This window comes from Megalodesulfovibrio paquesii (assembly GCF_054653055.1).
This window is the reverse complement of sequence record NZ_BAAIGQ010000001.1, coordinates 338,422-394,670: the sequence shown is the minus strand read 5'-3', so window position 1 is coordinate 394,670 and position 56,249 is coordinate 338,422. Positions and strand designations below refer to the sequence as shown.

The 56,249-nt window shown below is 63.1% G+C and carries 53 protein-coding genes and 1 pseudogene (1 of these 54 running past the window's edge); 18 read left to right on the top strand and 36 right to left on the bottom strand.

Translation table 11 applies throughout. The features are described from left to right. The 7 genes from ACYQ00_RS01780 to ACYQ00_RS01750 all read right to left on the bottom strand — a co-directional run. A protein-coding gene (locus ACYQ00_RS01780) for a glycosyltransferase (protein ID WP_460030516.1) crosses the window boundary here: on the bottom strand, positions 1-529 show its 5' portion. It extends 599 nt beyond the left edge of the window; 529 of the gene's 1,128 nt are visible here — the first part of the coding sequence; the start codon lies at positions 527-529; its stop codon lies beyond the left edge, outside the window. A 133-nt stretch (positions 530-662) separates the two neighbouring features. Next, a complete protein-coding gene (locus ACYQ00_RS01775; RefSeq protein ID WP_460030515.1) occupies positions 663-1,544 on the bottom strand; it encodes a DUF2156 domain-containing protein in 882 nt (293 codons plus the stop codon). Then, complete coding sequence (locus tag ACYQ00_RS01770; RefSeq protein ID WP_460030514.1) at positions 1,541-3,028, bottom strand: MATE family efflux transporter; 1,488 nt, start codon at positions 3,026-3,028, stop codon at positions 1,541-1,543. Before ACYQ00_RS01770 ends, ACYQ00_RS01775 begins: the two co-directional genes overlap by 4 nt. Before the next feature lie 178 nt (positions 3,029-3,206). Then, on the bottom strand, positions 3,207-4,343 hold the full coding sequence (hemW, locus tag ACYQ00_RS01765) for a radical SAM family heme chaperone HemW (RefSeq protein WP_460030513.1): 1,137 nt from the start codon (positions 4,341-4,343) through the stop codon (positions 3,207-3,209). Between the two features lie 11 nt (positions 4,344-4,354). After that, on the bottom strand, positions 4,355-4,897 hold the full coding sequence (locus ACYQ00_RS01760; protein WP_460030568.1) for an epoxyqueuosine reductase QueH: 543 nt from the start codon (positions 4,895-4,897) through the stop codon (positions 4,355-4,357). 119 nt (positions 4,898-5,016) lie between these two features. After that, positions 5,017-6,483, bottom strand: a complete 1,467-nt coding sequence (locus ACYQ00_RS01755) for an Rne/Rng family ribonuclease (protein ID WP_460030512.1) — start codon at positions 6,481-6,483, stop codon at positions 5,017-5,019. 99 nt (positions 6,484-6,582) lie between these two features. Beyond that, positions 6,583-7,566: a radical SAM protein gene (locus ACYQ00_RS01750; RefSeq protein ID WP_460030511.1), complete on the bottom strand. Its 984-nt coding sequence runs from the start codon at positions 7,564-7,566 to the stop codon at positions 6,583-6,585. A gap of 107 nt (positions 7,567-7,673) precedes the next feature. Between ACYQ00_RS01750 and ACYQ00_RS01745 the strand changes: the two are divergent. The 4 genes and pseudogenes from ACYQ00_RS01745 to mutM all read left to right on the top strand — a co-directional run bounded on the left by ACYQ00_RS01745 (position 7,674) and on the right by mutM (position 12,029). After that, positions 7,674-8,561 (top strand): annotated as a pseudogene (locus tag ACYQ00_RS01745) (tRNA (adenine-N1)-methyltransferase). 80 nt (positions 8,562-8,641) lie between these two features. Beyond that, positions 8,642-9,907 (top strand): phenylacetate--CoA ligase family protein, encoded by a 1,266-nt coding sequence (locus ACYQ00_RS01740; protein ID WP_460030510.1) that lies wholly within the window; start codon positions 8,642-8,644, stop codon positions 9,905-9,907. 95 nt (positions 9,908-10,002) lie between these two features. Continuing rightward, complete coding sequence (locus ACYQ00_RS01735; RefSeq protein WP_460030509.1) at positions 10,003-11,175, top strand: ChaN family lipoprotein; 1,173 nt, start codon at positions 10,003-10,005, stop codon at positions 11,173-11,175. Positions 11,176-11,186: 11 nt separating this feature from the next. Beyond that, entirely contained in the window at positions 11,187-12,029 is an 843-nt protein-coding gene (gene mutM / locus ACYQ00_RS01730; protein ID WP_460030508.1) for a bifunctional DNA-formamidopyrimidine glycosylase/DNA-(apurinic or apyrimidinic site) lyase, read from the top strand. Between the two features lie 160 nt (positions 12,030-12,189). Here the strand turns inward: mutM and ACYQ00_RS01725 are convergent, their stop codons facing one another. The 7 genes from ACYQ00_RS01725 to alr form a co-directional block, all read right to left on the bottom strand. Then, positions 12,190-13,425 (bottom strand): aminopeptidase, encoded by a 1,236-nt coding sequence (locus ACYQ00_RS01725; protein WP_460030507.1) that lies wholly within the window; start codon positions 13,423-13,425, stop codon positions 12,190-12,192. A gap of 76 nt (positions 13,426-13,501) precedes the next feature. Beyond that, positions 13,502-14,050 carry a hypothetical protein gene (locus ACYQ00_RS01720; RefSeq protein WP_460030506.1) on the bottom strand — a complete coding sequence of 183 codons (549 nt, stop codon included), beginning with the start codon at positions 14,048-14,050 and terminating at the stop codon, positions 13,502-13,504. After that, positions 14,047-15,429: a replicative DNA helicase gene (dnaB, locus tag ACYQ00_RS01715; RefSeq protein ID WP_460030505.1), complete on the bottom strand. Its 1,383-nt coding sequence runs from the start codon at positions 15,427-15,429 to the stop codon at positions 14,047-14,049. Before dnaB ends, ACYQ00_RS01720 begins: the two co-directional genes overlap by 4 nt. Positions 15,430-15,474: 45 nt before the next feature. Further along, positions 15,475-16,014: a 50S ribosomal protein L9 gene (gene rplI, locus ACYQ00_RS01710; protein ID WP_460030567.1), complete on the bottom strand. Its 540-nt coding sequence runs from the start codon at positions 16,012-16,014 to the stop codon at positions 15,475-15,477. A gap of 21 nt (positions 16,015-16,035) precedes the next feature. Next, on the bottom strand, positions 16,036-16,305 hold the full coding sequence (gene rpsR, locus ACYQ00_RS01705; protein WP_021761358.1) for a 30S ribosomal protein S18: 270 nt from the start codon (positions 16,303-16,305) through the stop codon (positions 16,036-16,038). Next, positions 16,305-16,640 carry a 30S ribosomal protein S6 gene (gene rpsF / locus ACYQ00_RS01700; RefSeq protein ID WP_460030504.1) on the bottom strand — a complete coding sequence of 112 codons (336 nt, stop codon included), beginning with the start codon at positions 16,638-16,640 and terminating at the stop codon, positions 16,305-16,307. The genes rpsR and rpsF overlap by 1 nt, the downstream gene beginning before the upstream one ends. A gap of 141 nt (positions 16,641-16,781) precedes the next feature. Further along, entirely contained in the window at positions 16,782-17,864 is a 1,083-nt protein-coding gene (gene alr / locus ACYQ00_RS01695) for an alanine racemase (protein ID WP_460030566.1), read from the bottom strand. Between the two features lie 177 nt (positions 17,865-18,041). Here alr and ACYQ00_RS01690 point away from each other — a divergent pair, with 177 nt between their 5' ends. Further along, positions 18,042-19,130, top strand: coding sequence for a hypothetical protein (locus ACYQ00_RS01690; RefSeq protein WP_460030503.1), 1,089 nt, complete (start codon positions 18,042-18,044; stop codon positions 19,128-19,130). Between the two features lie 82 nt (positions 19,131-19,212). Here the strand turns inward: ACYQ00_RS01690 and ACYQ00_RS01685 are convergent, their stop codons facing one another. The 4 genes from ACYQ00_RS01685 to ACYQ00_RS01670 form a co-directional block, all read right to left on the bottom strand. Next, on the bottom strand, positions 19,213-19,932 hold the full coding sequence (locus tag ACYQ00_RS01685) for a class I SAM-dependent methyltransferase (protein WP_460030502.1): 720 nt from the start codon (positions 19,930-19,932) through the stop codon (positions 19,213-19,215). Continuing rightward, complete coding sequence (locus tag ACYQ00_RS01680) at positions 19,929-22,601, bottom strand: CHASE4 domain-containing protein (RefSeq protein ID WP_460030501.1); 2,673 nt, start codon at positions 22,599-22,601, stop codon at positions 19,929-19,931. The genes ACYQ00_RS01685 and ACYQ00_RS01680 overlap by 4 nt, the downstream gene beginning before the upstream one ends. 114 nt (positions 22,602-22,715) lie before the next feature. Then, complete coding sequence (locus tag ACYQ00_RS01675) at positions 22,716-23,522, bottom strand: hypothetical protein (protein WP_460030500.1); 807 nt, start codon at positions 23,520-23,522, stop codon at positions 22,716-22,718. A gap of 108 nt (positions 23,523-23,630) precedes the next feature. Beyond that, positions 23,631-24,476: an MBL fold metallo-hydrolase gene (locus ACYQ00_RS01670; RefSeq protein WP_460030499.1), complete on the bottom strand. Its 846-nt coding sequence runs from the start codon at positions 24,474-24,476 to the stop codon at positions 23,631-23,633. 259 nt (positions 24,477-24,735) lie between these two features. Between ACYQ00_RS01670 and ACYQ00_RS01665 the strand changes: the two genes are divergently transcribed. Next, complete coding sequence (locus ACYQ00_RS01665) at positions 24,736-25,869, top strand: OmpA family protein (RefSeq protein ID WP_460030498.1); 1,134 nt, start codon at positions 24,736-24,738, stop codon at positions 25,867-25,869. 126 nt (positions 25,870-25,995) lie between these two features. Next, entirely contained in the window at positions 25,996-27,114 is a 1,119-nt protein-coding gene (locus ACYQ00_RS01660; protein ID WP_460030497.1) for an arsenic resistance protein, read from the top strand. A gap of 35 nt (positions 27,115-27,149) precedes the next feature. Here ACYQ00_RS01660 and ACYQ00_RS01655 read toward each other — a convergent pair whose 3' ends face one another. The 3 genes from ACYQ00_RS01655 to ACYQ00_RS01645 form a co-directional block, all read right to left on the bottom strand. Then, on the bottom strand, positions 27,150-27,821 hold the full coding sequence (locus tag ACYQ00_RS01655; protein WP_460030496.1) for a Crp/Fnr family transcriptional regulator: 672 nt from the start codon (positions 27,819-27,821) through the stop codon (positions 27,150-27,152). A gap of 77 nt (positions 27,822-27,898) precedes the next feature. Then, positions 27,899-28,138 carry a hypothetical protein gene (locus tag ACYQ00_RS01650; RefSeq protein WP_460030495.1) on the bottom strand — a complete coding sequence of 80 codons (240 nt, stop codon included), beginning with the start codon at positions 28,136-28,138 and terminating at the stop codon, positions 27,899-27,901. 146 nt (positions 28,139-28,284) lie between these two features. Then, complete coding sequence (locus ACYQ00_RS01645; RefSeq protein ID WP_460030494.1) at positions 28,285-28,845, bottom strand: cysteine hydrolase family protein; 561 nt, start codon at positions 28,843-28,845, stop codon at positions 28,285-28,287. 211 nt (positions 28,846-29,056) lie between these two features. Between ACYQ00_RS01645 and ACYQ00_RS01640 the strand changes: the two genes are divergently transcribed. The 6 genes from ACYQ00_RS01640 (at position 29,057) to ACYQ00_RS01615 (ending at position 38,087) form a co-directional block, all read left to right on the top strand. Continuing rightward, positions 29,057-29,911 (top strand): PHP domain-containing protein, encoded by an 855-nt coding sequence (locus ACYQ00_RS01640; RefSeq protein WP_460030493.1) that lies wholly within the window; start codon positions 29,057-29,059, stop codon positions 29,909-29,911. A gap of 19 nt (positions 29,912-29,930) precedes the next feature. Then, the gene (locus ACYQ00_RS01635) at positions 29,931-31,208 is read left to right on the top strand and encodes a peptidase U32 family protein (protein WP_460030492.1); all 1,278 of its coding nucleotides are present in this window, start codon (positions 29,931-29,933) and stop codon (positions 31,206-31,208) included. A gap of 8 nt (positions 31,209-31,216) precedes the next feature. Further along, positions 31,217-32,332 carry a tetratricopeptide repeat protein gene (locus ACYQ00_RS01630; protein WP_460030491.1) on the top strand — a complete coding sequence of 372 codons (1,116 nt, stop codon included), beginning with the start codon at positions 31,217-31,219 and terminating at the stop codon, positions 32,330-32,332. 143 nt (positions 32,333-32,475) lie between these two features. Continuing rightward, entirely contained in the window at positions 32,476-32,988 is a 513-nt protein-coding gene (locus ACYQ00_RS01625) for a hypothetical protein (RefSeq protein WP_460030490.1), read from the top strand. Between the two features lie 52 nt (positions 32,989-33,040). Then, positions 33,041-34,153, top strand: coding sequence for a tetratricopeptide repeat protein (locus tag ACYQ00_RS01620; protein ID WP_460030489.1), 1,113 nt, complete (start codon positions 33,041-33,043; stop codon positions 34,151-34,153). A gap of 451 nt (positions 34,154-34,604) precedes the next feature. After that, a complete protein-coding gene (locus ACYQ00_RS01615; RefSeq protein WP_460030488.1) occupies positions 34,605-38,087 on the top strand; it encodes a PAS domain S-box protein in 3,483 nt (1,160 codons plus the stop codon). A 150-nt stretch (positions 38,088-38,237) separates the two neighbouring features. Here the strand turns inward: ACYQ00_RS01615 and malQ are convergent, their stop codons facing one another. Further along, on the bottom strand, positions 38,238-39,734 hold the full coding sequence (malQ, locus tag ACYQ00_RS01610; protein WP_460030487.1) for a 4-alpha-glucanotransferase: 1,497 nt from the start codon (positions 39,732-39,734) through the stop codon (positions 38,238-38,240). A gap of 226 nt (positions 39,735-39,960) precedes the next feature. On the opposite strand from malQ, the gene ACYQ00_RS01605 reads away from it, so the two are divergent. Together ACYQ00_RS01605 and ACYQ00_RS01600 are read left to right on the top strand one after the other, a co-directional pair. Further along, positions 39,961-40,443, top strand: a complete 483-nt coding sequence (locus ACYQ00_RS01605) for a chemotaxis protein CheD (RefSeq protein ID WP_460030486.1) — start codon at positions 39,961-39,963, stop codon at positions 40,441-40,443. A 10-nt stretch (positions 40,444-40,453) separates the two neighbouring features. After that, positions 40,454-41,320, top strand: coding sequence for an HDOD domain-containing protein (locus ACYQ00_RS01600; RefSeq protein ID WP_460030485.1), 867 nt, complete (start codon positions 40,454-40,456; stop codon positions 41,318-41,320). 114 nt (positions 41,321-41,434) lie between these two features. Here ACYQ00_RS01600 and ACYQ00_RS01595 read toward each other — a convergent pair whose 3' ends face one another. The 6 genes from ACYQ00_RS01595 to ACYQ00_RS01570 form a co-directional block, all read right to left on the bottom strand. Continuing rightward, on the bottom strand, positions 41,435-42,148 hold the full coding sequence (locus ACYQ00_RS01595; RefSeq protein WP_460030565.1) for an ABC transporter ATP-binding protein: 714 nt from the start codon (positions 42,146-42,148) through the stop codon (positions 41,435-41,437). After that, positions 42,145-42,915, bottom strand: coding sequence for an ABC transporter ATP-binding protein (locus ACYQ00_RS01590; RefSeq protein ID WP_460030484.1), 771 nt, complete (start codon positions 42,913-42,915; stop codon positions 42,145-42,147). Before ACYQ00_RS01590 ends, ACYQ00_RS01595 begins: the two co-directional genes overlap by 4 nt. A gap of 3 nt (positions 42,916-42,918) precedes the next feature. Next, positions 42,919-44,220 (bottom strand): branched-chain amino acid ABC transporter permease, encoded by a 1,302-nt coding sequence (locus ACYQ00_RS01585; RefSeq protein ID WP_460030483.1) that lies wholly within the window; start codon positions 44,218-44,220, stop codon positions 42,919-42,921. 16 nt (positions 44,221-44,236) lie between these two features. Beyond that, entirely contained in the window at positions 44,237-45,175 is a 939-nt protein-coding gene (locus ACYQ00_RS01580) for a branched-chain amino acid ABC transporter permease (RefSeq protein WP_460030482.1), read from the bottom strand. 221 nt (positions 45,176-45,396) lie between these two features. Further along, a complete protein-coding gene (locus ACYQ00_RS01575) occupies positions 45,397-46,551 on the bottom strand; it encodes an ABC transporter substrate-binding protein (protein WP_460030481.1) in 1,155 nt (384 codons plus the stop codon). Between the two features lie 115 nt (positions 46,552-46,666). Beyond that, a complete protein-coding gene (locus tag ACYQ00_RS01570) occupies positions 46,667-47,251 on the bottom strand; it encodes a peptidylprolyl isomerase (protein WP_460030480.1) in 585 nt (194 codons plus the stop codon). A 354-nt stretch (positions 47,252-47,605) separates the two neighbouring features. Here ACYQ00_RS01570 and ACYQ00_RS01565 point away from each other — a divergent pair, with 354 nt between their 5' ends. Together ACYQ00_RS01565 and ACYQ00_RS01560 are read left to right on the top strand one after the other, a co-directional pair. Next, the gene (locus tag ACYQ00_RS01565; protein ID WP_460030479.1) at positions 47,606-48,280 is read left to right on the top strand and encodes a CBS and ACT domain-containing protein; all 675 of its coding nucleotides are present in this window, start codon (positions 47,606-47,608) and stop codon (positions 48,278-48,280) included. A gap of 151 nt (positions 48,281-48,431) precedes the next feature. Continuing rightward, the gene (locus ACYQ00_RS01560) at positions 48,432-49,019 is read left to right on the top strand and encodes a DJ-1/PfpI family protein (protein WP_460030478.1); all 588 of its coding nucleotides are present in this window, start codon (positions 48,432-48,434) and stop codon (positions 49,017-49,019) included. 89 nt (positions 49,020-49,108) lie between these two features. Here ACYQ00_RS01560 and ACYQ00_RS01555 read toward each other — a convergent pair whose 3' ends face one another. Together ACYQ00_RS01555 and ACYQ00_RS01550 are read right to left on the bottom strand one after the other, a co-directional pair. Next, the gene (locus ACYQ00_RS01555) at positions 49,109-49,843 is read right to left on the bottom strand and encodes a rhomboid family intramembrane serine protease (protein WP_460030477.1); all 735 of its coding nucleotides are present in this window, start codon (positions 49,841-49,843) and stop codon (positions 49,109-49,111) included. A 9-nt stretch (positions 49,844-49,852) separates the two neighbouring features. Then, a complete protein-coding gene (locus tag ACYQ00_RS01550) occupies positions 49,853-51,535 on the bottom strand; it encodes a dephospho-CoA kinase (RefSeq protein ID WP_460030476.1) in 1,683 nt (560 codons plus the stop codon). Between the two features lie 172 nt (positions 51,536-51,707). Between ACYQ00_RS01550 and upp the strand changes: the two genes are divergently transcribed. Continuing rightward, on the top strand, positions 51,708-52,334 hold the full coding sequence (upp, locus tag ACYQ00_RS01545; RefSeq protein WP_460030475.1) for a uracil phosphoribosyltransferase: 627 nt from the start codon (positions 51,708-51,710) through the stop codon (positions 52,332-52,334). An 86-nt stretch (positions 52,335-52,420) separates the two neighbouring features. On the opposite strand, the gene ACYQ00_RS01540 is transcribed toward upp, so the two are convergent. The 6 genes from ACYQ00_RS01540 to ACYQ00_RS01515 are packed head-to-tail and all read right to left on the bottom strand — an operon-like array spanning position 52,421 to position 56,153. Next, positions 52,421-52,903 carry a response regulator gene (locus ACYQ00_RS01540; RefSeq protein WP_460030474.1) on the bottom strand — a complete coding sequence of 161 codons (483 nt, stop codon included), beginning with the start codon at positions 52,901-52,903 and terminating at the stop codon, positions 52,421-52,423. A 26-nt stretch (positions 52,904-52,929) separates the two neighbouring features. Then, entirely contained in the window at positions 52,930-53,208 is a 279-nt protein-coding gene (locus ACYQ00_RS01535) for a hypothetical protein (RefSeq protein WP_460030473.1), read from the bottom strand. A gap of 25 nt (positions 53,209-53,233) precedes the next feature. Beyond that, on the bottom strand, positions 53,234-54,121 hold the full coding sequence (locus ACYQ00_RS01530; protein WP_460030472.1) for a universal stress protein: 888 nt from the start codon (positions 54,119-54,121) through the stop codon (positions 53,234-53,236). Next, positions 54,108-55,184 (bottom strand): sulfite exporter TauE/SafE family protein, encoded by a 1,077-nt coding sequence (locus ACYQ00_RS01525; protein WP_460030471.1) that lies wholly within the window; start codon positions 55,182-55,184, stop codon positions 54,108-54,110. Before ACYQ00_RS01525 ends, ACYQ00_RS01530 begins: the two co-directional genes overlap by 14 nt. Before the next feature lie 38 nt (positions 55,185-55,222). Continuing rightward, complete coding sequence (locus ACYQ00_RS01520; protein ID WP_460030470.1) at positions 55,223-55,651, bottom strand: hypothetical protein; 429 nt, start codon at positions 55,649-55,651, stop codon at positions 55,223-55,225. Positions 55,652-55,682: 31 nt separating this feature from the next. Then, entirely contained in the window at positions 55,683-56,153 is a 471-nt protein-coding gene (locus tag ACYQ00_RS01515) for a hypothetical protein (protein WP_460030469.1), read from the bottom strand. Between the last annotated feature and the right edge of the window lie 96 nt (positions 56,154-56,249).

The following is a 56,249-nucleotide window of genomic DNA, read 5'->3' as shown; positions in this document are numbered from 1 at the left end:
CAAGCCGGTCCGCATCCACAGGGTTTGGCAGATGGTGCAGCACCCGTGGCGGCAAAGCCAGCAGCTCGCGCAGTTCGTCGCGAATGGCCAGACTGGGGCAGAGCACGGCATCTGCCGTGGGATACAGCACCCGGGCGATTCGCTGCAGGGCGGGGTGCAGATTTTTTGAGGGCAGGCTGGCCTCGCGCACCAGCAGTCGGGTGCCGCGGGGGAGCAGCGGCCGGAGGGCCAGCAGCAGCAGATTGCAGTGGGCCAGGGTGGAGACGACGGCGGCAGGCCGCAGTTTCCAGACGGTCCGGATCAGGGCCGGGCCAGCGGCGCGGACGTGGTCTGCTCCCAGGGGAATCACCCCCACATCCCCGGCCAGGAAATCAAGCAGAGAGCCCCGACGGCGCAGCAGGCAGATCGCCGGGGCAAAATGGTCGCGATCCAGGCCGTTGGCAAACAGCGTCACCACCCGCTCGGCCCCGCCGGGGGCCAGGTCGGGGACAAAAAAGAGCACGGAACGCCGCCCGGCCGGTGCTGTCATGCATGCTCCCGAAAGGTGTGCGGAAAGGAGGACACTGGCCCTGATACGCCATTGCGCAGGGTTTGCAAAGAGAGGGGAAGAACCGTGGCGGCTACCGGGCTCTTCCCCGATGTTCTCTGGATCCTGGCGTGGGTTAGCGGGGCAGGATGCTGGCGTGGTATTTTTTCAGGAAGCCTGTGGGATGATAGGAAAGCTTCGCCTTGCGCAGGCCCTCGTCGCCCAGGTCCTGTTCGCGGTTGACGACCTTGAAGCCGTTGGCGTCGTGCTCCAGGAAAATCTGGTTGATGGCCTGATATACGCCGCGCATGCCGGCCTGCCCTTTTTCGAAGTGGATGACCAGGGTCTCGTCATCCAGGGGTTCCGCCACGGTAAAGGCGACCATGGCCCCGCCCACGTGCAGGGCTCCGCCCATGAGGCCGGGCAGCACGTCCCAGCGGGTCAGCACCCGCTCGATGGCATTGTTCTCGGCAATGAGGGCTGGGGAGTCCGGAGTCTCGTGCCAGCCGCGCCAAGCAGCCTGCAAGGCCAGGGCTTCTTCCACGCAGTCCGGGGTCATGGAGCGGTATTCGTATTGATAGGTTTTTTTGAACCCGTTGAGATGGTTCTTCTTTTTGTGATGCACATTGCCTTTGAGCTCAATAAGCTCAGTCACGTCATAGAGGTAGTCCCAGTTGTCGCGGTCTTCAGTGAGCACGAGCCGGTCGCCCAGGTGCTCCTGCCAGAGCAGGGCCAGTTTTTCGGGCACGCGGATCACCTCCATACCCTGGGCCAGGGAGGGGCAGTCGTTCCAGGGCAGGCCTTCCCAGGGCCCCACAGGGGCCCAGTAGCGCACGGTGGGCTTGGTCTGGCGGATCCAGACGCACTGGCTGCCCCAGGCCCACTCCAGGCCATATTCCTCGGCCCAGCCCCAGAGGTTGGCGAAGCTGGTGTCGCTGGGATGCTGGGGGCAGGCAGCGTAGGCTTCCAGGTAGGCTGCACGGCCTTCCAGGGAAATGGGGGCGAATTCTTTATTCATGAAGCTGACTTCCCTTGCGTTTCGTGTTGCACGGTAACCCCTGGCGAAGGCGCTGCGCTGTGCGCGGCACACGAGGGGCGCGAGGGCTGGCGGGCGGAGCGCATGGCGAAGCGCCCCCAGTCCCGGAACAGAAAAAGGAACAGCAGCGCGCTGCACTGCACGCCCTGGGACACAAACATGGCGATCCACACGCCTTGTGAGCCCATGCCAGCCTTGAGGGCCAGCCACCAGGCCAGGGGCAGACGCACCCCCCACGTGGAAACCACGAACACGCCCAGCGTATACAGCGTGGCGCCCGCGCCGGTCATCACCCCGGCCAGGATCATGGTCCCGCAGGTGAAACATATCGCCAGGATGTTCCAATATAAATACGACATGACTTCCGCATGCACAACCGCATCCGCCGCCACCCAGCCAGCCACGGTGCCGGCCACCTGCCACAGGGCCAGCCCGGCCAGGCTGATGCAGCCGCAACCCAGGGCCAGCATCTGCAACCCGGCCCGCTTGGCTGCGGCGAAGTCGCCTGCTCCCAGGTGCTGGCCCACCAGCACGGAGGCGCTCATGTTGAAGGCCAGGGCCGGCAGGAACAGCAATCCTTCCAGCCGCTGCCCCGCGCCCAGGCCGGCCATGGCCGCCGTGGCCTGCGGCCCCAGCCAGCCGATGATGACGAACAGGGCCAGATTGCCCACCTGCCAGACCACCTGCGAGGCCCCCGCCGGCCAGCTGACCTTGAGCAGATAGCCCCGGGCCTTGCGCTGCCAGCGGCGCGGGGGCAGGCTGCGCCAGCTCAGCCGGCCGCGCTTCCACAACACATAACAGTTCAGCCACGCGCCCAGGCAGATGGAGAGCAGGGTGGCCAGCCCCAGGCCCACGGCGCCCAGGGGCTCGAAGCCCAGCCAGGCCTGCGCCCAGCCCAGCCCCCAGCCCAGGCCAAGCATCAGGTCGCCGGCAAGATTGACCAGGGCAATGGCCGTCACTGTCCAGAGGGGTGTGTATACCTCGCCATAGGCGCGGAAGATGGCGTTGGTGGAAATGAGCACATGATTGGCCGGCAGCACGGCCAGGTAGAGGATGAGCAGCCGGGTGGCCTCGGGGCGGACCTCGAGAGGGGTGTTCAGCAAATCCAGAAAAATATCGCGCCCTGGCAGGCCAATGGCCATGATGCCCAGACCCACGGCCGCGGCGGCCAGCAGGGAATAGGCCGCGTAGCGCATGGCACGCAGCGGCCGGGCTGCGCCCAGGGACTGACTGACCGCAGCCACGATGCCGTTGGACAGGCCCACGCAGATGATCGAGAGCACGAAAAGACTCTGGGTGATCAGCCCCAGGGCGGCCTGGGTTTGCGGGCCGATGCGGCCGGCAGTCCAGACATCCGCAAAACCAATGCTGAAATGGGCGAACATCATCAGCACCTGGGGCCAGGTGAGGTGCAGGATGATCTGCCAGGGGCTGCGCAGGGCGCGGACGTTCGGGTGTTGGCTCATGGGGGCAGGTGGCGGCAAAAGTGGACCGGCACGGGATGAAGACCGGCAGCAGTAGCACCGCCGTGGCGTCAGGTCAACGCAAGCTCCGAAGAATGCAACTATGTTTTAAGCAGCAATCGTCAAGGGGGACGCGATGAGGCACGGCCAGAAGGCAGTGGCGGACTGGACCGATGGCTGATCAGTCATCGGTCAGGTTGGCCAGGATGGCGTCGGCCACCAGCCAGCCCTCATGGCTCAGGCGCAGGTAGCCGCCGTGGATGCGGATGAGTTCCCGGGTGGAGAGCGCCTTGATCTTGGCCTCATGCCGCTTGAGAAAGGACTCCCCGGCCAGACGACGGTAGCCGCGCAGGTTCAGCCCACGGGAGGTGCGCAGCCGGAGCATCACCAGCTCAGTGATGCGCTGCTCCAGGGTCAGCGTTTCCACGGCCGCAGGATCCTCGTCCTGCCCGCTGCCTTCCACCAGGGAGATCCAGTCCCCCAGGGTGTCAGGATTGGCCCAGCGCCGGCCGGCCAGGGTGGACACGGCCGAGGGCCCCAGGCCCAGGTAGTCCCGGCCTTCCCAGTAGCCCGTGTTGTGCCGGGACTGAAAGCCCAGGCGGGCGAAGTTGGAGATTTCATAATGCAGATAGCCGTGGGATTCCAGGTACTCGCTGCCATACAGGAACATTTTGCCCTGTTCGTCGTCCAGGGGCAGCTCCAGTTCGCGGTTCAGGCAGCGGGCCTCCAGGGGGGTGCCCGGCTCCACAGTGAGACTGTAGCAGGAGAGATGCTCGGGCTTGAGGGCCACCACCCGGCGCAGCTCATCCAGCCAGATTTTCACCCGCTGGCCGGGGCGGGCCCAGATCAGGTCCAGGCTCAGGTTCTGGATGCCGGCCAGCCGGGCGTTGTGCACCGCGGCCAGCCCCTGCCGGGCGCTGTGTCTGCGGCCAAGCTGCTGCAAGGAGGCATCATCCATGGCCTGCAGGCCGATGGAGACGCGGTTTACCCCCAGGCCGGCCAGATCATGGAAATGATGCGCCGTGACGCTCTCGGGATTGGCCTCCAGGGTGATTTCCGCATCCTCGGCCACGCGGAAGGCCCGGCGGAGGCGGCCCAGGATGGCCTCCACGGCCTTGGCCGGCAAAAGGGAGGGCGTGCCGCCGCCAAAATAGATGGTGGAGACGCATTTACGACCCAGACGGTCCCCCTGCTGGGCGATTTCCCGCATCATCGTATCAAGATAGCGCTGCATGTCCCCGGGGCCAGGACGTTGGGAGGCAAAGGCGCAGTAGGCGCATTTCTGCGTGCAGAAGGGAACGTGGATGTAGCAGAGCATGGAACTGCCGCTCAGGAGGAGGAAAGTCGCTGCAACTGTTTGTAATACCGTTCGTATTCGCTATAGATGCAACCGCAGTAAGGCTGACGGTACACGCCCAGAGCCTTTGATTCGTCGATGCCCTGCTGCCAGCCGGCACGGAAATCGTCGTACAGGAACACGAGATTGCGGGACGCGGCAATCTCCTCGCTGCAGCGACGGATCAGTTCATGGTTCTGGTACCTGGAGTAGAGCAGGGTGCTGGAGATGGCTTGGTGTCCGCTGGCCACGGCCGCGTCGGCCACACGCTCCAGACGCAGGCGGTAACAGTGCTCGCAGCGTTGGGTATGATCCGTCAGCGTGGTCAGAAAGGTCGCCGGATGGTACTCTTGATCCAGCCAGCACATGCCCATGCCCAGATGCGCCGCCACCTGGGCCATGCCTTCGCGACGGCGCAGGTATTCCTGCAGCGGATGGATGTTGGGATTGTAAAAACAACCCGTCACCTCCAATCCCTGCTGCAACAGCATTGCACCAGGATACAGAGTGCACGGCCCACAACAACAATGCAACATCACTCGCATGGCGCGCACCTTTATGCGGATTGCCGGATCGCCCGTCAAACGTCTCTGGAGCGGGGGTTGGGGGAAGAATCGCGCTGCCGCCAGATTTTTCCCCCTGGTGGGTGCAGTGGTTATCCGTGGCGCATGGTCAGAGTCAGCTGGATGCCATATTGCTGCTCCATGGCCAGGAGTTTTTCCTTTTTGCGATTGAGCAGATAGAGGCAGAGTTCCGGCTCCAGGGGGATTTCCAGCTGGGGCTGCCCGGTGTTGGCGCGGAGCTGGAAGTAAATTTGCTTGAGGGCCTGCATGGCCTGCCACTCCATGTTCCGCCGGAAGCCCGTGCCCTGGCAGGCCGGGCAGGGTTCGGAGGAAAGGGAGATGGCCGAGGAGCCCAGGCGCTGGCGGACGAGCTGCAACAAGCCGAACTTGTTCAGCTTGCCCACGTCGTGCCGGGCGCGGTCAATCTTCATGGCCGCCTTGAGGGTCTTTTCCACCTCCGCCCACTGCTTGCGATCCTTCATCTCAATGAAATCGATGACGATCTGTCCGCCCACATCGCGCAGGCGCAGCTGCTGGGGAATGAGCTCGGCGGCTTCCATGTTGGTCCGGTAGGCGGTTTCCTGGAAGTTGGTCTTGCCACCGGTGCGGCCGGAGTTGATGTCGATGGCCATCAGGGCTTCGGCCTGGTCGAATACCAGCTGCCCGCCAGAGGGCAGGGTGACGTGGCGGCTGTACAGCTGATCAATCTGCTTTTGCAGGTTGAAGCGCTCCCAAAGGCTGCGGTCCGGCGCATCGTGCAGTTTGACCAGACTTTTGGAGCGGGGGAACAGGATGGCGGCGTAGGCGGCCAGACGTTCGGCCGTGCCGGCGTCATCCACCCAGATTTCGCCCACGTCGGCGGTAAAGTAATCGCGCACGGAGCGTTCGGCCAGATTGGGTTCCTGGTAGATCAGGCTGGGGGCCTGGACCTCCTGGCCGCGCTTGCGGGTTTCTTTCCACTGGCGCTCAAGAATTTGCAAATCCTTGGAAAGATTTGTCTTAGAGAGCCCCTCGCTCACGGTGCGCACAATCACGCCCAAGCCCTCGCCAGGGGTGATGCCGTTCATGATTTCCTTGAGCCGGGCGCGTTCCTCTTCGTCCTCCACCTTGCGGGAGACGCCGATCTGCTCGCGCCCCGGGGTGAGCACCAGGTGCCGGCCGGGGATGGACAGATAAGTGGTCAGAAACGCGCCCTTGGCGCCGGTGGGCTCCTTGCCGATCTGGACCAGCACCTCCTGCCCGGGCTTGAGCACCTTCTGGATGAGCGGATATTTGTGCCCCTTGGTGTTTTCCACGGGGGTGAGGTAGTATTCGGGGTGCACTTCGTCGATTTGCAGGAAGCCGTTTTTCACGGCGCCGTAGTTGACGAAGGCCGCCTGCAGGGAGGTATCGACGTTGTGGATGACGCCTTTGTAGATGTTGCCCTTGGTCTTGGCCTGGTGCAGCATCTCAACATAGTATTCCTGCAGCTTGCCGTCTTCGGAGAGGGCCACTTCGACCTGTTCTCCGGGCAGCACGCTGACGTACATCTTGCGTTTTTTCTTGGTGGTACGAGCCATGGAAATCCTCAATTACCATGCAGACGAGGCCATGCGTCAAATGGGGAGGGCATGTGGTCGCCGCGACAGACGGAAGTGCGGCGGCGCAGGGCCGGGCGTCTAGATGGCGGAAAAAAAGTGTGCGGAGGGGTCGTCCGTCTGCGATCCCCGATCCTGAATATGCCCGGACTGCTGCAGTTTTTCAAGTACAGCCTGCAGGGCGGCGGCCGGAACTTGCAGTGCCTCGGCCAGCTGGGCGGCAGTTTGCGGGCGGCGGGCAAGGCTGGCCAGCACGGCTTGCGTCAGGGCAGAGCGGCTGCAGGACGCAGCTGCAGGCTCTGGCGGAGGAACCGTTCGCGGAGCGGGACTGGCCGCTGCCGCCGGCTCCCCGCCAAGGACCTCGCGCCAGCGGGCCAGGGTGTTGCGGTCCACGGCCTGGGCCTCGGGATAGGCCCCAGGGCGCGACAGCGTCACCACATCCACGCGATCCGGTTGCAATTGCTGCACATATTCCTTGAGCGCCGCCAGATTGGCCGCGCTGTCGTTCACGCCGCGGCTCAGCAGAATCTCCAGGTAGATCCGTCCGCTGTATTCACGACGAAAGGCCAGCAATCCCTCGGCCATGCGTTGCAAATCCACCTGGTGATGCGGTCGGTTCAGGCGACGGTACTCGGCGTCGATGAGCGTGTCCATGGAGGGCAGGACCATATCCGCCGTGCCCAGTTCCCGCCGGACCTCCGGCAGATGCAGAAGGGACGAGTTGGTCAGCACAGCCACGGGCAGGCCCGGGAAGAGCTGCCTGCACCCGGCAATGATATCGCCCAGCCCGCTGTGCAGGGTGGGTTCGCCCGAGCCGCCCAGGGTGATCACGTCCGGCAGCGCGTGCCCGGCATCACGCCAGGCCCGCAACTCGTCCAGCAGCTGGCGGGTGGGGATCCATTCCCGCCGCTCCAGGGTCAGCCGCGTGGTGGGCTTGACCTCGCAGTACAGACAGTCGAAGGAACAGATCTTCTCGCCCAGCAGATCCACCCCAAGGGACCGGCCCAGACGGCCGGAGCGTACGGGGCCAAACACATGCACAGGGGAGACGCGCGGTTCGGTCATGCGGTGGTATCAGGAAAGGCGAGGCGGCGCCCCGCGCAAGGAGATGTGTTGACAGCGCAGGCCGCACCCGAGTAGGCAGCGGGCAACGTCTGCGCAAAGGAGCGATCATGTCACTGTCCGGAAAGCTAGTACTCCTGGTGAGCCCCAAGGGCAAGCGCTATTTGCAGCGCATCGAGGAAAAAGGCAGCATCCACACCCACGACGGCTTCATCACCATGGAGACCCTGGCCGCCTGCGACTACGGCGCCGTTGTCCCCACGCACATGGGCCGGCCGTACCGCCTGCTCAAGCCCACGCTGTACGATCTGGTCAAAGGCGTGCGGCGGCAGACGCAGATCATCTATCCCAAAGATATCGGCTAGATCTGCATGCGTCTGGGTATCGGGCCGGGCATTCGCGTCATCGAGGCCGGCAGCGGCTCCGGCAGCCTCACCCTGGCGCTCTCCTGGTTTTGCGGACCCACGGGGCAGGTGTACACCTACGAGGCCCGGCCGGAATTCGCCAAGCTGTGCGCCCGCAACCTGGCCTGGGCCGGGGTGGGCGAGAACGTGACCCAGCACGTCAAGGACATTGCCGAGGGCTTTGACCAGACCGGCGTGGACGCGCTCTTCCTGGACGTGCGCACCCCCTGGGATTACCTGGAGCACGCCGCCGCAGCCGTGGCCCCGGGCGCAACCCTGGGCTTTCTCCTGCCCGTGACCAATCAGGTCAGCCGGCTGGTGGAGGCCCTGGAACGCGGGCCCTTTGCCGGCATTGAGGTCATGGAGCTCCTGGTTCGCCGCTGGAAGCCCGTGCCCGACCGCCTGCGCCCGGACGATCGCATGGTCGCCCATACCGGGTTCCTGGTCTTTGCCCGGCAGGAGGACCCCTCCTTCAAAGCCGAATCCCTGGCCAAGGACACCTCTGCGGCAGAGGAGATTTCGTCCAGTGCGTTGGGGGGGGCAGAGCCAGAGCTCTCTGATGCGCAAGAAATGGATTATATTTCAGATAGTTAAAAAGATGGTCTTGCAATTCTGATTCGCATTGGCTATCTGCTGAAAGACTGCCTGCATCCCATCCGTATTCAGGAGATATCATGACCCGCAAGGACCGCACCGAAGGCATCTACAGCCGTCGCGAGGTGCTCGATGAAAGCGAGCGCCGGCAATACTATCTCATCCAGCTCAAGGAGCTGTTGCAGTACGCTTACCGCTACTCCGAAGACGTGAAAAAACGCTTCGACCGCGCCCAGTTTCAGGTGGAAAAATTCAGGAATCTTAATGACCTGAAGCATATTCCCATCCTGAAGAAAAAGGAGCTCATCTTCCTGCAGTCCATGGGACCGCGGCTGGGCGGCCTGCTGACCAAGGATCTGGGCGAGCTCAAGCGCGTCTTCCTGTCCCCCGGCCCCATCTTCGACCCCGAAGACCGTGGCGAGGATTACTGGGGCTGGACCGAAGGCTTCTATGCCGCCGGCTTCCGCTCCGGCGACCTGGCCCAGGTGACCTTCAACTATCACCTGACCCCCGCCGGCCTGATGTTCGAAGAGCCCCTGCGCAACCTGGGCTGCGCCACCATTCCCGCCGGGCCGGGCAACACCGCCACCCAGCTGGATATCATGGCCAAACTGCGCGTGACCGGCTACATCGGCACGCCCAGCTACCTGATGCACCTGGCCCAGAAGGCCGAGGAAACCGGCATCAACCTGCGCAAGGATCTGTACATGGAAGTGGCCTTCGTCACCGGGGAAAAATTCTCCGAAAAGATGCGCAACACCCTGGAAAAGAAGTTCGACTGCATCATGCGCCAGGGCTACGGCACCGCCGACGTCGGCTGCATCGGCTACGAATGCTATCACAAGAACGGCCTGCACGTGGCCAACCGGGCCTACGTGGAAATCTGCCATCCCGATACCGGCATCCCCCTCAAGGATGGCGAGGTCGGCGAAATCGTGGTCACGGCCTTCAACAAGACCTATCCTCTCATCCGGCTGGCCACGGGTGACCTTTCCTACATCGACCGCCTGCCCTGTCCCTGCGGCCGCACCTCCCCGCGCCTGGGCAACATCGTCGGCCGCGTGGATACCACGGCCCGCATCAAGGGCATGTTCGTCTACCCGCATCAGGTGGAACAGGTCATGGCCCGCTACGAGGAAGTCAAACGCTGGCAGATCGAAGTCACCAACCCCGGCGGCATCGATGAGATGACCCTCTACATCGAAGCCTCCAACTTCAAGCGTGATGAGGAACTGCTCCATACCTTCCGCGAAAAGATCAAGCTGCGCCCCGTGCTCAAAGTGCTCGCCCCCGGCTCCCTGCCCCCGCAGATGCGGCCCATCGAGGACAAGAGAAAGTGGGATTAGGAACCAGAGAATCAAGAAATGCAGGGGGAGTGATTCCCCCTGCACCCCCCCGGTGCTCCGGTGGGTCACGGCGGCCGCGTGGTCGCCGCCTCGCCGTGCTGCTGGCCTGCTGTGCCGCCCTGACGCTCCTGGCCGGCGGCTGCACGGCGGGGCGGCGGGTTTCCCTCAGCTGCCCGACCGCGGATGGTCCACCGGCCGTGCTTCATACTGCCGATGCGTGCCGCCTGCCCCAGGCCGGCTACATCCTTCTGGGCGAATCCCACACCTCGCCCTGCGATCATGAGGCGCAGCGCCTGCTGCTGGACTGGATCGGCCAGCGTCCGGACAGCCAGTGGCCCCAGGGCAAGCCCGTGGTGGCCCTGGAGATGGTGGCCGCGGACCGCCAGGCCGCCCTGGACCGCTTCAACAAAAAGCTGATTGGACTGCCGGAATTGCGCGAAGCCCTGGACTGGGACCGCACCTGGGGCCACCCCTGGGAGCTGTACGCCCCGGTCTTCGCGGCTGCCCGTGCCGCCGGGCTGCCCCTGCACGCCGCCAACGTCCCGCAGCGGCTGGTGGATGTGGTGCGCGAACGCGGTCTGGATGCCGCCGCTCCTGAGGACAAATCGCATCTGCCCGAGACCATCATTCTCCCCGGCGAGGAGCAACTGGAATTTTTGCGCGGATTTTTTGACAGCCACTCCAGCATATTGCACCAGAACGCCACCCGCGCGCCTTCCGCTCCCCCCGGTGGCGAGGCCTTTGAGCGCTTTGTCCGCGTGCAGAGCCTGTGGGATACGACCATGGCCCGCAATATGGTCCGCTTGCGGCGCGAGACCGGCCATCCCGTGCTGCTCATCGTGGGCAGCGGGCATGTGGAGCATGGTTGGGGCGTCAAACGCCGGCTGCGGGAGTTCGATCCCGGCGCGCCCGTGCTCTCCATCATGCCTGCGCGAACTGCAGAGGAACTGACCGCCGGACTCCCGACCGGCGAGGTGCGCTACCTTTGCCCGCCGTCGCATTACAGCCGCCTGGGGTATGCCGTGGAAGAGCGGGAGGAGGGCGGCGCCGTCCGCCTGTTTATCACCCGCGTGGATGCCGGCTCTCCGGCCGCGACCGTTGGCTTTGTGGTGGGCGATATCCTGTTGGGTATTAATGACCTGCCCGTGGCCGGGATTGGCCAATTGCAGGTGATTCCCATGAAGCTGCGCGACGACCCCGTGCTGCGCTATCGCATCCGTCGTGGTGACGCCGAGATGGAATTGACCCTGGAACGCCGCCCCTTCTGACCTGTCCTGCCATGCCTGAACTGCCGGAAGTAGAAACCATTGCCCGCAGTCTGCGGCCGAGCCTGGAGGGCCGAAGCATCCGCAGGCTGGAGGTCCGCCACGCCGGTGCCGTCCGCGGCGGGCTGGACGCCGAGGCGCTGACCCGCGCCGTGCCGGGCCGACGTATCCTGGCCATCCGCCGCCGGGCCAAACTGCTGCTGATTGAGCTGTCCGACGATCTGATCCTGGCCTTTCATCTGAAAATGACCGGCCGCCTGCACCTTCCGGAGCCTGCCGAAGCGCCGGACAAGCACACGCACCTGGTCTTTCACCTCGACGACGGTGCCCGCCTGTTTTTCATGGACATGCGTAAATTCGGCGCCTGCGCGGCCCTTACGGCGGCCCAGCTGCAGGCCCTTCCTTTTTACGCCTCCCTGGGCCCCGAGCCCCTGGAAACGCCAGCCGAAGCCCTGGCCCATCGCCTGGATGGCAAGCGGGGGCGGATCAAAGCCCTGCTCCTGGACCAGACCGTGCTGGCCGGGGTGGGGAACATTTATGCCGACGAGGCCCTGTTCCGCGCCCACCTGCGTCCTGATGCCCCGGCGGACGGCCTTCCTCTCCCCCAAAAAATCACCCTCATGGAACACGTGCGGGCCGTGCTGCAAGAGGGCATCGACTGCTGCGGCGCGAGCATCCGCAACTACGTGAACGCCCGCGGTGACGCAGGCGCGTTCCAGAACACCTTCAACGTGTACGGCAAGGCCGGCCAGCCCTGCCCGGCCTGCGGCGCGGTCCTGGTCAAAACCACCGTGGCCGGCCGCACCAGCACGTTTTGCGAGCGATGCCAGAGAGGCAGGGAGAACCCCAGTCTGTAGAAAGGGGTTCTCCCTGCACCCCCTTCCCCAAAGACTTTTGGTCGGGGGGATATGCGCACCGCGCAATCTGTGCGCCTCTTTTGAGCCTCTTAACCGGAGGGGGCCTGGAGGAACTCAGTTCCCCCAAGCATGTCTTTTCTTCGCTCTTCCCGCTTCCCTTCTACATCGCGAACATGCCGTTTTCGTAGACCTTCATCTTGCCGCCGCCTTTGAGGGTGGCGGTGACGGTTTTGGGTTCGGTGTTCACGAGATCCCAGTGCAGGGCCGAGGCGTTGAAGCCCAGGCGTTCGCGTACGGGTTGGGTGAAGGCTTCGGGCAGGCCGGCGTAGCTGTTGGCGTAACTTTGGCCCAGGGCGATGTGGCAGCTGCCGTGTTCGCCGCCGAAATTCTCGTCGTAGAGGGTATTGGCCATGAAGCGGGAGATGGGGGAGAAGCGTTTGTCCACCAGGGCGAACTCGCCCACGCGGGAGGCACCGGCGTCCATTTTGAGTTGTTCGAGGGCAAAGTCCAGGCCGCTGTCGGCGTGGACGGCAGCGACCTGGCCGTAGCGGAATTCCAGGCGCAGGCCATCCACGCGGACGCCATTGCGGAAGGTGGGCAGGGTGGCGGCGAATTCGCCTTCCACGCCACGCCAGTCCGGGGAGAAGTAGCATTCGAAACTGGGGATATTGCGGCCGGTGAGGGCGATCCACTGCCGGGATTCACCCACTGGGATGAGCATGTCCATGCTGGCGCTCTGGATGCGCAGGGCGGCCAGGGGCAGGCTGTTCAGCCAGTGCTGGATTTCGCGGATGTGTTTTTCGAAGAGCCGCCATTCCTTGACCGGCTCATGCCGGGCGATGAGACAGGCGCGGGCAATTTCCGCGGCATACTCCTCCAGGGGCATGCCGGCCTGCTCAGCCAGGGCCGGGGTGGGGTAATAGCCCAGGGTCCAGCCGTAGTCGCCGGCGGCCTCGCGCACGCTGAGGATGGACTGCAACGGCTTGCGGGCAGAGACAGCCATGGCAATGTTGGCCGGGTCCACCTTGGACAGATGCATCAACGATTCCGGGGCAATGAGCGTGATGGAGCCCGCGGTGGCCTCGCTGAGTTCCCGCTCTCCGGGAATAAGGGTGGTCAGACGCTTGTTGTTGGCCAGGGTATAGGTATCGTATTCCATCTTGGCCGTGTCGCGCGCCTGGGGCACGGGGATCAGGCCATCCCGGTGCAGGCGTTCCGCGAGGATTTCGGCCAGGGGCAGGGCAGGGAGGTCATAGCGGATCTGGATCAGGTCGCTTTTTTTGAGCGGCTTTTTCCGGGCCAGGGACAGGCCCCAGAGCAGGGCGCTGGCGTAGCTGTCCAGTTCGTCAGGGGTCAGGGGCGAGGGGAGAAGGGATGAGGTATGCATGCGTTCCATGCGCCTCTTGTTCCTTCTTTCCTGCGGGTTCGTCCAGGAAAATATGCGGAGGAATGGACAAAAAGCAGGGAACGCCTCAGGGGGCGGCGGCGTCCCTGGCGTCCTGCAAAAGGATGTTCAGATAAAAATCATGCGACCCGGTTTGCATGGCGTACGCCCGGGCCAGTTCAGCCGCGCCTTCCGCATGCTCGGTGCCAGCCACGAGCGCAGCGGCCAGGGAGAGCCGGTCCTGCAGGGATTGCAGCAGGGTCTGGCGCGCCTCATACAGCAGGGAGGCCACTTCCTCACTCAACCCCTCGGGGATGGGCAGGGCCTGGGTGGCATTCAAGGAGGCGCTGGTCACGGCAAAGTAGAAGCCGGAAATGGCGTCCTGTACGGCGGCAGTGGCGTTTTCCGAATCCTCGGCGTGGGCCATGGTGGATTTGACGACCAGAAAGGCCTCGTCGGTGGCGTTGCGCAGGGAAAGGGCCGTGCGTTCGAATTCAATCACCGCTTCCAGGGCGTGCGTTGGACGGGAAAGTTCGAGAATCACAGTGTCGGCTCGGGCCGAAAGCGGCAGGCACAGCACGACCAGTGAGACGGCGGTGGCCAGCTGGAACAAAGTGGGGACGCGGCGGATGGTCATGATGCAGCCGGTGTTTCCTGCGGTTCGTAGCCCGAGTAGCGCTCTTCCAGTTCCTCGAAGGCGGTGTACGAGCCGACGTAGGCCAGCTCCACCGTGCCCAGGGGGCCGTTGCGCTGCTTGCCGATGATGACCTCGGCCACGCCGCGCTTGGGGTTGTCTTCCTTCTTGTTGTACACTTCGTCACGATACAGGAAAATAATCACGTCCGCATCCTGCTCGATGGCGCCGGATTCGCGGAGGTCAGAGAGCAGGGGGCGTTTGTCGCCGCGCTCTTCCAGTTTTCTGTTGAGCTGGGAAAGCGCCACCACAGGCACATGCAGCTCCTTGGCCAGGGCCTTCAGGCTGCGGGAGATTTCGGAGATTTCCTGCTCGCGGCTGTCGATGCGGCGGCTGGCGCGCATGAGCTGGAGATAGTCCACCACCACCAGGCCGAGGTTCTTCTCGCGCTTGAGGCGGCGGCAGCGGCCGCGCAGTTCGGTCACGCTCAGGGCCGGGGTGTCGTCGATGAACAGACTGGCCCGGGAAAAGTGATCCGCCGCAGTGTGCAGCTTGGACCAGTCTTCGTCGTTGATGTTGCCGCGACGCATCTTGGCCAGATCCACCTTGCCCCAGGCGCAGAGCATGCGCTGCATGAGCTGTTCCTTGCCCATTTCCAGGGAAAAGATCACCGTGGGCACGCCACCCTGGATGGCCGCGCGCATGCAGACATTGAGGGCAAAGGCCGTCTTGCCCATGGCCGGGCGGCCGGCGATGATGATCAGGTCCGTGGGCTGCAGGCCGGCCGTCAGCTCGTTGAGCTTGTGATAGCCCGTGGGTACGCCGGTGACGGACTGCTTGTTCTCGAACCGGGCCGTGAGCTCGTCAAACACCTGCCGGACCAGCTCGTTGGCCGGGGTGATGGAAGAGCCGACCTGCCGCTGGGAGATGTCGAAGACGGCTTTTTCCGCAAATTCAAGGAGTTCATTGATTTCGGGACGCGGCTCGAAGCTCTCGGCCACAATCCTGCTGCCGGCCTCGATGAGCTGGCGTTGCAGGGCTTTGTCCCGGACAATGGTGGAGTGATAGTGGGCATTGGCGGCGCCCACCACGCTTTCGATCAGTTCCGCAATATAGGCCGAGCCACCGGCCTCTTGCAGCTTCTTTTCCCGCGACAGATGCTCGGCCACAGACACGGCGTCCACCGGCAGGTTACGGGCGGAGATGTCCAGGCAAGCCTGATAGATCAGGCGATGCTGCGGGTAATAAAAGTCATCTGCGGAAAGGGTTTCCGAGATGGAAGAGAGGGTGACAGCTTTGATGAGCACCCCCCCCAGCACCGATTGCTCGGCTTCGAGGTTGTGGGGGGGGTGCTTTCGAGCGTCGCCGGGGAGTACGTCCATGGGGACGATTCCCGCGGCCTTGGCCGCAGGCGAAGACAATAGGTCCTACTCGGCTGCGGGTTCGGCTTCGGGAGCCGCTTCGGGAGCCGCTTCCGCTTCGGGGGCGGCTTCGACCACGTCGAGGTCCGCGGCGCTGCCGCCCTGACGGTACACCTTCACCGTGCAGGTGGCGGTGACGTCGGGGTGCAGCTTGAAGGCCACTTCGTACTTGCCCAGCGCCTTGATGGGGGCTTCGAGCAGCAGCAGCTTGCGGTCCACTTCTTCGCCGATGATCTTGGCCAGGGCGGCGCAGATGTCCGCGGAGGTGACGGAACCGTAGAGACGGTCGCCTTCGCCCACGCGCACTTCCACTTCCACCACGGCGGCGTTGATTTTTTCAGCAAGCGTTTCGGCGGTGGCCTTCAGCGAATCGCGCTGGGCCTGCAGCTTCTTGCGTTCGTTTTCGAACACGCGCTTGTTGGATTCCGTGGCCAGCATGGCCAGGCCCTGCGGAATGAGGAAGTTGCGGCCATAGCCGGCCTTGACGGTGACAATCTCGCCCAGGCGGCCGAGAGTGTCCACATCGGCGCGCAGGATGATCTGCATGGTTGCCATGGAAACTCCTCCTTAGCCCGCGGCCTTGGTGCGCTTCTGCACATAGGTGGCGTGCACGGCAGTGTAGAACATCAGGGCCATCTGACGGGAACGCTTGATTTCCGTGGTCAGGCGGCGCTGGTGCTTGGCGCAGGTGCCGGTGATGCGGCGGGCAATGATCTTGCCGCGCTCGGTCACAAAGTCATTCAAAATGTCCGGACGCTTGTAATCCAGAGGCAGGTCGGGATTGGCGCAGAACCGGCAGAACTTCTTGCGGGGGGTGAACTTCTTCTTGAAAGCCATTACGCGCTCGCCTCCTCGGAAGCGGCGGCCGCGGGGGCGGCCTCCTCGTGTTCATCAAGCTTGACGGTGACGAACTTCATGATGCCGTCGGTGATGCGGATGATGCGCTCCAGCTCGGCAATGGCCTTGGAGGGGGCGCTGAATTCCAGCCGCACATAGTGGCCGCGGAAGAACTTGCGCACGGGGTAGGCAAGTTCCTTCATGCCCCAGTCGTCAATGAGGGTCAGGGTGCCGCCTTCGCGTTCCAGGACGCCCTTCAGATTCTCGACGATGGGGGAGAGCTCGTCCATCCCCAACTCCGGCGAGAACAACAACAGATTCTCGTATTTGCGCATGATCGCTCCTTGTGGACATGCAGTCGGGCCTGCGGCAAACAGCATGCCGCATTCCCGCACAAGGCCCGCGGGACCATCCCGCGAGCAAGGTGGAATTCGTTTCAATAGCCGAGGCGGCTGGTGGCGTCAAGTGCCTTTTGGCTAGCCCCGCCGGTTCAGCCCCAGGAGGCAGAAGACTTCATAGGGGATGGTGTCCCACCAGCCGGCCAGGTCGTTGGCCGTGATGGCGCCGGCGCCGGAGCCGCCAAGGATCCAGGCTGCGTCGCCGGGTTGGGTCTGGGGGATGCGCGTGACATCCACGGCAGTCAGCTGCATGCAGACCCGGCCCAGGATGCGGGCCCGCTGGCCGTGCAGGCAGACGTAGCTCTTGTTGGAAAGCCCGCGGGAGACGCCGTCCGCATAGCCCATGGCCACGATGGCCACGGTCAGGTCTTCCTCGGCCGTGAACGTGCGGCCGTAGCTGATGGCCTCGCCCTTGCGCAGGGGGTGCACCTGCAGCACCGGGGCGCTGGCGGTCATGGTCGGCTGCAGGCCGCGGCCCTTGTCCGCCCAGGCTGTGCCCTGGAAGGGGTTGACGCCGTACAGGGAAATGCCGGGGCGCTGAAGATCGAAATGCAGATCCGGATAGGCCATCAGCCCGGCGGAGTTGACCAGGGAATATTCCAGATTGAGCCCACGACGTTCGAAGAGGGCTCGGCATTCCTGAAACCGGGCGGCCTGTTCGCGTACAAAGGGCTCGCTCTCGGGCTCGTCGGCAGTGGCCAGATGGCTCATGGCCAGCACGGGTTCGAGATTGCGGGTTTTGCGCAGCTGGTCGAGCAGGGCCGGCAGTTCGTCGGCGGTGAAGCCCAGGCGGCGCATGCCGGTATCCAGCTTGATGGCAATTTGCTGCGGCCGGCCGGCGGTGGCCTCGGCCAGCATTTGCAGCTGGTCCAGGCGGTAGATCAGGGGCAGGAGATTCTGGCCGGCCACGGCCTTGGCCTCGCGCATGTCCTGCGGGCCCAGCAGGCTGAGGATGCGGCCGGGCAGCCCGGCTTCGCGCAGGCGCACGCCCTCGGACACCGCGCCCACGGCGTACATCCGCACACCGTCCAGGGAGAGGCCGCGAGCCACCTCCAGCAGGCCGTGTCCGTAGGCGTCGGCCTTGATCACGGCCATGCAGCCGCGGCCAAGCGACTGCATCCGTTTGAAGTTGGCACGAACCGCCTTCAGGTCCACTCGCACATCAAGCAAATTGTAATCCAGAGCCATCCGGGAACCTCACACGCGTCTTGGGAGGGCGTTGTACTCGGGCGCAGGCACGCTGGCAAGGGTCATGGATTGTTTTTCAAAGCCAGGACATGCTATCAGATGAATTGCGGCTCGTGAAACGGAAATCCATATATGGAGAGGAAATACGTCATGGATGCGAAATTGTTCAAGAATAATGATGCAGTGCTCCTTGCGCGCGTGGAACAGGCCCTGGAGGCCCGGCGCAAGGCCGGCCTGGAGGGACTGGTGGGCGGGCTGGAAGGGGTGTGGATTGCCGTGGAGCCCGAGACGTTCGGGCCGGCCGTGGAGGAGCTGCTGCGCGTCACCGGCCTGGAATTTCGCGAAGCGTTTGAGGATGATGCCAGCAAAACCTGCCACCTGGGCCAGGATGGGAATGTGGATTTTCTGATTCGTGTGCGCAAGGGCGGGGCAAATCCCTTCCGCACCTTGAATGACAACCCCAAAACGCGCCACCTGCCCAACACCAGACTGGAAACCTTTGTGTACAAATGCAGGGACCTGGAGCGATTCGTGGCCCTGCAGCGCGAGCAGGGGCGGCAGTTTCTGACTGCGGACATCCAGCGCACGCCGCAGTATTCGTTCATCCAGACACCACCCTCGCCCTTTACCGGCAATTCCCTGGGATTCATCCAATGGCATGGGACGGAGGGCGCCTGGCGCACGGAAGCCTCCCGCCCTCTGGACTGGCGCATGACCAAGCCGGACCATCCCTGGCTGGCGAATATCTTTGAGCTGGACCATACGGCCACCCGGGTCAAGGCCGAGGAACGCGACGAGGCCATCATCGAGTTTCTGGAATGGACCAACTACCGCTTTGCCTTTGCCGTGTACGTGGAGAGCCTGAACAGCATCACCAACGTGGCCCGGCTGAGCATGGATGATTATGCCCAGGTGTTTACATCGGGCATCAAGCCATTTGAGTCCCTGGAGGCTTCTGGTCCCACGGAGCGGTTCATTTACAACTACGGCAAGCGCGTGCACCACCTGGCGTTTCGTACCGAGGAGATTGAGTTCACGTATGAAAAGCTGGGCGATGCAGGGCTGCAATACATGGTGGAACTGGTGGGGTCACGCGAGGAAGGCCTCAAACAGACATTCACCTATCCCTCGCAGTACACCTTTCTGGTGAACGAATACATTCATCGCTACGATGGATTTGACGGCTTCTTCACCAAAAGCAACGTCACGGCCCTCACCAAGGCCACGGAAAAACAATAGTCCGGGGACGCGACCCGGGAGACGAGGGAAGGTACTGGTGCGGGCGCGGACCCCTTGCGTGCAAAGCAGATCCGGGAGGCCCTTAGCCTGCCGGTGCGATTGTGCTGCCCTGGCTGCGGCTGTGCTCGGCAATGATGATCTGGACGATGTGGCTCTGTCTGCCCGGGACTGCGCAGGCAGAGGGCCGTGCGGAAAGGGTGGCGGTGTTCCAGTCATAAAAGAACGCGGATTTTGGAACAAAGTACCGGGCAATCAGGGCCGTGAAATCCGGATAGGAGTATTCCTGGACATGAAATCTGTTGTCTGTCTTCTGGGTGTATGCCTGGCAGGGGGTTGTGAACACCAGCAAAGCGTTGGGGCGCAATCGTGCTGAAATGGCGTGCAGCACCGCGTCCACTTCTGCAGGGTCGATGTGCTCGATGACTTCTGTGCATACACACACATCAAAATCTCCCGCATCCAAGGCCTGCACTTTTTCTTGAATGTAGGTGATGTTGTGCGCTGCGTGTCTGGTGCGCGCAAAGTCAAGTTCATGCGGATCGATGTCAATGGCAACCACTTCTGCGGCAAACTGCGCCAGGATTTTTGCGCCATAGCCAAATCCGCAGCCCACATCGAGAACGCGTTTGCCAATGCACAATGGCGCAAAGAAATAGAACCGGTCGATGTGCGCATCCAAAATGGGCTGCGGTTGCTCTGCATCATGAAAGACAATGATGGCGGTGGAAGTCTCGTGCCCGTATTCGTTCCGGGAGAGCAGGGAAAATCTGTTGTTCAGCGGCGTATCGATTCCAACGCTCATTGCGGCGGATCCTTCGTTTCCAGGGTCAGGGGCAGGAGCACCACAAAGCGGCTCCCCTGGCCCTGGGTGGACTGGACGCTGATGCTGCCGCCATAATGCTCGGCAATTTCCCGGCAAATGGCCAACCCCAGGCCGGCGCCCCGGGGTTTGTCCCGCAGGCCGTCGCCTTCGCGGATGCCGGGGGCGCTCTGGTAGAACCGCTCGAAGATGTGGCTGAGAATGTCCTCGGCAATGCCCTCGCCCGTGTCTTCCACCACCACTTCCAGCAATTTTCCTTCGGAAGGCACGCTGGCCGAGAGGGTGACGGCGCCCTGGTTCGTGAACTTGGCGGCATTTGACAGCAGATTGGCAAACAGCTGCCGCAGGCGTTCGGGATCTGCCTGCAGGGTGGGCAGCCGGGCTGGCAGGAGGATGCGCATGGCCACGCCTGGCTTCAGGGTGGGCTCCACGGCATCGGCCACGCGCCGCAGCAGGGTGGCCATCTGCACCGGCTCTTCCTGCCATTCCATGGCCCCGGATTCGATGGCGTTCAAGTCAAGGAGATCATTGACCAGCCGGGTCAGCCGCTCGCCTTCCTGCTGCATGATTTTCAGGTTGCGCAGGTGTTCAGCGGCGCGTTCCTGCTGCATGGGGGTGGTGGCCAGGGGCAGGAAAATCCGCTTGAAGGTGCGTTCCATCAGTTTGGCAAAGCCCATGATGGAGGTGAGCGGGGTACGCAGCTCGTGCGAGGCGGAGGAGAGGAAGGAACTCTTGATGGTATCCAGCTCCCGCAGCCGGCGCACAGCCTGTTCCAATGCTCGCGTGCGGTCGGCCACAGTGGCTTCGAGGGTGTCGTGCGCGGTGCGCAGGGCAGCCTCAGTCTGGCGGCGGCTGGTGACATCCAACAGGGAGAGGATATGCCAGCCGGGCTGGGGCAGGTCCGCCACGGTAAAGGAGATGTGCCGGGCGGTGCCATCGGAGCGCAGGAATTCGCATTCCAGGTTGGCGATGCGTTCGTTGGTGCCATCCAGCATGGCCTGCATGCCGGGCTGGGCCTCCCGGGGGAAGAACCGGGTCCAGTGCGGCTGCAGCTGCTCCAAGGCCCCCTGGGACATGCCGGACAGGCGGGCGAATCCCTCGTTGGCCAGGGCCACGTTGCCCTCGCTGTTGAGCATGGCCAGGGCCGCGCCGGTGCTGGTGAAGATGGTGCGATACGTCTCCTCGGAGAGGCGCAGCCGCTCCTGGGCGTTTTGCAGTTCGGTGATATCCACAAAGGATTCAAGCAGGATGGAGCGGCCGTTGCGCTCCAGCATGGTGGCGCTTTTGAGCACGGGAATGCGGGTGCCGTGGATATCGATGAGGTAACGCACCGCCAGATCCAGGGATTCGCCCAGATCCGTCACCGGACAGCTGCCCAGCTCCGAGGGGCAGAGCAGGCCATGGCACAACCGCCCCTTGAGTGCCTCGCGCGAGCGGCCCAGGAGCTTTTCGGCAAAGGCGTTGGCGTCCAGAACCAGGTGCGTTTTGGGATCGATTTGCAGAATGCCGGCCTGCAGGGAGTCCAGCACGGCAAGGTGAAACTGCTCTTCCTCCTGCAGGAATTCCAGCTGGCTGACCTGCTTCGCGCGGGATTCCTCCAGGGCGGCAAGCATGGCATTGATGGAAGCAGCCAGACCGGAAATCTCATCCCTGCCAGCCAGGTACACTTGCTGCCCCGGCACGCCGGAAGTTGCCAGCCGTTCGGCCTGCAGCCCAAGAGAACGAATGCGGGAAAGGATGCGCGACTCCAGCAGCCACAGGATCACGGCTGCCGTGGCCAGCACGCACAGGCTGACTGCCACGGCCGTGTACAGGATTGCCTCCCCGCCTTTGCGCATCACTGTGCGGGGTTTTTCAAATTCAAGCTGGAGCGTAGGGTCGCCGAAGATGTCTCGTATGACGATGACCCCGCGCAAGACGGTCTCGTCGGTTTCAATGCGCACCAGCGCGTGTTCCGAGAGTGCTTCCGCACCATCATCGATCGTATCGACGGGCTGGAGGTCCGAAGTGGGCAAGGAAAGGGGCAGGAGGCGCAGCCCGGTCTGAGTTTGCTCGCGCAGATCAGCCAGGAGACTGCCCTGGAAATGGCGGGCGATGACCAGGGTGCCGCAGGGCGGACCAAGGCCCGTACTGGGCTGGATGCGCCGCGCGCACACAAACATGGGGCCTTCCGGCAGCAGCAGCAAGCCCATGGTGCCCGATTCGGGGGGCAGACGGAGCTGGTCGCGGGAAAACAGGACATCCAGCAGGCCCTGGGGCAGGGCCAGGGCGACATTGCGTTCGGGATCCCATCCTCCGGACCAGATCATCCGCCCCTGGGCGTCCAGAAAGGCCAGAGCGTGCATGGCATTGTCCTTCAGGGTGATGTCCTGAAGGTTTTCATCGATGAAGCTTTGCCGGGCCTGGGCCGTGGCGTTGCTGACAAAGGCGCAGCTGCTGTCCCAGTTGGCCCAGTCGGTTGTCAGCGCGCCAAGATCCCTGGTGTACTGGCGCAAGGTATGGTCAACCCGTGCGGCGTCCTCGCGGGCAAGTTCGAGTTCCAGGGAGCCGAAGCGGTCGAGTAGGATCGTGCGCAGACCAAGAATGGACCCCGTCAACAACACGGCTGCCGCGAGGAAGATGAACAAGAGGCTCTGCTGGCGTATGGTCATTCGTATCGCGTTGCCTGGGCGCGTGGCTTAGGGAAGAAAACAGGGGTACAGCCAAGCAATGCCAGAAAATGCGAAGCCATTCAATCCAAGAGATTGCGAAAATGGCAAGGGAATTTACCTTAGGTGAAAATCCCCAGCAAACCCGTCACAATGGCATTCACTTTGTTGACGCTGGGACCAACCGAGCGCCCGACGCACGCAGACAACCCGGCCAGCCTGATAGACCACCCAGGCCTTGCCATGGCTGCGGCACTGGAAGCGAGGTCCATCCAGCTGGCCCGTGGGCGGGCCGGCCAGCTGGGAGACCTGCTCGTAGGTCATGCCTTTTTCCACAAGATTGGCGGCCACGAAGGTTGCGTCCCGTGATCCCTGCAGCATCTCGCTGCGCATGCCCATTTTTTCTTCCAGATATTCCCGATCCGGCTGGTTGGGCAGGGATTTCGGGATGCCCGGGGTGGTGGCGTTGGAAAGGCCGCTGGACGTCCCGCTGCTCCCGCTTCCGGAAAAGGTCGGCCGGGATTCCATCAATCGCTTGGCCTGGGCTTCCAGGGAGGCCATATCCACCTCGCCGGCCACGGTGCAGGTCAGGGCCATGCTCTGGCCGGACATGGCCACTTCTTCCTTGATGACCGTGGCCTTGATGATGGCCCCGGAAAAGCTCTGGACCACGTCCCTGGTCAGCTCGAAGTCCTTGAGTTCGGACATCACGCGGGAAAAGGTGCCGGCCCGTTCCAGGATGGCCCGTTTGGCCTCGGCCAGACAGGCGGCGCGGGCCTGGTTCTTGGATTCCGCATCGCCCATGATATACGTATGGGTGACGACGATTTCTTCCGCGGCGGCCAGCCCGGGGTGCAACACGGCAGACAGGCTCAGCAACACGGCGAGGGCGGGCGCAATGCGAAGGATGCGGACGGCGTTCATGGCCACCTCCAGGGACGGCGCGGCGTCAAAAAGATGAATTCTCCGGACTGACGACACAGCCAAGCATACTTCGCGCCACATGCGGTGCCACATGCGCGCAGGCGGGGATCAGAGGCGGATCTCCATGTCCTGGGTCACGGCAAAGAGCTGCAGGGGGGCGGCCGTCTCGGCCACGGTCTGGCGCAGGGCAGCCTCGCGCAGCTGCAGGTCATCATCAGGCCGGTCCTGGTTGTGGTGGATCATGCCGAACTGGCGCACCTTGGCGTCCAGGGCCAGCTGCAGGGCGTGGCGCATGGTGGAGTGGCCCCAGCCCTTGGTATGGGCGTACTCTTCGTCAGTGTATTCGGCATCGTGCAACAGCAGGTCCGCACCGGCGCAGAATTCCACGTATTCCGCATAGGGCCGGCCGCCATGATGCGGGTGGTGCAGTTCGTTGTCTGTCAGAAACACCATGGTTTTGCCAGCTTCGGTGAACTTGTAACCCAGGCCCATGTTGGGGTGGCTCAGAGGGATGCTGTCCACCTGCATGCCGTGGACCATGGTTGTGGTCTGCTCCAGGCATTGGGGCGTGTAATCAATTTTTGCCTTAAGCTCGTGGTAGGGCACGGGAAAGTGAGGTGCGGCCATGGTTTTGGCCAGCAGCAGCTCCAGGTTGCCCTGCTCCATGGGGCAGCCGTACAGGGTGATGTGCGAATCTTCCCGGTACACGGGTTTGAAGAACGGAAAGCCCAGGATGTGGTCCCAGTGCGCATGGGTGAAGAACATGGTCATCTCCCGCACGCCCTCGGCCAGCAGCGCGTTGCCCAGGCGCCGCACGCCAGTGCCGGCATCCACGACGATCACGTGGCCGCTGGCGGTGCGTAACTCCAGGCAGGTGGTATCCCCACCGTAGACGACGTACTCCGAACCGGAAACGGCGATGGACCCCCGTGCCCCCCAACAGCGAATGCGCATGGCTCCTCCTGATGGCAAAAACGCGCGCTGTGTCTTTCGTATGAAGATGCGGCCCTTGCAGAGGCGGCGCTCCCACCTGGGGGGGCGCGGCAGTGCCTGGTTTTTGTTCCGCAATGCCTTCGCAGTTGACAGGATAGTAACAGCAAGCTGATACCATGACCAGAGGCTGAGACCGCAAGAGGTTCTATTCAAGTGGCCCGTCAGGCAGATCTGCCTGGCAGTTCCGGCAGCATCCCTGGCAGGGAAAGGAGGCTGGCTGATGAAAGGTTCGACCGTAGCGACCCTCTTGGCAGCGGCAGGCGTGCTGGCCGCCCTGGTGCTGGGCGTGCTGCTGTTCCAGGAGCGCCAGACCCGGCGCAATAGCGAAACCACCCTGGCAGACACCTCCCGCAAGCTTGCCGCGGCGCTGGCGGATTCCTCCACCCGCACGGCAGAAATGCACCAGGCCCTGGAGCAGGAGCGCGCCCTGCGCAGCGCCCAGGGCCGGGAGTGCGACGCCGCCCAGCAGGAACAGGCGCGGCAGACCGCCGCCCTCGAAACAATGACCGCCGAGGCCCGCGCCCTGCGCCAGGAGCGAGACACCTGTGCCCAGGAGCGAGACGCCTGTGCCCAGGCCCGCGAATCCTGCCGCCAGGAACTGGAGGCCGCCCTGCACAACGCCACCATGCTGCAGGAGGCTGCCGCCGGACTGGCCGGGACGCATCAGACCACCCTGAGTCTGGCCGCGGCCTCGCAATCTGCCTTGCAGGAGCTGGGGACCCGGCTTGAGCAGGACCGCTCCCAGCGCCAGCAGCTCACCGGCGCCCTGGCCACGGTGCAGCGCGAGCTGCAGGCCCGGCTGGCGGATGATCAACACGCACAAAAACAGGACGCGGCAGGCGCACCACAGACGCAGGTGGAAATTCAGGAGCAGGAGGACGGCGTGCGCATCACCATCCTGGGTGAGGTGCTGTTCTCTTCCGGCAGCCGCCGTCTGCGGCCCGAGGGCAGGGCGCTCCTGACCAAGATGGCCGCCGGTCTGAAAAATGTCCCCGACGACGCTGTGATCCAGGTGATTGGCCATGCTGACGACCGGCCCATCATGGCGCACCGGCGCTGGCTGGTGTCCTCGAACCTGGAACTTTCCGCCGCGCGCGCTGCGGCCGTGGCCGAGCTGCTGCCCCGCGAGGCCGGGCTCGACCCTGCCCGGTTTTATGCCATGGGCCGCGCCGCGTATGATCCCGTGGCCGGCAATGAGACCCCCGAGGGCCGGGCCAGGAACCGCCGCGTGGTCATCCGCATCGTGCATGCATCCCAGGCATTGGATGTGCTGCGGGCCGCCTCACCGCACGCGCAGGAGCAGGCGCCGGGTGCAGATAACAGCACGGACACAGGAACGGAAAAGAACGGGTGAGCCGGGATTTTTGGGGGTGCGCGGGGATTGTATGGCCGCGTTGACTGCGATCAATGACGCATGACAGGCGTTCGGCATAGGGTCGGGGCACATTCGGCATTTTTCAACGTCGCCAAGGAGGCCCTCATGTGGACCCTGCTGCAACGCCTGTCCAAGAATCTGGTGCTGGCCATTCCGGCCATGATGATCCTGGGTCTGGCCTATGGCCTGGCTGCGGACGCCCGCTGGCTCAAATCCCTGATCATTCCCTTCACCTTTCTCATGGTCTACCCCATGATGGTCACCCTGAAGATCCGCCAGGTCTTCGACATCAAGGGCCAGGACTTCAAGGCCCAGCTGGCCGCCCAGGGGCTCAACTTCCTGGTGATTCCCTTTCTGACTTACGCCGTGGGCCTGTTCTTTTTCCGCCACCAGCCGTACATGGCCCTGGGGCTGCTGCTGGCCGGCCTGGTGCCCACCAGCGGCATGACCATCTCCTGGACCGGCTTTGCCAAGGGCAACGTGGCCGCGGCAGTGCAGATGACCGTCATCGGCCTGACCCTCGGCTCCCTGGCCACGCCCTTGTACGTCATGGGCCTGATGGGCGAGGCCATTGAGGTCAATGTGGGCATGGTGCTCAGCCAGATTCTGCTGATCGTCTTTTTGCCCATGCTCCTGGGCTACATCACCCAGCAGCTTCTGCTCAGAAAATACGGCAAGGATGCGTTCCAGAAAACCATCGGCCCGCGCTTTCCGGCCCTGTCCACCCTGGGGGTGCTGGGCATCGTCTTCGTGGCCCTGGCCCTCAAGGCCAAGACCCTGGCCGGCCAGCCAGGGCTGCTGCTGCAGATTCTTCTGCCCCTGCTGCTGCTCTATGGGGTGAACTACCTCCTTTCCACCGTGACAGCCAAGGCCTTGCTCCCCCGCGGCGACGCCATTGCCATGGTCTACGGCACGGTGATGCGCAACCTCTCCATCGCCCTGGCCATTGCTATCAATGCCTTTGGTGAGCGTGGTTCGGACGCGGCCCTGGTGGTGGCCCTGGCCTACATCATCCAGGTCCAGTCCGCGGCGTGGTATGTGAAATTCACGGATCGCGTGTTCGGCACGGCGCCCGCACCCGCTCCAGTCACATCGGCCGCATCGGCTCCAGCCGCGACGGTCGCGCCTGCGCCGATCATGACGCCTGCGGCAGCAGATGCGGCAATTGCGGAAGACGCGGAAGACGGGGAACTCGCGGCCATTCCCGTCACCCAGGACGCCTGAGCGCACCCCCGCCAGGAATGCTGATGCGCGGGCGGCTATTCCCGCTCCAGCCCGGCCAGATCCAGAATGCGCACCTCGCGGCCCTCCACCTGCACATAGCCGGCATCGCTGAGTTTGCGAAAGGCGCGGGAGAGGGCCTCGGGGGTGGCGCCGAGCATCTTGGCCAGTTCGCGGTGGCTCATGGCCAGGGTCAGCGAGCCTGTGGAGGCCCCGGGGTGTCTGGTCAGGAACAGGGCCACCCGGCGCGACAAATCCCGCGTGGACAAGGATTCGATGCGCTCCATGGCCTCCTTGAGCCGGCGGGAAAGGAGCATGAGCATGTTGAAGAAGAGCGAGGGGTCGGCCCGGGCTGCGTCTTCCAGGGCCTGACCCGGGACCACGAAGACCCGGCTGGGCTCCAGGGCCTCGGCATTGGCCGGAAACCGTTCGCCCCGAAAGGCTGAGCAAAGGCAGAACGGCTCGCCGGGGTTGAAATGGTAGATGGTCTGCTCGCGCCCGTCAGGCAGGATCTTGGAGAGTTTCACCCGGCCGGAGGCCAGCAGATACAGGCCCTTGACCGTGTCATCCTGGCCTACGATGAGCTCGCCGGCCTGGTAGTCCCGCCCCACGGCCTGACGGGCCAGGAGGGTCAGATGATCCATGGGCAGCCCCTGAAACAGGGGCAGGGACTCGAAAAAGCTGAGGGCGTCTTCGGTGCTGATGTGCATGGACCAGCTATACGACACGGCCCGGACCCTGCGCAATGGCAGGCTCCGGGCCGTGTCTGAAAGGGGAGAGGGGAAACTCAGATTCGTTCCACCACCAGCACGTCCTCAAAGCGGGCGGTCAGGCGGTATCTGGCATCGCCTGACGCAAATTCCCAGCTGTTTTCAGGAAAGAGTTCCACGTCCGGCGCAAAGCCGGATCCGAGAAAGACGTCCTTGGCCTCGCCGTTGGTTTCCCAGTAGAGGCTGCTGCCATCTGGCAGGGTCAGGTATTCGCCGTGCTTGAGTTCCAATGGGATATCCGCCGCCGTGTAGTCCATACTTTCCTCCTTGGTCCCGGAGCGATCGTACAGCGATGACGTGGCTGGGGCGAAACGGCCGCAGCCTGAAAAACCCCTGAAGTTCTCTTGTGTTCGGCCCGCCCAAATACCCCGCGGGTTTACCCTCAGTATATAGCAATGAGTGATCAGTCCTGCAAGGGGGGAGTCGTGATTTTCTTCACCAACTCGGCGGCCGGTTCAACGACGATGTTCGGCCCCGGCACGATGAGTTCACTCCAAAGATAGTTGTGGTGGGTGATGATGGCCTGGGCGGGCAGGTGCAGCTTGCTGGCCGTGGTATGGCCATCCTCGGGCACAAAGAGCTCCAGGCCCTGGCTGGCGGCGACGCGGATGGTGGTATCCACACAGAAATCCGTGCAGCAGCCGGCAATGCACAGTCTGCGGATGCCGCGTTCCACCAGGGTGGGGCCCAGGGTGGTGTTATAGAACGCGTCACACATGGTCTTGCGGATGACTGTATCTTCGGGCTGACGGTGCAGGGTGGGCAGGATTTCCCAGCCCGGCGTGCCTGGCTCCACGCATTCGCCGGGTTGCCCGTCGTGCTGGATGAAGAGCACGGGCCTGCCAGCCTCGCGCATGGCGTCGATGAGCAGGTTGATGCGCTCGGTCACTCCCTCGGGATTGTAGCGCCGTGTGTCTCTGAACAGTCCTTGCTGCATGTCCACAACCAGCAATGCATCAATCATTCGTCTGCTCCTTGGCCGGTGTCGGCTCTGGCTCTCGGTACTCGCCCGATACGTGTCCGGCACGATTGCGGCTTGACCCGGGCTGCGTGGGGTGGCATCCCTCGGCAAGGTTCCCACCGGCCGCACTACCCGTTGCCCAGCCGCGTTTTCGCACCCGCACGCCCTGCAGGCAAGAATTTTCTTCTGCGACAATACTTCAGGATTCTTTACATTGATTGATTTGCATACCCATTCGTCCGCATCCGATGGTTCAGACACTCCCGCCCAGCTTGTGCAGCACGCCGTGGCTGCCGGCCTGACGGCCCTGGCCCTGACCGATCACGACACCATGGCCGGCCTGGAGGAAGCCCGCCGCGCCGCAGCCGGCACGGCCCTGGAGTTTGTGCCCGGTTGCGAGCTGTCTGTGGTGCATGGTCCGCACACGTTGCACCTGCTGGGGCTTTTCCTGCCCGAGCGGGCCGAGGTGTTGCAGCAGGAGCTGGACCGGCTCATCGTGTGCCGCAACGCCCGCAACGAGGCCATCCTCCAGGCCCTGCACCGGCTGAACATCGACATCCGCATGGAAGACGTCCTGGCCAAGGCCGGCGGCGTGGTCGTGGGCCGGCCGCACATCGCTGCCGTGCTCTTCGAAAAGCACGTGGTCAACAGCCCGCAGCAGGCCTTTGAGCAGTTCCTGGGCGCTCGCGGCAAAGCCTACGTGCCCAAGGCGGAATTCCAGGCCGCCACGGCCCTGGAATTGCTGCGCGACTGCGGAGCCACGCCCGTGCTGGCCCATCCCTGTTCCGTCAACCTCGGGGCCGACAGCATGGCCGCGCTGGTGACGGAACTGCGCAGCCTGGGACTGGACGGCATCGAAGCCTATTATTCCGAACACACCCCCAGCCAGACCGAGCAATACCTCGCCCTGGCCCGACGGCTGGAGCTGGCCGTGACCGGTGGCTCTGACTATCATGGCAGCTTTCGGCAACATGTCCGCCTGGGCCGCGGAAAAGGCATGCTGCAGGTGCGCGACGAGCTGATCACCGCCTTGAAGGAACGGCGCCTCCGCCAGGGGCTGCCCGCGTAATACTTTGGAATAAAAAGTTATGAATATTCCCGAACTTCTCGCCCCGGCCGGCGGGCCGGAGCAGCTGGAGACCGTGCTGCTCTATGGGGCGGACGCCGCCTATCTTTCCGGGCCGGATCTGTCCCTGCGGGCCGGCAGCCGTGGCTTTGCCGGCGAGACCCTGGCCGCTGCCGGCCGGATGGTGCACGCCATGGGCAAGCGGTATTATTATTGCCTGAACCTTCTGGCCCGGGATGACGAGTTTCCGGCCCTGGCCCGCCGCCTGGAGGCGCTGGCCGCCATGGACGCCGCCGCCCGGCCGGACGGGATCATCGTGGCCGATCCCGGCGTGATGGCCCTGGCCCGGCAGGTGGCCCCGGCCCTGCCGCTGCACGTCTCCACCCAGGCCAACACCACCAATGCCCGGACCATGGCCGTCTGGAAGGAGCTCGGCGCCACCCGGGCCAATCTGGCCCGCGAGCTGCCCGGCCCGGCCATCCGGACCATGACCGCAGCCGCCCATGGAATCGGATTGGAAACGGAATGTTTCGTCCATGGGGCGCAGTGTCTGGCCGTCTCGGGCCGGTGCCTGCTCTCCATGGCCCTGAACCGCCGCCACGCCAACCAGGGCCGCTGTACCCACCCCTGCCGCTTCGACTATCAGGTGGTGGCCGTGGAGGAAAAAACGCGGCCCGGCGCAGCCATGTGGGAGGCGCAGGAAGTGGGGCAGGGCTACAGCGCCCTGTTCAGCTGCGAGGATTTGTGCCTGCTGCCGTACCTGGGCTGGTTCACCCTGTGCGGGGTGGATGCCCTGAAGCTGGAGGGCCGCACCCGCAGCGCCGGCGCGCTGGCCCCGGTGGTGGATGTGTATGCCACAGCGCTGGCCGGACTCAGGCACGGGCTGCAGCCCCACGGCGGCCAGCTGGACGAACTGCTGGACGCCGCGGCCCGGCCCCTGGGCACGGGCTTCTTTCTGGGAGAACGCCAGCGGATCTGGACGCGGGGAACACCGGATACGGCCAGGGATTCCCGGCATCGTCCCCCCCGCCGTCCCATCGCCGGCCGGCTGGAAGAACAGCTGGGCGAGGGCGTCTGGCGCATCGCGGTGCGGGACCGGCTGGATGCCACGCGCCCGCTGGAGCTGCTGTTGCCCGGGCTGCGCCGCCCCGTCCTCGCCCCCGGCGCGTTCGCCCTGGAGCGCGACTCCGGAGAGCGTCGCAGCCAGGCCCATTCCGGCGAGAGGGTGCTCTTGCGGCTGGAGGCCGGCCCGTTCTCGGCAGCATTCCGGCCCGGGTTGTACGTACGGCAGGCTCCATAAAAGGGGGGATGGCACTTGGCACCGCGGGGACTACGCCGGATCAGCCTCCTCAATTGACAACATCCGGCGAATGGAACTATTCAGTATTCCGTGAAATCTGCAACCCAATACCGTGCGCGAAGGTGATGCGAACTGCCCGCTGCATGTGGAGCTCCAGGCTCCGTCTCATCCGTTTCCTGCAGGCAGCGGCGCTGTTGGGCGTCCTGCTGCTTGCCGCCTGCACGCCTGTGCAGGTGCCCTCGTTGGAACGCGCCTTTTCGGAACACGGTTCAGCGGAGCAACTGTATTCCAGGGGCGTCTCGCTCTACAATCAAAAAGACTATCTCGGCGCAATCAAGGCCTGGGAGCAGGCGTTTTCAAAGGACCCCAACCACAAAAAGGCCCTCAGAAACCTCTCCTTTTCTTACTCCTATCTGAATTACAAACTGCAGTTGCAGCCGGAAGTCGTTGAATACTACCATAAAGGCTTTTACTACTGTGAGCAAATCCTGAAGGCGGATCCCAATAATGCGGATGCCCACATGCTCATTGCGTTATTTTCCCAGCACCTCAATGATTTTTCCACGGCGATTGCGCATTATCAGCAGCTGTTAAAAATTACTCCAAATACCAACGCACTGCTGTATAAAACAGAAGCACAGCGGGCAGACGTGTATTACATGCTCGGCTTGTGCTATGGCCTCACCAAAGACTACAAGAATGCCCGCGATTACTTCGTCACCTTTACCAAAAAAACCACCCGGCAGAAGACGCTCGCCTGCAACTGGGATACCGCAGTGGCGATGATTCCCAGGCTCGACCGGTATCTTGCGGCTGTCAGCAAACAGGCCGACGCCAAGAAATCCGCCGAAGCTGTGGCCCGGCCCGTGCCCAGGGCAAGCAGTCCGCCGAAGCCGCCTCGTGCCAGCGTCATTCCTGCCCGGCCCAACGCGGTACCCCCTGCGGCGCCGGAAAACACCGGCCCGCAACGCAAGGCTCTTGAAACGCCAGTGACGCAGCCCCCTGTGGCACACGTTGCCGTGGAGGACGAATCTGCGGCTGACGTGGCCGCGCTCAAGGCCGAAATTGATGGTGCCCTCAATGCGGCGCTGAATCTGCAACAGTTCGAAAACGCCGGCCTGTAGCGTTGCCGCATGCCTGGGCCACGCGGCACCATGGCGCTTCGTCCCGCAGCCTGCCCAGGCCAGGGAATGCACGGGCAACACCGTGACGCAATTCCGCTTGACAATCCGCCCTGTTCCTATACAGATTTGCGCTGATATGAGGGATGGTTACCAGCAGCACATCATGTGCGCTGGCCTTTTCAGAAGGCGGTGTCATGACCCAAGACCCCCCAAAAAAGCGTGGCATCAAAAGAATAATCAGCACGCCCATCGCGTGGATGAGCGGTATTCTGACTGTGGTCGGATTTTTTGTGCTGATTCTTGACCCTCCCAGGCCACTCGTAGAGCTCATTTGCCCTCCATATGTCTGTCTTAATGGCACGTGGCGCGGCGTGTACGAGGACCAGGGGCGCAAGGTGCCCATGGCGGTGTTTTTTGTCGAGGGTGGATCCAGTGTGAACGGCACCTTGCGCGAGAACCGGGGTACCCTGGAAAAACCTAACATCCGGACCCTGACCATCCCATGCGAGCGACAGGACAACTGGCTCAACTGTGACAAGGAAGGGAAGAAATTCTCGGGCAAGATCCTGGAAAAAGGCGCCGTGATCCAGGGCAGTTGGTCCTCGGGCGGAAGCGCGGGGGCCTTCAAGTTGCAAAGGGCCGAGGGCTTGCAGTGATGCTCAGGCCGCCTTGCCACTTTCCGATGCGGCGTGACAATGTGGAGGGCTGTTGCTTTCCAGTATCCCCAATCATGCGCTGCATCATCCAGGCGCCGGGGAGCGAGTGGTGATGTCCTTTCGTGGCGCTGCCCGCCTGCTCGTTGTGGCGGTGGGCGTGATACTTCTGGCAGTGGCGTTGTCCTCCTGCACGCCGGAAGTCATTGCCAGCCGCCTGACGCATCCTGATTCCCGCAGCCATGCAGAAGAGTTGTGCAGAATTGGCAGCCGCAAGTATCTTGATGACGAGTATGAAAAGGCCTTCCAAATCTGGAAGGAGGCCGAAGCCGCAGACCCGACGTATGTCAAGCCGGTCCGCTTCCTGGCCTGCACCTACTATATGCAACTTCTCCAGCATGGCATGCAGTCCGAGGCGCGGCTTGCCCAGTGCAGACAGTATATCAACAAATTGCTCTCATTCGATGCGAATGATCCAGATGCATATAAGATGCTTGAGTTTATCGCATATAGTCAGGGTAAATTTGCAGACTCCATCACCTACGCCAATAAATTAATAACCTTGCAACCAGATGAGAAGTATTTCTACTTCAAAGAGCATCAGGTTAAAGTTAATTGCTATTTTGGCATGGCGATCTCGTACGCGTATTTGGGGAAATACTCGGATTCCCTGGCGTATCTGAAGAAATTTCTCAAGGAAGTGCAGCCTACCAAGTATAATGCGGATTGCATCACGAATGCAAAAGAACTTATTCCGCTGTTGGAAAAGCGTGTTGCGCTCCAGAATCGCGTCGCCGAGATGGAACGCGCCGCCGCCGCAACAACTTCCCGTGTGGAACAACCTGCGTCCACCCCCAAGGTGGAGAGGTCGTCGCTTTCGTCCACTCCTGCGTCCAGGCCTGCGTCCAGAACCTCCGTCAGCCCCAAGCCTGCGGTATCCTTGCCACCTCCCTCGACTCGTGAGGAGAATGTGGAGAGAACCAGAGCGCTGCCTGCGCAGACCTCTCCCGCCATACAGCCATCCCCGGCCAGGCTTCCTGCGGAGGCGGAAACCGGAGGCTCCCAGTCCGAAGCGCTGGCGAGCGCAAAGCGGGAACTCAGGCAGTTGGATTCCGAAATTGACCAGCTGCTCTCCACGGCGTTGGCGCAACAAATGCTCCCGCTGTGATATGCCTGCAGGTTGCGCATCGGAGTCCGCCAGCCGGTGCATCCTCCAGAAAAGGCGGCGCCGGAGCAGCCCGCGGGAGCGGCGTCGGGCGGGGCCGTGGGGCAGTATCACTGGCCGTTGTCATTGATAATCCCGGCCAAGTGGGCCGTCCCTTGATGATGTGAAACTCCATGCACAGACAGTCTGCCCCCTCCGCAGTTCAATACGGCGCGAACCATGTGCCAATCCGGTTTGTTGACAGGAAAATGCGGGGGATTGCAGCGCTGTATTCACGTTGCCTTCTGGCGCGCTCCCCCTGGGAGATATTTTTGACGCGGGGGCTGTATCTTCGACATCATTCGCGATAGAGTCAGTGCTCCGAGCCCTTGCGGCGGGCATGCGTGGGAAGCCTTACGCGCTGGGGATCATCTCAGCAAGTTCCAATACGTATCCATTGGTGCAGGAGTGTTTCATGGCTCTCCATTCAGAGGCGGCTCACGCGCATGACTCTGGCGAACCTGTTTCCGCAGGTTCCCGGAGCGCATCAGCCGCTGCAGATCTTTTGCTGTTGCATGGTTTGAGTCTGGCGTTGCTGGAGAATGAATCGCCGCACGCGGGCCTGGAACAGACGCTGCATCTGTTGGAACAGCGCTTTCATCCCAATGTGCTGGTGTTATACACCGTGCGAGAGCAGGGGCTGGACATTCGCATGCTGCGGCAGCAGGGCGTGTCCCTTGGAAAAGACATTGATGAAAAACACGCCCTTGGAGAATGCTTGTGCGGTTGGGCGGCCGAGCACCGGGAAGCCCTTGTGGTGCATGAAATTGCCAAGGATCCAAGGTGCGTACGCTCAGAGTGCAAGATGGCCGGCATTCGTTCCCTGGCGGCGCTGCCCCTGCAGGCTGGCGGGAGGATTCTGGGACTGTTGACGCTCGGGTCACTGGAGCCGGCGGCGTATGTTGAAGCACAGGCCCTGCTGCAGTCGGCCGCCTCAATCATTGCCCTTGGTCTGCGCAACGCGCTCCTGGCCGAGGAAAGCGCCCGGCGGCTGGAGGAGCAACGCGCTGCCGAAGCTGCTTCCCATCGCAATGAAGAATTGTTCCGGACCATCGTGGAGAACATCCCGGTCATCATTGGCGTGTTTTCTCCAGAGGGCCAGCCTCGGTATTGGAACAGGGTCAGTGAGCGGCTGCTGGGCGTTTCCCTGGAACGCGTGCAGGGCGTACCGAATCCAATAGCCGCCATCTTTCCGGAAGAGGCGCAACAGGCCGCGGTGTGGGAACATTTTCATGCAGCCACAGGTGAATTCAAGGACTTCGCGGTTCGGCTGGAGGGAGATACTCTTCGCCAGCACCGTTGGGCCAACTTTCGTCTGGCCGACGGCACCGTGGTGGGAATCGGGCTGGATGTGACCGAGGAAGTGGCGGACCAACACGCCCGTGAGCAGGCGCGTGAGCAGGCCCGTCGGGAGCTTGAAGAAACTGTTGCCGAACGCACCAAGGCCCTGCAGGAAGTGGTGCTCCATCTTCATGAGCAGATTCTGGCCAATGATATTTCGCAGCAGGAACTGCACAAGCAGGCCAGTCTGTTGCACCACATCATTTCCACCATTCCGTATTGCGTATTCTGGAAAGATGAACAACTGAATTTTCTTGGATGCAACATGCGATTTGCATCCCTGGCAGGACTTTCATCTCCGGAAGAGATCGTGGGCAAAAGTGATTTCGATATGCCCTGGTCTCAGAGTCACGCGTATCAGTTTCGTGCTGCGGATGCGGAGATTCTGGCCAGCGGCGAGCCCAGGCTGCACCTGCTGGAGCAGCTAGAGATGAACGGCCAGAGTCTCGTGTTGGAAACCAGCAAGACTCCCCTGCGCAATGCGACGGGTGAGGTCATCGGGGTGTTGGGCATTTTTGCCGACATTACCGATAGAGTCCCCCTGGAAGAACAACTTCGGGCTTCGGAAGAAAAATACCGCTTTCTATACAGCACCATGCCCGATGCCTTCATCGCCCATGATCTCCGCGGCCGGTTTGTGGAGTGGAACCCTGCCTTTGCCCGGCTGGTGGGGTACGACGACCGGGAATTGCAGCGCCTGGGATGCCATGACCTGACGCCCCTGCAGTGGCAATCCATGGAGCGGGAAATTGTCAGGAACACCGTGCTCGGGCAGGGACTGCCGGCGATTTACCAGAAGGAATACCGCGCCAAGGATGGCCGGCTGGTTCCTGTGGAACTGCATACCTTTCCCCGCAAGGGCGAGCGGGGCGAGCTGGCGGGCACGAGCGCGGTGGTGCGGGACATCAGCCGCCAAAAGCAGATGGAACAGTCCATTCTGGAGGCCAAACGCAAGGCCGAGGAGGCCAGCCAGGCCAAAACCGAATTCATGGCCCGCATGAGTCATGAAATCCGCACCCCCATGAATGCCATCCTTGGCGTGGCCCAGCTGGCGGATGGCGCCAGCAGTCTGGAACGGTGCCGGGAGTCCCTGGATATTGTGCGCGAGGCAGCCGAAGGGCTCATGGTGGTGCTCAATGACATCCTGGACATCTCCCGTATGGAATCACTGGGAGTGTCTTTTTCCCCGCAGCCTACGGACGTGGCCCGGTTGGCGCGCTCCCTGGTGGCCTCCCTGGAGCATCAGGCCACTGCCAGACGTCTGGTGCTGTCCCTGGCCTTTGCCCCGGCAGAGCCCCCTGTGCTGCTGGTGGATCCCGACCGGCTCCGGCAGGTGCTCTTCAATCTGCTGCACAACGCCCTCAAGTTCACCCAGCAGGGCGGCGTGGCCTTGAGCGTGCGCCATGTATCCCTGGACGACGAGGAGGTGGAGCTGACCTGCATCGTGGAGGACACGGGCATCGGTATTCCAGAGGACAAACTGGCCCACATCTTTGACCCGTTCTACCAGGTGGACGGTGGCCCGGCGCGCCGTTTTGGCGGCTCCGGCCTTGGCTTGGCCATTTGCCGCCAGCTGGTGGAATATATGGGGGGAACACTGCAGGCCGTCAGCACCGCAGGCCGGGGCAGCCGCTTTTCCATGACCCTGCGCTTGCCACGAAGTAACGAGCAGCCCGCAACCTTTGCGCCGCCGGAAGAGGGGCACGCCCTCGACGGCGTTCTTGATGACGCCAGGGTGCTGCTGGTGGAAGACAACCCGCTGAATCTGCGGGTCACGGCAAGTCTGCTCCGCCAACTGGGCTGCCGGGTGTCCGAGGCGGCCTCGGGCCTGCAGGCCCTGCAGCTGGCTTCGCTCCATCCCTTTGATGTTGTGCTGATGGATATTGAAATGCCGGGTCTGGACGGCTTCCAGACCCACGCCAGACTCAAGGCTGGAGAATCCGGTGAGCAGGCCGCCCATACGCCGGTGGTGGCCCTGACGGCGCACGCCAATGCCGCGTTCCGGGAACATTGCCTGCGCCGTGGCATGGCGGACCATGTCAGCAAGCCGGTGGCCCTGCAGGCCTTGCGGCGTGCGCTGATCAAGGCCCTGGCGCAGTCGCGACCCTCACCTCAGGCTGCTGAGGCAGACAGCCCCGCTCCTGCCCCTGACCACGAGGCTTTCTCGCCGCAGGCCCCTGCGACGCCGGCCGGCGGGGTATCGCTCCCCTTGCTGGACAGCACCGCGGCCCTGCATAGGCTGGGGGACGACGCGGTGTTGCTGCATGAAACCATGGCCGCCCTGCGCCAGGAGTTGCCGGATCGGCTCGACCTGCTGCAGACCACCCTGAATGCCCGTCAACTGCAGGAACTCCACCGACAGGCGCATACCGTAAAAGGCATGCTGGCCACGGTGGGCGCAGTGCAAGCCGCCGCGGTGGCCGACCAGCTGAGTCAGGCAGCCCGGCAAGGCCGCCTGGGCGACTGCGCGGCGATTCTGAGGCAGCTGCGCCAGGGCATCGGGCCCTTGTTGCCGGCTCTGGATCAGGCTGCCGGGATTTCTCCGACGCACGATTGAACAGCCCCGCCGCGCGCGTACGGGTGCAACGGCGGATTGAGGTGGTTGGATGCTGATCTAGCCCGCATATTGCACGAACGCCCTCACTCCCCTGGATCTGAGGGCGTTCAGCAATATGCGGGCTAGATCATCCTGCGCATTACCTACGTATCATCCCCGACCAAAAAGAGCCGCAAGATCCCCAAAACGTTGGAGCACGCCGGATTCGAGCTGACGGGCGGTACAGCGCCAGGTCCAGTTGCCATTGGCCAGACCGGGAGTATTCATGCGGCAGTCGCACCCCAGGCCGAGGAGATCCTGCATGGGGACGATGGCTGTGTGGCCCACGCTGGCCAGGGCGATCTGGATCATCAGCCAATGCGGCTCGTTGATCTCATCATAACGGCCGGTGTACCGGCGCAGGCGGTCGCGATCCGCGGCCGCAGCCTCTCCCAGCCACCAGCCCAGGGTGGTGTTGTTATCATGCGTGCCGGTATAGACGACGCAGTTTTCCTCATGGTTGTGCGGCGCATCCGGGTTCTCACCAATACCGGGGCCAAAGGCGAACTGCAGGATTTTCATGCCGGGAAAGCCATACGTCTTTTTAAGCTCGCGAACGTCAGGAGTGATGACTCCCAGATCCTCGGCCAGAATGCGCAGGCCCGGCAGGCTCTTGGTCAGCTCGGCAAAGAAGGCCATCCCAGGCGCATCCACCCACTGGCCGTTGATAGCCGTCTTCTCCCCGGCGGGAACCTCCCAGTAACCGGCAAATCCGCGGAAATGATCCAGACGGACCAGGTCGTACATGGCCATGGCGTGGCCCATGCGTTGTACCCACCAAGCGTAGCCAGTGGCCGCGGCGGCGTCCCAGTCGTAGACCGGATTGCCCCAGAGCTGGCCGGTCTCGCTGAAATAATCCGGTGGCACGCCGGCCACGGCCACAGGGCGGCGTTGGGCATCCAGCTTGAACAGATGCGGATTGGCCCAGACATCTGCCGAATCGAAGGTGACATAAATGGGCACATCGCCCACCAGCTGCACCCGACACTTGGCGCACACCTTGCGCAGCGCCTGCCATTGCCGGGCAAAGCAGTGCTGCACAAACTGCTGGTAGCGGATTTCCCTGGCCGCTTCCTTTTTCCAGGCAGCCAGGGCCATGGGGTGGCGGTCCCGGAAGGGTTCGGGCCAGTCTGTCCAGATGGCGCCGCCATAGCGGGCCTTGAGGGTCACGAAACAGGCGAAGTCATCCAGCCAGGGGCTTTCTTCAAGAAAGGCCTGGAAGAACGGGTCGGCGTCCAGGGAGGGAGAGGCGGCCTCGAAGGCAGTGCGCAGGCAGCGTTCCTTGAAGGCTTCCACCTTCTCGTATTCCACACGGGCAGCCTGGAAGCTGCCTCCCTCCTGGAGCTGCGCCTCGGGCAGCCAGCCCGCGGCGGCCAGGGCGCCGAGATCAATGCACAGCGGGTTGCCGGCAAAGGCGGAGCAGGAGGAATAGGGGGAGTTGCCAATGGCCGGGCTGGTCGGGCCCATGGGCAGCACCTGCCAGTAGCGGATCCGCTCCTGGTGCAGGGCCTTGGCAAAGGCATGCGCCTGGGGGCCGAGATCGCCAATGCCGTGGGCGGACGGCAGGGAAGTGATATGGAGCAGCACGCCGCTTCCGCGAGGGAGCATGGTTCCTCCTGCTGATGCCGGGGGCGGCGCAACACCGCACCCCGCCGTGAAGGGAAGACATGGAGACTGTTGCCGGCAACTTTCACACGAGTGCCGGATGTGGTCAACCAGTTCAACTGGATAGGGGGATAATCCCTAAAAGATGCCGCAATATTCTCGCTTCCCCTGGACAATGCCGGCCGGAAATCGGTATAGAAGATCGACTTCATCAGGGGGCAATCGACTCATGATCATCATCGGCGTAGGGGAATTCAGCGCATCACGCATCCCGGGCGAGGATCTCAAGACCTTCGCGCTGGGTTCGTGTGTGGCCATCATTCTCTATGATTCATCGTGCAAGGTGGCAGGCATGGCACATGTCGCCCTGCCTGACTCCTCCATTAACCGGAGCAAATCCTCGGAATTGCCGGGCTATTTTGCAGATACCGCCGTGCCTGCGCTGCTGGCTGCCGTCTCGCAGGCCAATGCTGGGAAACTCCCGCCGGGCCTGCATGCCCGGCTGGCCGGGGGCGCGAGCGTGCTGCGCGGGCCGGATCAGTTTCAGATCGGCAAGCGCAATCTGGCCGCCGTGCGCAATGCCCTGGCCAAGTATCGCGTGCGCATCAGTGGCGAGGAAGTAGGCGGCAGCATCAGCCGGACTGTGAGCGTGGATCTGCATTCCGGCTCGATATCCATTCATTCGCCCGGCCGGGCGCCGCAATCGATGTAGAGGAGGAGGCATGCTGGACCCTGCGGCCCCGATCACGCCCATGCTGGAGCGCATTGAGCGACTGCCCTTGCTTTCCGGCACGGCAAACGCCCTGCTGCAGGTGCTGCAGCGCGAAGAATATAGCCTTGCAGAGGTGGCTCGTCTGGTGGAAGCCGACGCCGCCCTGACCATCAATATTCTCAAAGTGGTCAATGCGCCTTCCTTCGGGATGGGGCAGATGGTGACCTCCATCCCCCGTGCGGTCTCCTTTCTTGGAGACAAGCTGGTCATGGGCATTGCCCTGGCCAGCAGCACGCCGCAGGTTTTCAACCATGACCTGGCCGGCTACCAGGGCCGCACCGGCCAGCTTTGGGAACACAGTCTGGCCACCGCCATTGCAGCCAGGGAGTTTGCCCGACTGCTCGTGCCGCCGGTGGTTCCCGGCCTGGCCTACACTGCCGGCATTCTGCATGACATCGGCAAGGCTGTGCTTTCGGAATTTCTGGAGGGCAGGGCCGAGGAATTGCTGACCAAGCTTGACTCCCAGTACACGGAAGACTTTGCCCTGGCCGAGGCCATGTCCCTCGGCACGGACCACGCCACTCTGGGCGGTCTCCTGGCCCGGCGCTGGAGGCTCCCCGAGCCCCTGGTGCAGGCCATTGCCTACCATCACAGCCCCGGCAAGGCCGCTCCGGAGTGGCGGGGCCTTTGCTGCGCCGTGCAGCTGGGCGATGCCCTGGCCATGTGTCTGGGCGCGGACACGGGCTGCGACGCCCTGCAATATTCCCTGGACGACGCCATCTGCCCCATGCAGGAACTGCATCCCGGCATTATGGATTCCATCGTCTCCACGGTGCACGGGGAATTCGAAAAGACGCGGACGCTGTTTTTTTCCTGACGCCGTAACTGTCTGCGGGCAATCCAGGCCTCGCCGAACGATAAGAAAAAGGAACCCCGCCAGCGTGGCAGGGTCCCTTTCAATGCGTGTGGGAAGCGGCGCGGCGGTGTTTGATCAGCCGCCCAGGTAGGCCTTGACGATGGCCGGGTCGTTGAGCATCTGGTCGCACTGGCCTTCGCGGACGATTTCGCCGTGCTCCAGCACATAGGCCCGGTTGGCGAACTGCAGGGCCATGCGGGCGTTCTGTTCCACCAGCAGGATGGCCGTGCCTTCCTTGTTGATGGTCTCCAGGGCCTCGAAGACACGCTTCATCAGCAACGGCGCCAGCCCCATGGATGGTTCGTCCAGGAGCATGAGCTTGCGGGCGGAGACAAAGGCCCGGCCCACGGCCAGCATCTGCTGTTCCCCACCGCTCATGGTGCCGGATTTCTGGTGCTTGCGTTCGTCCAGGCGAGGGAAGATGTCGAAGATGCGCTCAATGTCCCTGGCCACCTGGGCATGGTCCTTGCGGGCAAAGGCCGCCAGCTTCAGGTTCTCCAGCACCGTGAGGTTGCCAAAAAGCCGCCGGCCCTCGGGCACGTGGGAGATGCCCAGCTCACTGACCACTTTTTCCGGCGGGTACTTGTTCAGGTCGTGGCCATTGAAGGTCATCACCGACCCGGGCTCGGCCGGGACCAGCCGGGAAATGGCCCGCAGGGTGGAGCTTTTGCCCGCGCCGTTGGCCCCGATGATGGTCACCCGTTCACCCTCGGCAATGCTGAAGTCGATGCCGTAGAGGGCCTTGATCCTGCCGTAGGAGAGTTTGAGGTTGGACACGCTGAGCATCAGGCCACCTTCTCTTCGCCCAGATAGGCCTCGATGACCTTGGGATCGTTTTGGACTTCCGCCGGCGCACCTTCGGCCACCACCTGGCCAAAGACCAGGCACTGGACGCGGTTGCACAGCTCGCGCACCACCTTGAGGCGGTGTTCGATGAGGAAGATTGCCAGGTTGAACTTTTGGTGCGCCGTGCGGACGACTTCGATCATCTCGTCCAGCTCGTCCGGGGTCATGCCCACGGTGGGCTCGTCCAGAAAGAGCACCTTGGGGCCGGTAACCAGGGCACGGGCCATTTCCACCCGCCGGGCAGCGCCATATGGCAGGTTGGTGGGGTGGAAGTGGGCGAACTTGGCCACGTCGAACATTTCCAGATAGTGATAGGCGCGCTCTTCGATCTCCATTTCGCGGCGCTGGCGGCGGCTGGTGCCGAAGCAGGCGTCCCAGATGGAGTAGCCGAGCTTGGAGTAGCAGGCCATCTTCACGTGTTCGAGGGTGGTCATGTGCCGCCAGAGGCGCATTTCCTGAAAGGTGCGGGAGATGCCGCGCGCGGCAATCTGATTGGGCCGCATGCCTTTGATGGAGACGCCATCCAGCAGCACCTCCCCGGTGTTGGGGGTGTAGATGCCGGTGATGCAGTTGAAGGTAGTGGTTTTGCCCGCGCCGTTGGGGCCGATGAGGCCAACCACGTCGCCGGGCTCCAGGGTCAGGGTATAGCCCGAAAGGGCCTGCAATCCGCCGAAGCGGATGGAGATATTTTGCACGTCAAGCAGGGGCATGGCCTAGTCCCTCCCCTTGGCCTTGGTCTTGCCGCCGGTCGCCTCGGGGGTGCGGGGGCCAAGCAGCGAGCGCAGATTCACGTCCTTGAAAGCGACCAGCCCGGTGGGGCGGAAGACCGTCACCAGGATCAGCATCAGCGGAATGACGACCCATTTGAGGACTTCCAGGGGGCGCAGCATCTCGCTGAGCATACTGATGCTCACCGCGCCGACAATGGAGCCGTACACCGAGTTCAGGCCGCCGAAGTAGACCATGGCCAGGATTTCCGCCAGCTTCTGCACGCCGAAAGTGGAGGGGTTCACGAATCGCAGCACATGGGCAAAGAGCCCGCCCGCCACGCCAGCCCAGAATGCGCCCATGAGAAAGGCGATCATCTTGATGCGCCGTGTATCCACAGTGAGGGCTTCGGCCGCGGTTTCGTCGTCGCGCACGGCGTTCAGGCCCTTGCCCAGGGTGGAGGTGACAAAATTGTTGATTACCCAAACACCCAGCAGGACCATGCCGAAGACCATGGGCAGGGTGGCGAAGTCCGGCTGGCCGTTCATCCCGCTGGGGCCGCCGACGATATCCAGGTTCTCCAGGCTGCTCTTGACGATGAACAGGAAGGCCAGGGAGATGATGGCCAGATAATCGCCGCGGGTTTTGAAGGACGGGATGGCCACGATGAGCGCGCCCAGCGCCGCCACAATCCCGCCAATGATCAACCCCACGGGGAACATGAAGTGGCCCATGGATTCCGGCAGCAGCGCAGCGCCGTACAACGTGGTGTTGGCGAAGAGGCCCATGGAGAACACCGAGGTCACATACGCCCCCAGGGCCATGAAGCCGGGATGAGAGCAGGCAAACTCGCCCAGGTAGCCGTTGGTGATGTTGCAGCTCAGCGTGGCCAGCACGGCGATGAGGGTGAACTTGACGGTAACCAGCTGGTAATCGGACATTTCCGTCCAGATGTGCAGCACGGCGTATGTCAGCAGCAAATGGACCACGGCCGGCACGGCCACGGGCAGGGCTGCCATGGCGGTGGCCAGGCGATTGGTCAGCCCCCTGGAGCCCAGAGCCACGACAAATGCGGGGACAAGGTACATGGCCAGCACATAGCCGATGGTGGCTGGCGACTGGACGACATCCTTGAGGATATCCTGCAGGCCAAACATGACCGGGACTTTTTCCAGCCCCAGGATCCGGGCGCACTGTGCGCCAAGGAAGGATTCCAACAGCACGGCGGTGAGGGCGCCAAGGAGCCAGCCCAGCAGCGGCACACTGGCCAGCAGGGCGCGAAGAGGGGAATGCTGTGTTGGTTTCATGACATGCACTCCCCTGTTAGAGCCGCAACCGGGCGCTGTATGCCTCGCCAAAGAGGCCTTGCGGGCGGAACACAAGGATCACCAGCACGATGGAGTAGGCGATCAGATCCCGCAGGCTGGACGGGAAGAACATGGCCACAAAAATTTCGATGAACCCCAGCAGGAACCCGGCAAAACAAGCGCCCATGATGGAGCCGCGGCCGCCGAGAATCGCTGCCACAAAAGCTTTCCAGCCAAAGGTCACCCCCATGAGCGGGTCCAGCACAGGGTAGGCCAGGCCGAAGAGAATGCCCGCCGCCGCGGCCAGGGCCGAGCCGATGGCAAAGGTGAGCGCGGCGATGAGGTTGATAGGCACACCCATGAGCGGGGCCACCACAAAATCATAGGCCATGGCCCGCATGGCCATGCCCCAGCGGGTGCGGTGAATGAAAAAGTGCAGGGCGGCCATGAGCGTCAGGGAGATGGCCACGATCATGATCTTTTTGTTGGTCAGCACCACGCCGGCAACCTTGAAGGTCTGGCTGTCGATGAGCGAGGGGAACAGGATCCGCTGCCCTTTGGTGATGAACATGATCACCGTTTCGAGGATGATGCCGATCATAAGGCCGGTAATGGCTGCGGAGGCGCGCGGGGCGCCGCGCAAGGGGCGGTAGCCGATGCGCTCCACCAGCACGCCCAGCGTGGCCGTCAGGACCATGGAAATGAGAATGACCGTACTGAGCATCAGCCAGCCCGGCACGGCCAGCCCGGCCATGGGGCCGGCGGTGATGAGCCAGAGCAGGGCAGTGCTGACGCCGAAGCCAATATAGGCCCCGGTCATAAAAATGTCCCCATGCGCAAAGTTGAAGAGCATGAGGATGGAATAGACCATCGAATAGCCCAGGGCGATGAGGGCGTAAAAACTCCCCCATTGCAGGGCATTGATGCAGTTTTGGAGCAGGTACGTGGTGGTCATGCCGATTCGTTCCGGTTAAGATATGCACCGCAAAAGGCCCCGGACTTGCGACGGGGCACTCGTCAGCCGATCGGGAGGTCCTGGCGTTTTGCCCGGGGCAGGGGCCGCAGGGTGCAGGACCAATGGCCAGCACGAGCGAAAAGGCGGCAGGCCTCGCGGTGTCCGAACGTCTGGAAGTCCAGGACTGGAAACCGGAACCCTGCCGCCGTCATCAGATCATGCTAGGGGCAGACAGACTGGAAGAAGCTGTACTGGCCCTGTTCGTCGATCTTCACCACCACGGCGCACTTCTCGGGGTCGTTGCCCTTGGAGAAGTTCATGGTGCCGGTGATGCCGGGGAATTCCTTGATCTTGGACATGGCCAGGCGAACGTTTTCGCGGTCCTTGGTCAGGTCGCCGGTAACGCCGGCATCCTGGATGGCCATGAGCAGGAGGTTGGTGGAGTCCCAGGTCAGCGCGGCAACGTCGTCAGGCGTTTTGCCAAACTGCTTGGTGTAGGCGTCGATGAACTCCTTGGTGGCGCCACGCGCGCCAGCGGCGGCGTAGTGCGTGGAGAAGAAGTAGCCTTTGCAGTCGTCGCCGCACAGGCCCATCAGATCGCCACTGCCCCAGGAGTCAGAACCCAGGATGGGCTTGTCCCAGCCCAGTTCCTTGGCCTGCTTCACGATCAGGGGCACTTCGTTGTAGTACTGCGGGGTGAAGAGCACATCGGCGCCGGAGCTGACGATATTGGTCAGCTGGGCGCTGAAGTCCACATCGCCGGTGTTGAAGCTTTCAAAAGCCACCACAGAGCCGGCACCGTGAATTTCTTCAAAGGCCTTCTTGAAGAACTCGGCCAGGCCCTTGGGGTAGTCGCTGGCCTTGTCATACAGCACCGCGGCCTTCTTGGCCTTGAGCTCGCCCGTGGCGAACTTGGCCACCACGGGGCCCTGGAAGGGATCCAGGAAGCAGCCGCGGTACACATAGGGGCGGTTCAGGGTGGTGTTGGGGTTGGTGGACCAGGGGCTGACCATGACTGTCTTGGAGTCGTTGGCAGTCTGCCCGGCGGGGATGGCCCGGCCGGAACCCTGGGGGCCCACCATGGCCAGGATGGCGTCTTCGGTGATCAGCTTGGTGGCGGCGCGCACTGCGGATTCAGGCTTGGATTCGTTGTCTTCGTACACGAACTCAAGGGTGTATTTTTTGCCCTTGATGTCCACGCCGCCAGCGCCGTTGATCTTGGCCTTGAGCATCTCGGCAGCGTTTTTGGAAGACTGACCCACATCGGGGATGTCCCCGGTCAAGGGGATGTTGAAGCCGATTTTGATGCTGTCCGCCCAGGCGGCGCTTGCAAAAGCAAGCGTAATGGCCAGCGCAAATCCGAGGGTCTTCTTCATGCGTCGCCTCCTGTTTCAGTCTGGAATAGCCCGAAATGGGTGTGATTCCCCTGCTTACACCAGCTCAGCGTAAAATGAAACCCGTTTTGACAAATCTGTCACAGGTTGCAGGGCGCTACTCGCTGGCCGTGGCCGACTCGATGATCACAGGGTCCACAGGCACGTCGTCGTGGTAGCCCATGCTGCCGGTTTTCACGGTCTTGATCTTGTCCACCACGTCCTGACCTTCCACCACCTTGCCGAACACCGCATAGCCCCAGCCCTGCATGCTCTTGCCCTTGTGGTTCAGGAACTCATTGTCCTCGACATTGATGAAAAACTGGGCCGAGGCGGAATGCGGATCCTGGGTGCGGGCCATGGCCACGGTGTATTTGTCGTTCTTCAGTCCGTTATCGGCTTCATTCTGGATGCCCTTGCGGGTGGGCTTTTCCTTCATGGCGCTGGTCATGCCGCCGCCCTGGACCATAAAGCCGTTGATGACGCGATGGAAGATGGTCCCGTCGTAGTGGCCGTCCTTCACATACTGCAGGAAGTTGGCGCAGGTCTTGGGGGCCTTTTCGGTATTGAGTTCGATGACGATGTCGCCCATGCTCGTCTTGAGGGTGACCATTGGGGCTCCTTGCTGGCTTTGCGCCGGGGAGGCGCAGAGGATGACGGTCAATGAAAGGGCCGCGACAGCGGCGAGCAACGTTTTGATCATGTGCCTGCTCACAAAAATCGGTGAAACGGGTTGGCAAAACCGGAACGCCGGTGCGGCCTCGTCAGCCACATCGACTTGACGCGGTATGCCTGATGGCGGTGGTTTTGTCGAGCAGGCGCGACAGGGGAACCCCCGTTTGGGCCAGGATGTCGGGCCATTGCGCTCCAGACGCACCCGCCGGGGGGACAGCGCATTTTTTTGTTGCATCTTGCGGTGAAATTGAGACAAATATCGTGAACGCCTGTCATGGATGCGGCAGGCGTGCGCGGGCGGCGCCAGCTTGGCGCAATGCGGCGCGGCTGCATCCCAAACAAGACGATCCAGGACCCCGCACGCCGGCACAAGGAGCCACGTATGCTGATTCGCGACTGGATGACCAAAGACGTCATCACCGTGACCCCGGAAACCTCCATGATGCATGCCGCAAAACTGCTCAAGGACCACAACATCGGCCGCCTGCCTGTGGTGGACGAAAGTGGAAGGCTGGTGGGGGTGGTCTCGGACCGAGACATCAAGGCCGCCTCCCCCTCCAAAGCCACCACGCTGGACGTGCATGAGCTGTATTACCTGCTCGATGAGCTGCGCATCAAGGACATCATGAGCAGCAAACCCATTGCCTGTCTGCCCACGGACACGGTGGAGCGTTGCGCCCTCCTGCTCACGGAGAACAACATCGGCGGCCTGCCTGTGGTGGACGAGAGCAACCGGGTGATTGGCGTGATAACCGATACCGACGTCTTCCGCGTGCTTATCGCCATCACCGGCGTGCGGCATGGCGGCGTGCAGCTGGCCGTGACCCTCTCCACCCAGGATGGCGCGCTCATGCAGGTGCTGGAAGCGCTGCGTGACGAGGGTGCGCGCATCGTCTCCATTCTCACGGCCATGGAATCCCTGGAGTCAGAAACCCGCGAGGTGTACATCCGCATGCTGCCCATGGACCGGCAGAAGGAAGACGCCATCGTGGAGAAGATCCGGCAGAAATATCCGCTGGTGTACTGGGCCCGGGATCAGGTGCATCCACTGGTCTGAGAAGGATAAAGCTGCACTGTAACAGCTTCGTCACATTGAAAAACGTGGGAAAAGCGCTTGCCTTTGGCGGGCGGTGCGGTATCGTCCCATAGTCCGTCTCTCACGTTCCTGCAGGAGCGCACGCTGCGTGCGCCACAATCCGGAGGGTTGCATGTCCGCCAAGAAAATTCTGATGCTCGTGGGTGATTTTGTTGAAGATTACGAGGTGATGGTCCCGTTCCAGATGCTGCTGATGGTGGGGCATGACGTGCATGCCGTCTGCCCCGGCAAAACGTCCGGCCAGACCGTGAAAACCGCCATCCACGATTTTGAGGGCGATCAGACCTACACGGAAAAGCCCGGCCACAACTTTATGCTGAATGCCGATTTTGACGCCGTGGATCCCGCCAGCTATGATGGGTTGGTGATTCCCGGCGGCCGCGCGCCCGAGTACATCCGCCTGAATCCCCGGGTCTTGGAGATCGTCCAGCATTTTGCCTCGGCCAACAAACCCATTGCCGCGGTGTGCCATGGTCCGCAACTGCTGGTGGCCGCCGGTGTGCTCAATGGCAAGGGCTGCACGGCCTATCCCGCCGTCAAGCCGGACATCGTGATGGCCGGCGGCAAGTGGCTGGACTTTAATGCCACCTTTACCGACGCCCAGGTGGACGGCAATCTGGTCACCGCACCGGCCTGGCCTGCCCATCCGGAATGGATGCGCAAGTTCCTGGAACTGCTGGGAACCACCATCCAGCCCTAGTTCCTGATTGCACGAATACCTCCCCATCTTGGGTGGGGACGCGGGGGGAGATCCTGGCGTATGCCGGATGATCTCCCCCCGCTGCCGTTTCAGTGCCTGTCGAATCTGGCCACCCCGATGCGGCGGCCGCGGTCGTTGTAGCAGAAATAGCAGCGGTTGCGGTTGCGAAACAGCGGCAGCAGGGCCATGCCGGCCAGGAACCCGCCGGCGTGGGCCCACCAGGCGATGCCCGCACCATCTGTGCTGTTCAGCGATGAAATGCCGGAAAAAAGCTGGATGAGGAACCAGATCCCCAGGAAAATCACCGCCGGTATTTCCACAAAGTACGGGATGATAATGATGGGGATCAGCGTGAAGACCCGCGAATGCGGGTAGAGCAGGAAATAGCTGCCCATGATGCCGGCGATGGCCCCGGACGCGCCGAGAATGGGCGAGGTGGAGTCCGGATGAAAAAAGGCGTGCAGCATCAGGGCCGCCAGGCCACAGCACACATAGAACAACAAGAATCGCCAGGGGCCCATGACGTCTTCGATGTTGTCCCCAAAAATCCACAGGAACAGCATGTTGAGCAGAAAGTGCGCCCACCCAGCATGTAAAAACATGTAGCTCAGCAGGTACAGGTGCGTGTCTGGATAATACTGCCAGGCGGACCAGTCCCCATGAAAGAGCCGGGCCGGAATGACACCCCAGAAATGAATGAACTGCTCTTCCAGCTGCGGGGGCAGACCTTGTTGATACAGAAAGACAACCGTGTTGGCCACGATGATCAACAACACGGCCAGGGGCCGATGCACGCGGGGGATGGAGTCTCGCAGGGGGAGCATTGGTGATCCTTAAGAACTGTGCAGCAACGAGGCGATCACACGCCGTTGCCGCCGTGTATGCGCGGCGCGCAGCCCGGCCAACACCCGCCTGAGGGCGCGCACGCGCCCGGGCAGGGCGGCCAGGGGGGCGGTGTTGTCCACGATGAGCTGGCAGCGGTTCAGCTTGGCCGCTTCGTCCCATTGCCAGGCGTCCATGACGGCAGTCTGCTCCGCCGACCAGCCTCGCTGTGCAGCCAGCCGGGCGTGGCGTTCCCCCCGGGAGCAGTGCACGCCAATGAGCAGGTCGGCCATCGTCTCGCCGGGGATGCCGGCGTCCCAGCCGGCTTCCACCGCCAAAGGAATCTCGGCCGCAGCCAGGGGGCGGCCGGCGTGTTCGTCCCAGAAGGCGGCCAGCCGGGCCTTGACCATGGGGTGGATCATGGCTTCCACCTCCTGCCGCAGGCCGGGTTCGGTCCGCATGGCCTCGAACAGGGCGTGACGGTCCAGGTGGCCATCTTCAGAGAAAAACCGTTCGCCATAGCGGCGCTGGAGCATGGCAGCGCCGTCGCCTCCGGGCGCATACAGTCCGGCCACGCAGGCGTCGGCGGAAAAGACGGGCACGCCCTGCCGGGCCAGCTCCCCGGCCACAGCGCTCTTGCCGCTGCCGGGCAGGCCGGTGACGATCACCCGCTGGCACTGCCGCTGCAGCCGCAGCAGGGTGCCCAGCATTTCCCGCGGCAGGGGCGAGAGAAAGGCCAGACGCTGGCCGCTCACGGGGTGGGCAAAGGCAGTGCGCCAGGCGTGGAGCATCTGCCGCCGGGCCGCGGACTGTCGCATGGTTGCCGTGTCGCCGGGCCGGCGGGTCTGGCCGCCATAGAGCCCGTCGCCAAGCAGCGGGTGGCCGATGTGGCGCATGTGCACCCGGATCTGGTGCGTGCGGCCAGTGTGAATGGTCACAAGGACCAGGGCAAAGCGGCCAGCCGGATCGGCCTGCAGGATCTGATAGTCCGTCACTGCCGGTCGTCCGCCCTTGGGGACCACGGCCATGCAGGTTTTGCGTGTGGGATGGCGGCCGATGGGGGCTTCGATGCGGCCGGAAGCCGTCTCGGGCACGCCATGGCAGATGGCCAGATAGGCCTTGTCCACCTGCCGGTGCTCAAAGGCTGCGGCCAGGGTCTGGCGGGCCTTTTCGTGCCGGGCCACCACCAGCAGGCCGGAAGTGTCCTTGTCGATGCGATGGACGATGCCCGGCCGTTCCGTGCCCATGGCCGCCAGATCCGGGTACCGGGCCAGCAGGCGGTGCACCAGGGTTTCTTCCTTGCAGCTGGGCGCGGGATGCACGGTGAGGCCGGCCGGCTTGTCCAGCACCAGAATGTCTGCATCCGCATGCAGGATGCGCAGGGCGTCCTCGCGATCTATGGCCGGCGGGCAGGCCGTGGGCGTGGTTTCGGGCAGGTTGCACAACTGCAATCGCTGCCCGGGAGCGAGTGTCTGGCGCGGGGTGCGGCAGGCGACATCATCCAGAAAGACGCAGCCGGCCTTGATCCATTCCTTGATTTTTTCACGGGAGACGCCTTCGGCCTTGAGCAGACCGGCCAGGAACCGGTCCAGCCGCTCGCCGGAGGCGGTATCGGGGAGGGGCAGGAATCCGCCGGTCAACAGGGTCAGGGCCGGCGAGGAGGCGGTGGAGGGCAACATCGGGCTGGAGGGCATGGGGGACCTGGGTCTTTGGGGCGCACGGCGGGGGCGCCATGCGGTCTGGAATTATCAAAAGAGCGCGCCGCAGCCTTGCCACCCGCCCGATTTCATACTACGCCAGCCAAGGCCCGCGCGGCAAGTCGTCTTCATTCATCTCACCCGATTTCCCACTCCCGAAGGAGGAGCCATGGCGGTGCATGTCGTCAATCATCCCTTGGTGCGGCACAAACTTGGAATCATGCGACAGCACGACCTGGACGTCAAAACCTTCCGGCATCTGGCCACGGAGATTTCCCGGCTCCTGGTGTACGAAGCCACCAAGGATCTGGAAACCGAACCGGCAACCATTGAAGGCTGGGCCGGGCCGGTGGAGGTGGACGTGATCAAAGGGAAAAAAATCACCGCCGTGCCCATTCTGCGGGCCGGGCTGGGCATGCTTGACGGCGTGCTGGACATGATCCCCAGCGCCAAGGTCAGCGTGGTGGGCATTTTCCGCAATGAGGAAACCCTGGAGCCGGTGCGCTACTTCACCAAGCTGGCCAAGGATCTGCCCGAGCGCGTGGCCCTGATCCTGGACCCCATGCTCGCCACCGGCGGCACCCTCGTGGCCACCATCGACCTGCTCAAGGAAGCCGGCTGCCAGTCCATCAAGGGCCTGTTCCTCGTGGCCGCACCCGAAGGTATCGCCCGTCTCAGGCAGACGCATCCCGACGTGGATATCTACACCGCCGCCGTGGACGAGCGCCTGAACGAACACGGCTACATCCTCCCCGGCCTCGGCGACGCCGGTGACAGGATTTTCGGCACGCGGTAAGGGGCGAGAGAAATAAGAAAGAAGGAGTCGGGGGAACTGAGTTCCCCCGAGCCCCCTCCAAACGGGTTTCCCCGGATTGCTGCGCCTCAGCTGGCCAGGGCCAGGCCGGCGGGGGTGCCCATGGCTTCGTCGATACGGCCGAGGAGATCGTCAATGCTGATGGGCTTGGTCAGGTAATCGAACGCGCCCAGGCGACGGCAGGCCATGGCCTCGCGCACGGACTCGTGCCCGGTGAGGATGATGACCTTGACCTCAGGATGGCTGAAGTGGAGCATCCGCAGCACATCCAGGCCGCTCATGCCGGGCATGTACATGTCCAGCACCACCACATGGGGAGGCTCGCCGCAGGCACGGGCCAGGGCGTCCTGCCCGCCATAGGCCACGGACGGATTGTAACCGCGCAGCCGCAGGCGTTCGGCCAGGGTGTCCACAAATTCGGCCTCGTCATCCACAAGCAGGATGCGCCAGGGTTCGCCGGCAGCAGCCAGGGGGGCCAGGGCGGCGTGGCCGGTGGGGGTGGGGCGGTGCGATTCGACGCCAGAGGCAGAGGCAGGGTCGGCTGAGGGCATGACGGGCTCCAGTGGTTTGGCGCTGTTCAGGGCAGGACGAGCTTCAGTAAATATTCCACGATGAACCATCCGGCTGCCAGGCCCAGGCCCAGCTGCGCGGTACGCCAGAAGTTGGGGGTGATGCGCCGGATGGTGGCTGTGGCGCTCTCGCCGTCTTCGCGGACGCTGAGGATTTCGAAATGGTCCGCCTTGCCGGAGCCGGCGCGGGCGGAGACGATGTTGCCCTGCACCAGGAGCGGCGGGGTCTTGCCCTTGAGGGTCAGGGCCAGCGGGCCTTCGGATTCTTCAATCCATTGAATGTCCATGTTATCCTCCGCAAGGGGATAGGCGTCAGGGAACCACCAGCACGGGCGCCGGAGTGGCCGGGGCTGGCACGCGGCGCAGGACCTCCTCCACTACGCTGCCCATGAGCAGACGGGAAAGGCCGGTGCGGCCGTGGGAACCCATGATGAGCAGGTCGGCCTTGGTTTCAGAGGCCAGTTCGAGGATGGTTTCGGCCGCGTCGCCGTGGCGGACATACCCTTCGACGCTGACCCCGGCCTCGGCAGCCTGATGGCGGAACCGGTCCACCGCGCTGCGGGATTTCTCGAACAGTTCGAGCATGATTTTTTCGTACAGATGATACTCTGCCGGCACATCCACCACGGCGGCGGCAATGATGGCGCTGCCATAGGTGCGGGCCAGCGCCAGGGCGCGTGCCGCAGCGCGCTCGCTGCACGCGGAACCGTCCAGGCAGAGCAGGAGGCGGGAAAAGCCGGTGCGCGCGCCTTCGGGAATGATCAGCGTCTCGCGCCGGGCGTAGCCGATGACCCGGCCGGTGGTGGGGCCGGCAGCGCCGCCAAGGAAAGATGTGCCCGGGAGGGCCTCTCTCCCGCCACCCAGGACAATCCAGCCGGCATGGCAGCGGTCGGCCAGATCGGTCAGCACCTCGAACGGCACGCCGGTTTCCAGGTGGATGGTGCAGGGGACGTTGGCCTTGGCCGCTTCCTGCCGCACCCAGTCCAGCACGGCCCGGTGGGGGGCTTCCACCTCGGCCATGTGGTCCTTGAAGTGCAGCAGGGACATGCCTCCCTCGAACTGCGGCACAACCGAGACGGCAACAACGGCCGCCCCCAGGGAAGCCGCCAAAGCGACTCCCTGGAGGGCGGCGTGCCGGTCCCGTTCGCTGTCGGTGACAGCGAGCAGGAGGGTGGCCGGTTGCGGATTAGGCGTGTTCACAGGCCGCCCCATAGCTGGCCTTTTCTTCGCGCAGTCCCTTGAACATGGCCTTGAGGATGATCACAGCCCCGATCACCAGCGCGGCGCACATGGACACGAAGCTCACCTGGCTGAGCAGGCTCAGGGTGGAATCGCCCACGCTCATAAGCCCCAGCTGCGTCAGGTACTTGGGCATGGCCAGGGCCCGGCTCACGGCAACGATGAGCATGATGGTGGCCATGACGTATTTGATCATGTAATCCTTGACATACGTGGTGCCGATGGCGCCCAGCTGCACGCCCAGGAGAGAGCCGGCCAGGATGATCAGGGTGAGGCGGATATCCACCATGCCGTACCAGGCCCAGATGGCCGTGCCGCCCAGGCCCATGACAAAGGCGATGACCAGTTCCGTGGCCGAGGCCATCAGGCTGGTCATGCCCAGCAGATAGATCATGCCCGGCACGCCCACAAACCCGCCCACGGCGATGGTGGCAGCCATCATGCCAGTGGCGAAGCCCAGGGGCGCGGTGACCCAGAAGGAGCAACGGATACCGCTGCGCTTGAAGGTGATCATGGGCCAGATGTTCAGGGCGCGAACCTTGGCGGAAAGTGCCGTGGGCTTTTCCACTGCGCCGGTTTTCTTGAGGTTTATGGCGTCCTTGTACACAATGGACCCCACCACCAGCAGGATGACCACAAAGGAGAGGCTCACATACAGGTTGGAACCGGCCTCACCCCAGGAGTCCAGGATCCATTTCTGGACCTGCACGCCGATTTGCACCCCGACTTCGGCGGAAATACCGATGATCAGGCCCATTTTGACGTCCACCTGGCCGTATTTGTAGCGCTTCATCGCGCCCACAAGCGCTTTGGGGAACTTGTGGCACATGTTCGAGGCCACGGCGATGGGCCCGGGCACTCCCAGGCTCATCATGCCCGGGGTGAGCACAAAGGCGCCGCCGGAGCCGATGAAGCCGCTCACCAGACCGCCCACCACGCCCACGAGGAACAGGAAAATCGCGCCGGGCATGCTCAGATCGATGAACTGCAAGGCCTCTGCGGCAATGTCAGGAACTGCTGCCATGATGGTATCCTCAGAAAGGTATGCGTTGTTTTGGGGGGTTAGGCCTGCACGGTGGCGCGAGGGCGGGCGTCAGGACGCTTTTGCACAGGGGCGTCCGCCACAGTGGCCTTGGCCGGCTTCTTGGCTGAGGCTTCGATGCCCAGGGCAGTCCAGAGGTTGCCAGTGAAGTTGCCGTGAATCCAAGAGAACAGAAACACCGTGGCAATGGGCAGCACGGCAAAGGCCTTGCCTTGCTTGCAGAGATTAAGCAGTGGATCGGCATAGATGAACGCAGCCGCGTACAAGGCCAAAGAGGCCAGGCCATACACAGCGGTCTTGGTGCGGGCGCGGTTGCGGGAGAGGGTGGCGGTGGTCACAGGGCGTTCCTCCAGAAGGGTTGCTGAGTGGACAAGGGATGCATCCCAGGCGTCTGCTTCGGCAAAGGCGAGCTGCACTCCGAAACTGTCGATAGCGTGCTGCAGGGACATGGCCTTCTCCTTGAGTGGACGGATGCTGCCGTTACACGGTGAACACGGGGAAAGGACTTTTCTTGGAACACAGCAGGTTCGACGCGCCAATGCAGACGGCGAACTGCACATGGGACAGGGTACTGATAAGTCTGGTGAGCTTGGATACAAAGTGAGTGCTATACTGCACATGAACCACATAATGCTCTGCGGAAATGGCCCGTTGCAGTGCAGTGACCATCTCTTGCGGCAGTGTCTGCACCGTGGCCAGAAGAACATCGGCGGTAAAACGCTGCAGCATGCTTGCCATATGCTGAATTTGCAGGGGGATGAATTCGGCATTGGCGGCCACCACTATGGTGGAGGCCCGTCTGGCCCGGAGGGCTTCCAGGGTGGCCATGGCCTGCTGCTCCTCCTCGCGCAATGCCTCGCGCAGCCCCTCTCGCAGGCCCAGGGCCTCATCATGGCAACCCGCTTCGGCCATGGCCCCTGCGGCCGCCCAGGTTTCGAATCGTGAACGCATGCGTCGTGCCTCCAAGCGTTTGTTTCGTTCTTCACAAAGGCAAGATGCGGGCCAAAAGGCTTTAAATAACTATGTTGCTGGAATGACATGTATTGT

Excerpts from the sequence above, each read along its gene's own strand:
- ACYQ00_RS01775 (WP_460030515.1), bottom strand. The coding sequence starts at position 1,544 with ATGAATAAAGAATTCGCCCCCATTTCCCTGGAAGGCCGTGCAGCCTAC.
- ACYQ00_RS01770 (WP_460030514.1), bottom strand. The coding sequence starts at position 3,028 with ATGAGCCAACACCCGAACGTCCGCGCCCTGCGCAGCCCCTGGCAGATC.
- hemW (WP_460030513.1), bottom strand. The coding sequence starts at position 4,343 with ATGCTCTGCTACATCCACGTTCCCTTCTGCACGCAGAAATGCGCCTAC.
- ACYQ00_RS01760 (WP_460030568.1), bottom strand. The coding sequence starts at position 4,897 with ATGTTGCATTGTTGTTGTGGGCCGTGCACTCTGTATCCTGGTGCAATG.
- ACYQ00_RS01755 (WP_460030512.1), bottom strand. The coding sequence starts at position 6,483 with ATGGCTCGTACCACCAAGAAAAAACGCAAGATGTACGTCAGCGTGCTG.
- ACYQ00_RS01750 (WP_460030511.1), bottom strand. The coding sequence starts at position 7,566 with ATGACCGAACCGCGCGTCTCCCCTGTGCATGTGTTTGGCCCCGTACGC.
- ACYQ00_RS01740 (WP_460030510.1), top strand. The coding sequence starts at position 8,642 with ATGACCCGCAAGGACCGCACCGAAGGCATCTACAGCCGTCGCGAGGTG.
- mutM (WP_460030508.1), top strand. The coding sequence starts at position 11,187 with ATGCCTGAACTGCCGGAAGTAGAAACCATTGCCCGCAGTCTGCGGCCG.
- ACYQ00_RS01725 (WP_460030507.1), bottom strand. The coding sequence starts at position 13,425 with ATGGAACGCATGCATACCTCATCCCTTCTCCCCTCGCCCCTGACCCCT.
- ACYQ00_RS01720 (WP_460030506.1), bottom strand. The coding sequence starts at position 14,050 with ATGACCATCCGCCGCGTCCCCACTTTGTTCCAGCTGGCCACCGCCGTC.
- dnaB (WP_460030505.1), bottom strand. The coding sequence starts at position 15,429 with ATGGACGTACTCCCCGGCGACGCTCGAAAGCACCCCCCCCACAACCTC.
- rplI (WP_460030567.1), bottom strand. The coding sequence starts at position 16,014 with ATGCAGATCATCCTGCGCGCCGATGTGGACACTCTCGGCCGCCTGGGC.
- rpsR (WP_021761358.1), bottom strand. The coding sequence starts at position 16,305 with ATGGCTTTCAAGAAGAAGTTCACCCCCCGCAAGAAGTTCTGCCGGTTC.
- rpsF (WP_460030504.1), bottom strand. The coding sequence starts at position 16,640 with ATGCGCAAATACGAGAATCTGTTGTTGTTCTCGCCGGAGTTGGGGATG.
- ACYQ00_RS01690 (WP_460030503.1), top strand. The coding sequence starts at position 18,042 with ATGGATGCGAAATTGTTCAAGAATAATGATGCAGTGCTCCTTGCGCGC.
- ACYQ00_RS01685 (WP_460030502.1), bottom strand. The coding sequence starts at position 19,932 with ATGAGCGTTGGAATCGATACGCCGCTGAACAACAGATTTTCCCTGCTC.
- ACYQ00_RS01680 (WP_460030501.1), bottom strand. The coding sequence starts at position 22,601 with ATGACCATACGCCAGCAGAGCCTCTTGTTCATCTTCCTCGCGGCAGCC.
- ACYQ00_RS01675 (WP_460030500.1), bottom strand. The coding sequence starts at position 23,522 with ATGAACGCCGTCCGCATCCTTCGCATTGCGCCCGCCCTCGCCGTGTTG.
- ACYQ00_RS01670 (WP_460030499.1), bottom strand. The coding sequence starts at position 24,476 with ATGCGCATTCGCTGTTGGGGGGCACGGGGGTCCATCGCCGTTTCCGGT.
- ACYQ00_RS01665 (WP_460030498.1), top strand. The coding sequence starts at position 24,736 with ATGAAAGGTTCGACCGTAGCGACCCTCTTGGCAGCGGCAGGCGTGCTG.
- ACYQ00_RS01660 (WP_460030497.1), top strand. The coding sequence starts at position 25,996 with ATGTGGACCCTGCTGCAACGCCTGTCCAAGAATCTGGTGCTGGCCATT.
- ACYQ00_RS01655 (WP_460030496.1), bottom strand. The coding sequence starts at position 27,821 with ATGCACATCAGCACCGAAGACGCCCTCAGCTTTTTCGAGTCCCTGCCC.
- ACYQ00_RS01650 (WP_460030495.1), bottom strand. The coding sequence starts at position 28,138 with ATGGACTACACGGCGGCGGATATCCCATTGGAACTCAAGCACGGCGAA.
- ACYQ00_RS01645 (WP_460030494.1), bottom strand. The coding sequence starts at position 28,845 with ATGATTGATGCATTGCTGGTTGTGGACATGCAGCAAGGACTGTTCAGA.
- ACYQ00_RS01635 (WP_460030492.1), top strand. The coding sequence starts at position 29,931 with ATGAATATTCCCGAACTTCTCGCCCCGGCCGGCGGGCCGGAGCAGCTG.
- ACYQ00_RS01630 (WP_460030491.1), top strand. The coding sequence starts at position 31,217 with ATGGCACTTGGCACCGCGGGGACTACGCCGGATCAGCCTCCTCAATTG.
- ACYQ00_RS01625 (WP_460030490.1), top strand. The coding sequence starts at position 32,476 with ATGGTTACCAGCAGCACATCATGTGCGCTGGCCTTTTCAGAAGGCGGT.
- ACYQ00_RS01615 (WP_460030488.1), top strand. The coding sequence starts at position 34,605 with ATGGCTCTCCATTCAGAGGCGGCTCACGCGCATGACTCTGGCGAACCT.
- malQ (WP_460030487.1), bottom strand. The coding sequence starts at position 39,734 with ATGCTCCCTCGCGGAAGCGGCGTGCTGCTCCATATCACTTCCCTGCCG.
- ACYQ00_RS01605 (WP_460030486.1), top strand. The coding sequence starts at position 39,961 with ATGATCATCATCGGCGTAGGGGAATTCAGCGCATCACGCATCCCGGGC.
- ACYQ00_RS01600 (WP_460030485.1), top strand. The coding sequence starts at position 40,454 with ATGCTGGACCCTGCGGCCCCGATCACGCCCATGCTGGAGCGCATTGAG.
- ACYQ00_RS01590 (WP_460030484.1), bottom strand. The coding sequence starts at position 42,915 with ATGCCCCTGCTTGACGTGCAAAATATCTCCATCCGCTTCGGCGGATTG.
- ACYQ00_RS01585 (WP_460030483.1), bottom strand. The coding sequence starts at position 44,220 with ATGAAACCAACACAGCATTCCCCTCTTCGCGCCCTGCTGGCCAGTGTG.
- ACYQ00_RS01580 (WP_460030482.1), bottom strand. The coding sequence starts at position 45,175 with ATGACCACCACGTACCTGCTCCAAAACTGCATCAATGCCCTGCAATGG.
- ACYQ00_RS01575 (WP_460030481.1), bottom strand. The coding sequence starts at position 46,551 with ATGAAGAAGACCCTCGGATTTGCGCTGGCCATTACGCTTGCTTTTGCA.
- ACYQ00_RS01570 (WP_460030480.1), bottom strand. The coding sequence starts at position 47,251 with ATGATCAAAACGTTGCTCGCCGCTGTCGCGGCCCTTTCATTGACCGTC.
- ACYQ00_RS01565 (WP_460030479.1), top strand. The coding sequence starts at position 47,606 with ATGCTGATTCGCGACTGGATGACCAAAGACGTCATCACCGTGACCCCG.
- ACYQ00_RS01560 (WP_460030478.1), top strand. The coding sequence starts at position 48,432 with ATGTCCGCCAAGAAAATTCTGATGCTCGTGGGTGATTTTGTTGAAGAT.
- ACYQ00_RS01555 (WP_460030477.1), bottom strand. The coding sequence starts at position 49,843 with ATGCTCCCCCTGCGAGACTCCATCCCCCGCGTGCATCGGCCCCTGGCC.
- ACYQ00_RS01550 (WP_460030476.1), bottom strand. The coding sequence starts at position 51,535 with ATGCCCTCCAGCCCGATGTTGCCCTCCACCGCCTCCTCGCCGGCCCTG.
- upp (WP_460030475.1), top strand. The coding sequence starts at position 51,708 with ATGGCGGTGCATGTCGTCAATCATCCCTTGGTGCGGCACAAACTTGGA.
- ACYQ00_RS01540 (WP_460030474.1), bottom strand. The coding sequence starts at position 52,903 with ATGCCCTCAGCCGACCCTGCCTCTGCCTCTGGCGTCGAATCGCACCGC.
- ACYQ00_RS01535 (WP_460030473.1), bottom strand. The coding sequence starts at position 53,208 with ATGGACATTCAATGGATTGAAGAATCCGAAGGCCCGCTGGCCCTGACC.
- ACYQ00_RS01525 (WP_460030471.1), bottom strand. The coding sequence starts at position 55,184 with ATGGCAGCAGTTCCTGACATTGCCGCAGAGGCCTTGCAGTTCATCGAT.
- ACYQ00_RS01520 (WP_460030470.1), bottom strand. The coding sequence starts at position 55,651 with ATGTCCCTGCAGCACGCTATCGACAGTTTCGGAGTGCAGCTCGCCTTT.
- ACYQ00_RS01515 (WP_460030469.1), bottom strand. The coding sequence starts at position 56,153 with ATGCGTTCACGATTCGAAACCTGGGCGGCCGCAGGGGCCATGGCCGAA.